Here is a 55,124-nt window from a genome sequence, read left to right on the forward strand (position 1 = left end):
GCCACGCGCTGCGCCCGCGGCCGCGGCCGCGGGGAGCGCGCCGCGCCCGGACCGGCCGCGGGAACGACGGAGGCCCGCCCCGACGACGCGGGACGGGCCTCCAGGACCGGCCGGACCGGACGGACCGGACGGACGGACTCAGACGCTGCGGAACGCGACCACGGCGTTGTGCCCACCGAACCCGAACGAGTTGCTCACGGCGAGCAGGTCGCCCTGCGGCAGCTCGCGCGGCGACGTGGCGACGTCCATCACGATCTCCGGGTCCTGCTCGGTGAGGTTGATCGTCGGCGGCGCGACCCGGTTGTGCAGCGCGAGGGCCGTGAACGCGGCCTCGATCGCACCGGCACCACCGAGCAGGTGGCCGGTCGACGCCTTCGTGGCGGACACCACGACCTGGTCGAGGTGGTCGCCGAAGACCCGACGCATCGCGTGGTACTCGGCCACGTCGCCCACGGGGGTCGAGGTGGCGTGCGCGTTGACGTGGACGACGTCCTCGCGGGAGGCGCCGGCGTGCTCGAGCGCCTGCAGGACGGCGCGGGCGGCGGCGCTGCCCTCGGGGTCGGGCGCGGTGATGTGGAACGCGTCCGAGGTGATGCCGGCTCCGGCGACCTCGGCGTAGATCTTGGCGCCGCGGGCCTCGGCGTGCTCCTTGGTCTCGAGGATGAGCGCCGCGGCGCCGTCCGCGAGCACGAAGCCGTCGCGCGTGACGTCGTACGGACGCGAGGCGGTCTCGGGGGAGTCGTTGCGGCGGGAGAGCGCCTGCATCGAGGCGAACGCCGCGAGGGGCAGCGGGTGCAGCGCGGCCTCGGCGCCACCGGTGATGACGATGTCGGCCTCGCCGGTCGCGACGTGGCGGTAGGCCTCGGCGAGGGACTCGGTCGAGGACGCGCACGCCGACAGGTAGGTGCGCGCACCGCCGCGGGCGCCGAACTCCATCTCGATGGCGGCGGCCGGGCCGTTCGCCATGAGCATCGGCACCGTCATCGGCAGGACGCGACGCGGGCCCTTCTCACGCAGGGTGTCCCAGGCGTCGAGCAGGGTGTTCACGCCACCGATGCCGGTCGCCCAGTCGACGATGAGGCGTTCGGGGACGACGGTCTCGGCGTCGATGCCGGCGTCGGCCCAGGCCTCGCGCGCGGCGACGAGCGACAGCTGTGACGAGGGGTCGAGGCGCTTCGACTCGGGGCGGGTGAGCTGGTCGGTGAGGAACCGGCGCGACTGGCCGGCGAACTCGACGGGGAGCTCGAGCTCGGCGTAGCGCGGGTCCTCGATGCGGGTGATGCCGGACGTGCCGGCGAGCAGCGCGTCCCACGTCTCCGGTGCGGTCGCGGCGAGGGGTGTGATCGCACCGATCCCGGTGACGACGACGGTCTTGTTGGTCATGGAACGACGTGTTCTTTCGTGAGGACGTCCGGCCGCTCGTGGCGGAGCCGGACGGAGCCGGGGCGGACCGACGAACGCCGGGCCGGGGTGGTCCGACGGACGCCGGACGCGTGTGGGCCGACCAGGGTCGGTCCGGTGGACGAGGTGAGCGCCGCGGCCCGCGGCTGGTCCGCCGGGGCCGCGGCGCTCAGGAAGCTCGCGTCAGGCCTGTGCCTTGACGATGTAGTCGACGGCGTCGCCCACGGTCTTGAGGTTCTTGACCTCTTCGTCGGGGATCTTCACGTCGAACTTCTCTTCGGCGTTCACGACGATGGTCATCATCGAGATCGAGTCGATGTCGAGGTCGTCGGTGAACGACTTGTCGGCGGCGACGGTGTCGGTCGCGATGCCGGTCTCGTCGTTGATCAGCTCGGCCAGGCCGGCGAGGACTTCTTCGTTGGACAGGGCCATGGGGATTCTCCTTGAGGGGGGTGTCGTTTGACCGTGGACCAGCCTAGGGCACGCGGCGGTCGCGCGCCCGGAGGCTCGTCGGGGTGGTCACGCGGGTGCGCGACCGGGTGGGCTAGGGGAGGACGACCACCTGCGCGCCGAACACGAGTCCGGCGCCGAACCCGATCTGCAGGGCGAGGCCGCCCGACAGGTCCGGGTGCTCTTCGAGCAGGCGGTGCGTGGCGAGCGGGATGCTCGCGGCGGAGGTGTTGCCGGTCGTGGTGATGTCGCGCGCGATGGCGACCGTGTCCGGCAGGCCGAGCTGCTTGGCGAACTCGTCGATGATGCGGATGTTCGCCTGGTGCGGCACGAACGCGGCGAGGTCCGACGGAGTGATCCCCGCGGCCTCGATCGCCTCGCGGGCGACCTTCACCATCTCCCAGACCGCCCAGCGGAAGACCGTCTGCCCGGCCTGGCGCATGGTCGGACGCGGCGCTCCGGCGGCCCACTCGTTGTAGGTCGCGGTCATGCCGATCGCGTCCCACTTCGAGCCGTCGGAGCCCCAGATCGTCGGCGCGATCCCGGGGAAGTCGCTCGGGCCGACCACGGCCGCACCGGCACCGTCTCCGAGGAGGAACGAGATGGAGCGGTCGGTCGGGTCGACGACGTCGCTGAGCTTCTCGGCGCCGATGACCAGCACGTGGTCGGCGAGACCGGACTTGATGAAGGAGTCGGCTTGGGCGATGCCGTACGCGTAGCCGGCGCACGCCGCGCTGACGTCGTACGCGGCGGCCGGCGTCGCGCCGATCCGCTCGGCGAGCAGGGAGGCCATCGACGGGGTCGCGACGGTGTGCGTCACGGTGCTGACGAGGACGACGCCGATCTGCGACGGCTCGATGCCGGCCTTCGCGATGGCCTCGCGCGCGGCGGCCTCGGCGAGGTCGACCGCCTCGGTGTCGGCCCCGGCGCGCTTGCGCGTGACGATGCCGGTGCGCTGGCGGATCCACTCGTCGGACGAGTCGATCGGGCCGATGAGGTCGTCGTTCGGCACGACGTTCTCGCCGCGGGCGGCGCCGTAGGCGAGGATGCGGGTGAACTCGTGGCCCCGGCGCTGCTGGAGCAGCGGACGGGAGGCGCGGTTCGGCTCCGCCTGGTCGCTCGCGACGGACGGGGTGGAGGACTCGGTCATGCGGTTGCGTCTGCTTCCTGGCCCGCGCTCTGCAGCAGGTCGATCGCTGCGGGCAGGTCGTCGGGGGTGTTGATCGCGACGGTCGGCGTGCCGCGCAGACCGCGCTTCGCCAGGCCGACGAGGGCACCGGCGGGGGCGAGTTCGATGATGCCGGTGACGCCGGCGGCCGCGAAGGACTCCATCACGGCGTCCCAGTGCACCGGGCTCTGGATCTGCTGCACCATCAGGTCGACGAAGCGTCGGCCGTCGTCGACCCGGGAGCCGTCGGCGTTGGTCCAGATCGGCAGCGTCGGGTCGTGCACCGTCGCGGCGGCCGCCACGGGGGCGACGCGCTCGACGGCCGGGGCCATGTACCGGGTGTGGAACGCGCCGGCGACCGCGAGCGGGATGACCCGGGCCTTGGTCGGCGGGTCGGCGACGAGCGCGGCGATCGCGTCTGCCGCACCGGCGACGACCGTCTGGCCGCCACCGTTGTGGTTCGCGGGTACGAGGCCGTGCGCCTCGAGCGCGGCGGCGACCGCGTCGGCGTCCCCGCCGAGCACGGCTGCCATCGAGGTGGGTTCGAGCGCTGCGGCGTCCGCCATGGCCCGACCGCGCTCGGCGACGAGGGCGATGGCGTCCGTCGGCTCGAGGATGCCGGCGACCCCGGCGGCGGTGAACTCGCCGACCGAGTGTCCGGCGACACCGCCCACGAGGGCACGGCGGCCGTCGGCGAGCAGGGCGTCGGCGGTGATGAGGCCGGCGGCGACGATGAGCGGCTGCGCGAGCGCGGTGTCCTTGATCGTCTCGGCGTCGGACTCGGTGCCGTGTGCGGCGAGGTCGATGCCGATGGCCTCGGACCACGCTCCCACGCGGTCACGGACGGTGGCGTCCTCGAGCCAGGGGGCGAGGAAGCCGGGGGTCTGGGAGCCCTGTCCGGGCGCGACGACGACGATCACCGGACAATCCTGCCGGTCGCCCCGCGCCGCACCCGTGTGGACTTCCCACAGCGATGTCCACGAGACATTGTGCACTTCCCACCGACGGGACCGGGTGCGCCGACCGGCACCGACGGTGCGCTCACCGACGGTGCGTTCACCGCCGGTGCGGGATGCGGCGCCGCCCGGCCGTCGACTCGGACATCGCGCCGAGGATGAGCGCGGACTGGACGATGAGGGCGTCCCGCGCGTGCGTGGCGTCCCACCCGATGATGTCCGCCACGCGGCGCAGCCGGTAGCGCACCGTGTTCGGGTGGACGAACAGCTCTCGCGCCGTGGCCTCGAGCGAGCGGCCGGTGTCGAGGTAGCACCAGAGCGTCTGCAGGAGTTCCGTCGACTGGTCCTTGAGCGGCACGTAGATCCGCTGGACGAGCGCCGACCGGGCGAGCGGGTCGCCGGCGAGGGCGCGTTCGGGCAGCAGGTCGTCCGCCAGTGCCGGACGCGGGGCACCACGCCAGGCACGGGCCACCGCGAAGCCGGCCAGGGCCCCCTTCGCGCTGGTGGACGCGTCGACGACGCCGGGGACCTCGTTGCCGAGCACCAGGTGTCCGTCGCCGAACGAGGGTTCGAGCGCCTGCGCGATGGCGGTGAACGACACCGGTTCCTCGCCCTCGGGCACGTCGTCACGCGGGGTGGCGCGACCGATCACCACGACGAGGCGTGACCCCTGCACGCCGATCAGCACGTCGGCGTCCATGTGCCGCGCGGTCCGCCGGATCTGGTCGACCTCGAGCTGCTTCGGCGCGTTGCCGACCAGTACCGCGACCTCGCCGTGACCGTGCCAGCCGAGTGCCGCGATGCGCGAGGGCAGCTCGTCGTCGTACTCACCCGACAGGATCGAGTCGACCACGAGCGCCTCGAGCCGGGCGTCCCACAGCCCGCGGGCCTCGGCCGCACGGGCGTAGACGTCGGCCGCCGCGAACGCGATGTCCCGCGAGTACTTGAGGATCGCCTCCTGCAGCATCTCGTCGTCCTTGGCGCGTTCCTCGACCACGGTGACGACCACGCGGATGAGCTGGAGCGTCTGCTGCAGGCTCACCGATCGCAGGAGCTCGCGGGGCGCCGAGCCGAAGACGTCCGCCGCGGCGATCCACGGGGTCGACGCGGTGCCCTCGAGCCAGCTGATGAACGAGGTGATGCCCGCCTGGGCCACGAGTCCCACGGCGGAGCGCCGCCCCGGTGGCATCTCGCTGTACCAGGGGAGGGTGTCCTCGAGCCGCTTGATCGTGGCGGTGGAGAGTTCCCCGGACACCTGACGGAGCCAGGAGAGCGCCCGCTCGCGCGCGCTCTCCTGGCTCTCGGAGTCCGGTCGGACCGTCGTCACCTGCTGATCAGCTCTCGCCGCCCGCGCTGCCCGTGGTGCCGGCGGTCACGTCGTGCAGACGGTACTTGTCGATCGCCTGCTGCACGAGTGCACCGTCGACCTTGCCCTGCTTCGCGAGCTGCTGCAGCGTCCGCACGACGACCGACGGGCCGTCGATGTGGAAGAAGCGGCGGGCGGCCGGACGGGTGTCCGAGAAACCGAAGCCGTCGGCACCCAGGGTGGCGTAGTCGGTCGGGACGAACGGACGGATCTGCTCCTGCACGGCGTGCATGAAGTCGCTCACCGCGACGACCGGGCCCTCGGTGCCGAGCAGACGCTCGGTCACGTACGGGGTGCGGGGCGCCTCGTTCGGGTTGAGGAACGCGTGCTGCTCCGCGGCGAGACCGTCGCGGTACAGCTCACCCCAGCTCGTGACGCTCCACACGTCGGCCGACACGCCCCAGTCCTCGGCGAGCAGCTGCTGCGCCTCGAGGATCCACGGCACGGCCACGCCCGAGGCGAGCAGCTGGGCCTTGGGGCCGTCGTGCTCGCTGCGGTTGAGCAGGTACATGCCCTTGACGATCCCGTCGACGTCGACGCCCTCGGGCTCCGCCGGCTGGACGATCGGCTCGTTGTAGACCGTCAGGTAGTACATGACGTTCGGGTCGGCGTGCTTCGGCGAGCCGTCCTCGTTCGTGCCGTACATCCGGTCGAGGCCGGCCTGCACGATGTGCCCGATCTCGTAGCCGTACGCGGGGTCGTAGGACACCACGGCCGGGTTCGTCGTCGCGAGGAGCAGCGAGTGGCCGTCGGCGTGCTGCAGGCCCTCGCCCGTGAGCGTCGTGCGACCTGCGGTGGCGCCGATCATGAAGCCGCGGGTCATCTGGTCGCCGGCGGCCCAGATGGCGTCGCCGGTGCGCTGGAACCCGAACATCGAGTAGAAGACGTAGACCGGGATGAGCGGTTCGCCCTGCGTCGAGTACGAGGTGCCGACCGCGGTGAACGCCGCCATCGCGCCGGCCTCGTTGATCCCGACGTGGATGATCTGGCCCTGCGGGCTCTCCTTGTAGGCCAGGAGGAGTTCGCGGTCGACGGACGTGTAGTGCTGCCCGTTCGGGTTGTAGATCTTCGCCGTCGGGAAGTACGCGTCCATGCCGAACGTGCGCGCCTCGTCGGGGATGATCGGCACCACGCGGTTGCCGAAGTCGGGGGACCGGAGCAGGTCCTTCAGCAGTCGGGCGAACGCCATGGTGGTGGCGATCTCCTGCTTGCCGGAGCCCTTCTTGACGACCTGGTACTTCGCGTCCTCGGGGAGGGTGATCGACGTGTACTTCGTGCGACGTTCCGGCACGTAGCCGCCCAGCTCGCGCCGGCGCTCGTGCATGTACTGGATCGCCTCGTCGTCGTTGCCCGGGTGGTAGTACGGCGGCGTGTAGGGGTTCTCCTCGAGCTGCGCGTCCGTGATCGGGATGCGCATCTCGTCGCGGAACTGCTTGAGGTTGTCGAGCGTCAGCTTCTTCATCTGGTGCGTCGCGTTGCGCCCCTCGAAGCTCGGGCCGAGGCCGTAGCCCTTGACCGTCTTCGCGAGGATGACGGTCGGCTGGCCCTTGTGCTCGGTCGCGGCCTTGAACGCGGCGTAGACCTTGCGGTAGTCGTGCCCACCGCGCTTGAGGTTCCAGATCTGGTCGTCGGTGTAGTCCTTGACCAGCTCGAGCGCCTTCGGGTCGCGCCCGAAGAAGTTCTCGCGCACGTACGCGCCGTTCTCGGCCTTGTACGTCTGGTAGTCGCCGTCCGGCGTCTGGTTCATCAGGTTGAGGAGCGCGCCCTCGGTGTCGCGGGCGAGCAGGTCGTCCCACTCGCGGCCCCAGACGACCTTGATGACGTTCCAGCCGGCACCGCGGAAGAACGCCTCGAGCTCCTGGATGATCTTGCCGTTGCCGCGCACCGGACCGTCGAGACGCTGCAGGTTGCAGTTGATCACGAAGTTCAGGTTGTCGAGGCCGTCGTTCGCCGCGACCTGGAGCTGCCCGCGCGACTCGACCTCGTCCATCTCGCCGTCGCCGAGGAACGCCCAGACCTGCTGGTCGGACGCGTCCTTGATGCCGCGGTTGGACAGGTACTTGGCCTGCTGCGCCTGGTAGATCGCGTTGATCGGGCCGATGCCCATCGACACGGTCGGGAACTGCCAGAAGTGCGGCATGAGACGCGGGTGCGGGTAGGACGAGAGTCCGCCGCCGGCGTGCGACTGCTCCTGGCGGAAGCCGTCGAGCTGGTCCTCGCCGAGGCGCCCTTCCATGTAGGCGCGGGCGTACATGCCGGGGGACGCGTGCCCCTGGAAGAACACCTGGTCGCCACCGGACGGGTGGTCCTGCGCGCGGAAGAAGTGGTTGTAGCCGACCTCGTACATGGCGGCGCTCGACGCGTACGTCGAGATGTGGCCGCCGACCGCGATGCCCGGACGCTGCGCGCGGTGCACGGTGATCGCGGCGTTCCACCGGATCCACCGGCGGTAGCGGCGCTCGAGCTCCTCGTCGCCCGGGAACTCGGGCTCGTTCTCCGGCGCGATGGTGTTCACGTAGTCCGTGGTCGGGACCATCGGCACACCGAGGTGCAGTTCCTTGGACCGCTTGAGCAGGCTCAGCATGATCTCGCGGCCACGCTGGTGGCCGTGGGTCCGGACCAGCCCGTCGAGGGACTCACGCCATTCGGCGGTCTCCTCCGGGTCCTGGTCGCTGCTGCCGTGGCTGTACGGGTCCTGGTCGTTCACCGTCACCCTTGACCTCGTTCGTTCTCGTGGTGGTGGACATGGCGGGCCACCGGTTGGTCGGGTCACGACCGGATGGGGCCCCGACCACTCTAGGCCCCCGCACCGACCGAGAGGCTGATGGTGACGTGTGGGTGGACAGGTGCTTGCATTCGGGTGCCGTCGGCGTACGATTGCCGATCGTGCACACGCGACCCGTGCGTGCACGACGATGACCGGGCACACCCCACGCCCGAGGAAGAAGCACCACTGATGGCACTGGAGATCGGCTCGCTCGCGCCGGACTTCGAACTCCCGAACCAGTTCGGGGAGCACGTCCGCCTCAGCGACTTCCGCGGCATCCGCCCGGTCGCGCTGGTCTTCTTCCCGCTCGCGTTCTCGTCGACCTGCACGAACGAGCTCTGCACGCTGCAGGACAACATCGCGATGTTCCAGGACCAGCGTGTCGAGCTCATCGGCATCTCGGTCGACTCGAAGGCGACGCTCCGCTCGTTCGCCGAGTCGAACGGCTACGACTTCGAGCTCCTCGCGGACTTCTGGCCGCACGGCGCCGTGTCGAAGGAGTACGGGGTCTTCCTCGACAAGAAGGGCTTCGCCACCCGTGCGACCTTCGTGATCGACGTGCAGGGCCGCATCAAGGCCTCGATCATCTCGGAGCCGGGCGTCGCCCGCGACGTCACCGAGTACCGCGCAGCGCTGGACCGTCTGGCCGCCTGCACCGCACCAGTCGCCGTCGCCTAGCGTTCCGAACACCTGCTGAGACGACGCGCGACGCGTCGCGGACAGGAGGCACGGTGCACGCCGTCGACGACCGCTCGGCCCGCCGGGTGGTCACCACGGACGCCTACGCGCCGTTCCCGGTCACGGCGGACGCGGCCCGGTGGGGCCTCCGCCGTACGGTCGTGCCGACCGAGGCCGGTCCCGTCGTGGTGCACCACCGGCCGGGACGCGCCGCGATGCTCCTCGTGCACGGCGTCGCCGGCTCGTGGACGACGTGGACGCCGCTCCTCGAGACCGCGGGCGGCGTCGGCGACCGCGGGCTCGTGCTCGTCGACCTCCCCGGGTGGGGATCGTCTCCCGCGCCGGACGTGCCGATCGACGTCGACCGTGCGGTCGCCGTCCTCACCGCGGTGCTCGACGCCCTGTCGGTCGCGGACGTCGACGTCGTCGGGCACTCCCTCGGCGCCTTCGTCGCGATGCACCTCGCCGTCCTCGCCCCGGCACGCGTGCGCTCCGTGGCGCTGGTCTCCGGCACGACCGTGGCGACCGCCTGGGCGGCGCGACACCCGGTGCGCGCGCTCCGGACGCTCCCCGCGTTCACGCTGCTGCGTGCCGGACTCGCGATCACCGGCGAGACGGCCAGACCGCTCCTGGGCGCACTGGCGGCGATCGGGGTGCTGCCGCTCCTCGCCGCGCCGGTCTTCGCGCACGTGCGCCGGCTCGACCCGAGCGTGCTCGACGCCTTCGTCGACGAGCTCCGGCCGGCCGGCTTCACCGGAGCGGCCCGCGCCGCGGCCGCCTACGACCTCGACCGCTGGCGTGCCGTGACCTGCCCGGTCACGGCGATCGCCGGGCGGGACGACGTCTTCGCCCGGGTCTCCGACCTCGACGCACTGGGCGCGCTGCTGCCCGGCGCGCGGACCGTGCTGCTCGAGGACTGCGGGCACTTCGCCCACGTCGAGCACCCCGACGCCGTCGCGCACACGCTCGGCCTCGCCTGACCGACCCGGGTCAGGCGTGCACGGGGAACGTCGACGCCACGCGTGACCGGACCTCGCTGAGCACGGCCTGGCGCATCAACGGGGAGAACAGCGAGTGGTCGCCCTCCGGCACCCGCACGAGGTCCACCCGGCCGGTACGGCCTCGGCTGCTCCACCGACGCAGGGCACGCTGGCCACCGAGTCGGTCGAAGACCTCGACGTCCACGGGCGACGCGATCAGGACGACGTCGGTCCCGTGCTCGACGAGGGGTCGGACGTGCCCGACGACCCCGCCCACGCGGTCGCGGCGGGCCACGCGGTCCCGCACCCACTTCGGCACGGCGGCGTTGTACCAGCGCCGGAGCACGAGGCGCAGCCGCGACGGCTCGTCGATCGCACGCAGGGCGTCGGCGTAGGCGCCGACGGCGGCGGTGTTCCGTCGGTAGTCGTTGGGGCTGATCTCGACGACCATGCGGGGCGCGGTGTCGGCCGACCGTCCGGCGAGCCAGGCGCCGGCGCACATCCCGACGAGGACCAGCCGTTCGGAGGCCACCGCCAGTGCGTCGACGACGGCCTGCTGGTCGTCGATCCACTCCTGCGCGAACATCGGGGACCGCTCGTCCTCGTACACGTCGGAGCTCTCGCCGGTGCCCCGGCGGTCGACGCGGACCACGCGAGCACCGTCCCGCGCCAGCGTCCGGGCGAGGGCGACCTGGTAGTCGGTGGCGCCGACGTGGTGCTCGGCGGCACCGTTGTGCAGGACGACGACGGGGGCGTCCTCGTGCTGTCCGGACGCGACGGTCTCGACGGCGAAGAGCCGCTCGGGACCGATCCGGACGATGCGCTCGGAGGTGCGGGCGTCCACGTCGAGGACCTCGTCGAGCGTCGGCGGCACGGTCGGCACGGCGACGATCGGTGCCCAGGCGTCGATCCACGCCACGACGGTGTCGACGGCGGAACCGGGGATCCGGGCGACCATGCTCGTGCCGTCGAGGAGCTCGGCGCTCCCGGTGACCTCGGTCGTCGGCACCGGACCGAGGGCGCGGGGGGCGCTGCTGCCCGGGCGGACGAGCGCCACGGTCGGGCCGGTGCGCGGCTGGAAGGTCAGTGCGCCGAGTGCGGTCGCCTCGGCGGGGTCGACGTCGATGCCGACGAGGCTCTCGAGTCCGTCGAGGACGCGGGTGGCACCGATCGTGATGGTCGCCAGGGCGCGCTGCTTCCGGAGCCACGCGCGTCCCGAGGCCGGCGGGTCCCAGAGGACCAGGCCGTCGGTCGCGGCCGCGGCGCCCGCGGCGATCGGCGCGGCGGACGCGAGTCCGACGAAGGCGACCTGGTCGACGCCGGTGGAGCGCAGCAGCGCGGCGGCACGCTGCGCGGACCGCACCTGCGCGTCGGGGTCGTCGTCGGGGGCGGAGTCGCCACGTCCGGACGGGTCGTAGCGCACCGAGGCCACGCCACGCGCCTCCAGTCGGTCGGCCAGCAGGCGCAGCGTGCGGTACGCGATCACGCCCTCCTGGCCGAGCGGCGGGCAGAGCACGACCCCGGCTCGCGCGGCGGCCGGCAGTTGCACGGCGACGCGGAGCGCGGGTCGGCCCGACCAGCCGTGGTGGGTGCTCACAGGGCCAGGGCCGCGCGGACCGGAGCCGGCCACGCGTCGGGGTCCGTGCCGTGGGCGGCGAACAGGGCGATCGTGATGCGCTCGAGCCCGAACGCGACGCACGCGCTGTGGGCGACCTCGCCGTCGGCGGTCCGGATGCCGAAGGACGTGCCGAAGTGGTCCTCGTGCAGGTTCGCCGAGCTGATCGCGGTGGCCGGGTGCTCCGGTCCGTAGACGGGCGTGACGAACTCGAACTTGAGCGCCTGCTCGACCTGGTTGCGGGCGAGCATCTGCCCGACCCGCCCGAAGAACGGGTCGTTGGCCGGGACGACGTCGATCTCGAGCCCGAAGGACTCGAGCAGCGCGCGCATGCTCGGGATGCGGCCGTCGCGGTGCTCCTGCGCGGACGCGGGCGTCCCGATGTGCACGAACTCGTGCATGTGGAACGCCTGCAGCCGCATCGGGTCGAGGGACGGCTCGCGGCGGAACGAGTCGCCGACGATGTCGAAGAAGCGGCCCTCCTGGGGGACCGTGTCGCCCACGAGGCCGTACACCGGGTGGCACACCGCGGGGGTGAGCATCAGGTCGGCCGGCTCGAGGAAGTCCTCCCACCGCTCACCGCGCTCGCGTGCGGCGAGCAGCGCGCGGTGGGTCCGGTCGTCGCCGGTGAACCCGGAGATCGACGCGGCGAGGTCCGGGAACGACGCGATGTAGTCGGTGCGCTCGAACGCGGCGAGCGGCTCGACCGGCGGGAAGCGCAGGACGTCGGCACCGAGGTCCCGCTGGCTCGCCACGGCAGCGGCGTCGACCGCGGTGTACACGCGCTCGAAGACGCCCGCGCGGCCGTAGAGGCCGGGCGAGCCGAGGTCGATCAGGACACCGTCGTCGAGGAGTCGCGCACGCAGCGTCGCGCGGGCGGTGTCGAGGTCGGTGCCGGGCTCGGCCCGGGTGCTGGTGGGTTCGGTGATGGTCACAGGATTGCTCCGGTCATGAGTGCCAGTGCGGCGTCGTTCTGCAGGAGACGGTCGTTGCTCACCATGACGGCGGCACCGTGCGAGTCTCGGAGGTGGCGGGCGATGCTGAGCTCCCCGCTGGCGGCGAACCCGGCGATGCCGACGATCCGCAGCGCCTTCGTGACGAGGTCGGTGACCTGTTCCGAGGCGTTGATCTTCAGGGCGTTCGCCGCGAGGGCGTACGCCGTCGACTCGAGCACCTCGGGGTCGTCCGCGACCTGGTCGAAGCGGTTCGCGGCGTGCCGCACGGCGTCGGCGAGCGACTGCAGGTCGACGAGGAGCTCGGCGAGCCGGAGCGCACCCGGCGGGGTCTGGCCCACGGCGGCGCGTGCCTGCTTGCGGACGGCGCGGCGGGCGCGGTCGGCGGCGTCCGCCGCGATCCCGAGCCACACCGACGCCCAGAGGACGTGCGACACGGGCAGGACCGTGCGGGCGGAGATCGTGGCGTAGTCGTCGCGGAGGATGCGGTCCTCGTGGGTCTCGGTGTCGAGCACCCAGCCGTTGCTGCAGGTGCCGCGGAGGCCGAGCGTGTCCCAGGTCGAGGTCTGCGTGAGGGTCGTCTCGTCGGGCAGGGCGATGACGAGCCGCTGGTCGGACGCCGGTGCGTCGAGGTCGCGCCGGGCGGTGACGAGGATCGCGTCGGCCTCGGTCGCGTAGGAGATGACCGGGGCGTCCTTGCGGAGCCGGATGCGTCCGGCCTGGTCGGGCTCGATGGCGCAGGTGCTCCGTCGGGCGTCGCCACCGATGCCGCGTTCCGTGGTGGACGAGGCGACGAGCGCGCCGTCGCGCACGGCCTCGATCATCGCGGTGACGCCGAGGGCGACCCCGCCGTGCCGCCAGAGCGCCATGGCCTGCCCGTGGTGCATCGCGAACACCATGGCGGTGGCGGCGCACGCGCGACCGAGTTCGGTCGCGATGACGGAGAGCTCGGCGAGGGTGGCGCCCTCACCACCGAGCTCCACCGGGACGGCGGCGGCGAGGAGGCCGTGCTCCTTCATCGCGGCGATCGCCTCGCGCGGGGGACGGGCGTCGCGGTCGACCTCGTCGGCGAACCGGGCGGCGATGTCGACGACGAGCGCGGTGCGGTCGGCGAACCGGTCCACCGGCGCGGCGGCGGCCCTGGCGGGTGCGGCGCTGGTCGGGCGCTCCTCGGTGATCACGCTGCCGACTCCGCTGCCGTGGCGATCGACTCGATGGTCGCGAACGTCGACCGGTGCAGCGCTGCGTCCGGGAACTCCACGTCGAGTTCGTTCTCGACCGCGAGCATGACGTTCACGGTGGCGTGGGAGGTCAGTCCGAGGGCGTAGAGGTCGGCGATCGACGCCACGTCCATGGCGTCGACGACGAGCCGCCCGTGGTCGGCGAGGGCGCGCCGGACGGCCAGCTCGGTCGTCGGGGTGGCGAGTGCGACGGGGGTCGCTGCAGTGGTCGGGTCCTGGTGCATGCTCGCAACCATAGGGAGGACCGCGCCCCGGAAAGCCGCCGTGCGGGTGCGCGAAACCGCACGCGGCGCGAGCAGCCTGAGTGCTTTGACAGGGAAGTGTCCAGCGGCCGCGATCAGCGCTCGGACAGCGCGACGGCGGTGGCGAGCGCCAGTCCCCGTTCGTGGGACAGCGACACCGCGATGGCCCCGCAACCGATGTCCGCGGCGAGCTCCGCCGCCCGTCCGGACAGCTCCACGACCGGCGCGCCGACGGGGTCGAGCACCACGGCGACGTCGGTCAGCGGCACCGCGTCCGTGCGGGCCGGCCGCAGCAGCTTCAGCACGGCCTCCTTGCCGGCGAACCGGGCGGCGAGGCGCTCCGGGTCGTCGCCCGCGTCGGCGCGCTCGCGCGGGGTGAACACCCGGGCGAGGTACCGCTCGCCGTGCGCGGTGATGCCGACGATCACGTCCTCGACGGCGGCGAGGTCGGTGCCGGTCCGGATCGTGGTCATGGCGAGAGCGTACGCGTGCGCGCGCCCCCGGGCATTCCCCGAGCGGCATGCGCGTCACCGGGCGTTCGTATGATCGACGCCAGAGACCACCGAGGGGGAACCGATGGCATCACCGTGGACGGGCATCATCGAGGACGCGCGGCACTACCCGTCGCCGCACAACTCGCAACCGATCGTCGTGCGCGTCGAGGACGACCGCACCGCGACCGTGTTCTACGACCTGCGGCGGGGCCTGCCGGCCGAGTCGTTCGGCATCCCGTTCGGCCACGTCTGCGCCGGGGTGTTCCTGGCCGGGCTCGACGTGGTCGCACGGGCGCACGGGTTCGCCGTGCAGGAACGGCTGGACCACGCCGAGATGGACTTCGGGCGGCTCGACGCCGACCCTGGGTCCGACGACCGGCTGCACCGGCTGGGCACCGTCGCGTTGCGCCCGCGCGCCGCGACGGCGGACGACCGGGAGGCGCTGGCCCGCTTCCTCGCGCGGCGCACGTCGCGCAGGCCCTACGACGCGACCCTGGTGGACGAGTCCGCGATCGAGGCCGTGTCCGCCATCGCGTCGGCCGCGGGCCAGCGCTTCCGCACCACCGCGGACCGGGCCGTCGTCGACGAGATCGTCCGGGTCAACCAGGAGACCCTGTTCGACGACCTGCGGCACGACGCCGTGCACGAGGAGATCCTGCACTGGCTGCGGTTCTCGAAACGGCAGGCGGCGGAGACCGGCGACGGGCTGTCGGCCGAGACGATGCTCATGCCCGGCCCGGTGCTCCGGTTCGCGATGGAGCACCGCGGGCTCTGGGAGGCGCCCGGCGTCGGCGGGCTCTTCCGGCGCGTGTACCTGTCGACGATGCGCGGGGTCCGGCAGCTCGGCTGGCTCGAGGGACCGTTCTCGTCGCCGGCCGAGTACGTCGAGGCCGGCCGGACGTTCATGCGGATCTGGCTCGAGCTGACGGCGCGCGGCATCGCCCTGCACCCGTTCGGCACCGTGATCACGAACCCCCGATCGCACGCCGCGTTCGTCCAGCGTGCCGGCGTCGACGAGTCCGACGGTCGGATGGCGTGGATGCTCTTCCGGCTCGGCCACAGCGCCCCGCCGCCGCTGGCGCACCGCAGACCCGCAGCGTCTATGACGATCGGGGGTGCCCGGTGAAGCGCGCGGCGGTGTTCTCGGTGGTCTGGGTCGTCGAGACGATCGTGGCGCTCTTCATGCCGCGCGTCGGCACGCACAAGCTCCTGCTCACGCCGGGCATCGAGCCGCTCCGCTGGACCCTCGGACGCTGGCGTGCCTGGCGGACGGCCGAGCGCGCTGCACGGCGGGTGCCCGCCTACGGGGCATTCCTGGCGGAGGCGGGTCGCGCCTCCCGGCTGGACACGAGTGGCGGGATCGCCGCAGCGATCTCGGGGCTGCCCGAGATGGACAAGGACTCCTACGTCAAGCGCTGGAGCATCCCCGAGCGCTGCGTCGACGGTCGGCTGCCCCGCCGCGGCGTGGTCGTCGACGAGTCGAGCGGGTCGAGCGGCACGCCCACCAGCTGGGTCCGCGGCCCCGACGAACGGCAGGCGACCCGGCAGCTGCTGCAGCTCGGGTTCTCGCGGACCGCGAAGGGCCTGCCGAAGCAGCCGTTCGTGCTCAACGCGTTCTCGCTCGGGGCGTGGGCCACGGGCATGAACGTGACGGCGTCGCTCACCGAGTCCTCGATGATCAAGTCGATCGGGCCGGACCGCGACAAGATCGTGCAGACGATGCGGGAGTTCGGCACCGACTTCACGTACGTCATCTGCAGCTACCCGCCGTTCCTCAAGGCGCTGTTCGAGGACGATCGGCTCGACTGGAGCGCGTACACGATCGTCGCGGCGTTCGGCGGCGAGGGCATCAGCGAGAACATGCGCGCGCACATCGAGCAGTACGCGCAGGCGGTGCTCGGGTCCTACGGTGCGAGCGACCTCGAGATCAACCTCGGCATCGAGACCCCGTTCTCCGTCGAACTGCGGCGGGCGATCGCGGCGTCACCGGAGCTGTCGGCGGCGCTGACGAAGCAGGGGGAGTACGGCGTCCTGCCGATGGTGTTCCAGTTCAACCCGTTCGGGTACCTCATCGAGACGAACGAGCGCGGCGAACTCGTCGTGACGATCGCCCGCTCCGAGAACATCAGCCCCCGGATCCGGTACAACATCCACGACCGTGGGCACGTCGTGCGGATGCCCGCGGTCCGCCGGACCCTGCGCGAGCACGGGTTCGACGCGCTGGCCGACTCCGCCCAGCTCGACCTGCCGCTGCTGTTCCACTACGGCCGGTCCGACCTGTCCGTCGACTACAACGGCGCGGTCGTCGCACCCGACGTCGTCCGCGACGTGGTCTACGGCGATCCGGCGCTGCTCGAGGCGGTCGAGAACCACCGGCTCATCAGCTACGAGGACGACCGCGGCGACCGGCAGCTGCACATCGCGTTCCAGCTCGCGTCCGGCGCGTCCGGGTTCGACGCCGACGGTGCCCGCCCTGCCGTCGTGGCCGAACTGCGGCGGCTGAACAAGGACTTCTCGAACGCGATCCGGACCGCGCCGCCCGGGACCCTGCCGACGGTGGCGTTCTACCCGTACCGCACCGGGCCCTTCCGCGAGGACGGTCGGAAGCTCAAGAACGAGTACGTGTGGCAGCTGCCGGCGGGGGCGGTGGACGAGTGGGACCTCGACCGGTCCTGGACCGCCCCGAAGGAGGCCTGACCGGGGTCAGCGGTACTGCGCAGGCCAGTCGAAGGGCTGCGGCAGGTGCGGCACCTCGCCGATCGTCGTGACGTCGAGCACGACCTCGCGGCGGTTCGTCAGGGCGATGGAGCGCGGATTGCCGAAGTACCGTCGGCCGTCGACCCACACGGTGAGCTCGCCGCGGAGCCCGCCGACGTGCGCGGGACCGAGCGAGACGCCCCACTCGTCGAAGAACTGCCCGAGCGTGAAGGTCTGCCGGGTGGGCGACTCGACGTGCAGGATGCCCGAGGTGTCGTGCGTGTGCAGCTGCGCGGCGAACCGCCGGGTGTCCGAGTGCCCGACGTTCGCGGGCACCGTCACGGGCTCGTCGCCGTCGAGGATCGTCAGGTGGGTGTGCACGTGCTCGGCGAGTCGCTCGCCCCAGACGTTCCGCAGTCCGGCGTCGTCCGCGTGCTCGGCGAGGGTCGTCGGCGCGGGCCACGGGGGAGCGGACCGCGAGGTACCGTCCGCCGGGGTCGTCCCGCCCGCGATGAGCGCAACGACCGTGAGGGCCGCGATCGCCGCGCCGACGGCCGCCGGCCTCACCATCGGTCGTGCACGGCGGCGCGGAACCACTCGTCGTACAGTTCGCGGACGGTCTCGTCGAGGCCGGGCACCTCGGGGAGCGAGCCGGCGCCGGCGTTCGACCGGGCCTGCTCGGGGTTGCGGGCACCCGGGATCGCCGCGGTGACGCCGTCCTGGGCGATGACCCAGGCGAGCGCGGCCTGCGGAACCGGGACGGCGTCCGGCAGCGACGCGGCGAAGACCTGCGCGGCACGCACGCCGTCCTCGAAGTCGACCCCGCTGAAGGTCTCGCCCTGGTCGAACGCCTCGCCGTGGCGGTTGTAGTTGCGGTGGTCGCCCTCGGCGAAGGACGTGTCCGCCGTGTACTTGCCGGACAGCAACCCCGATGCCAGCGGGACCCGCGCGAGGATGCCGACCCCTGCCTCCCGTGCGGCCGGGAGCACGCGGTCGAGCGGCTTCAGCCGGAACGCGTTGAGGATGATCTGGACGGTTGCGACGCCGGGACGGGCGATCGCGGTGAGGGCCTGGTCGGTGGTCTCGACGCTGACGCCGTAGGCGGCGATCGAGCCGTCGGCGACGAGCGCGTCGAGCGCGTCGTACACGGCGTCGTCGGCGTAGACCTCGGTCGGCGGGCAGTGCAGCTGGACGAGGTCGAGGGTGTCCTGCTGCAGGTTGCGGCGCGAGCGGTCGACCCACTCGCGGAAGTTGGCGGCGACGTAGTTGGACGGCACCTGTTCGGCGCGTCGGCCCATCTTCGTCGTGATGGTCAGCGGGACGTCGGGGTTCGCCGAGCGCCACGCGCCGATGAGCTGCTCGCTCCGGCCGTCGCCGTAGACGTCGGCCGTGTCGAACAGGGTGACGCCGGACTCGACGGAGGCGTCCATGACGGCGTTCGCGTCGGCGTCCGACACGGGACCCCAGTCACCGCCGAACTGCCAGGTGCCGAGGCCGACGACGGACACGGTGCGGCCGGTACGGCCGAGGGTGCGACTCTGCATGACGGCGAGCGTACCCAGGCCGGGCCCGCGGGGGATCAGGTCAGCGTGGCGACCCCGCGCCGTAGCAGTCGCTTGGCGGCCCGCGCGCGGGGGATCACCCAGAGCGCGCTCCACGTGCCGAGGCCGATCCAGAGCAGGATCAGCATGGTCGTGATGACGGGTCCGTGCTGGTCGCGCATCGACCACGTCATCAGGATCCAGATGGTCGACAGGACGATCTTCCCCCAGCCGGCGACCTCGCGCTCGGCCTGCGCCTGCACGAGTGGGATCCACTCGGCGGCCGGCACGGTCGACGGCACCTCGCCGTCGAGCACCCAGTTCCGGACGACGACGCTCCGCTCGTACCCGCCCTCGGCGCGCCACGAGCGGCGCTGCAGCACCACCGCGATGGTGGTGCCCACGGCGGCCGACGGGATGCCGAGGCCGACGAGCAGCGCAGGGGTCGGTTCCGTCCACGACGACGCCACGAGGACGACGAGCACGACGGCGAACGCGGCACCGGTCGCACCGGCACCGAGCAGCCGCAGGCGGCCGGCCTCGTCGAGGACTCCGACTCCGTTCACGGGGTCGACGGTACCCGGCGACGACGGTGCGCTCACCGTGCGTCACCTGGGCGCTGCGTGTCAGCCCTGTGCGAGCAGCCAGCACATGCCGGCCGCGGCGAACGCCATCGCCCAGCTCACCAGGCTGCCGATGAGGAAGTACTCCGCCTGGTACCCGGTCGTCTCGCGGCGGATCTCCGGGAAGCGGACGATGCCCTTGGCGGCGATCAGGGCCGCGACGACGGGGAAGGCCCCGACCAGCGAGAAGCCGGCCAGCAGCAGGCGCTCGATCGGACCGATCATCCGGCCGCCCTTGAGCAGCACGGTGCCGTCGTCGTCGTCGCCGGCGCGCTCGCGCTCGGCTGCGGGGGCATCTCGTCTGGGACGTCGTCCGAACAGCCGTCGCCCGCCGTCGTCCGCGACCGCCCGGCCGACGGTGTCGGGGGAGAGCCCGGGCGGCAGGGCCTGGGCGACGACCACGTTCGCCGAGTCGACCAGGAACAGCGCCGCACCGACGCCACCGACCATCGCGGCGAGCGGGACGGCGGCGACGAACCCCGGGGCGGACCCGCGCTGCCACTCGACGACGAACCCCGACGGATCGGCGGACGGGGTCGACAGCAGCAGCACCGCGAGGGCGACCGCGAGCAGGACCGACGGCCACGAACCCGAACGACGCCACCAGACCGGTCGTGGCGTGGCGGACGCCCGGGTGTCGGCGGGTCGCACGGGTGTCGTCGTGGCGATCCAGAGGGCGGCGAGCACGATCGCGATGGCCACCGACCCGAGCGTGAGCCCGAGGCCGAGCACGGCGACGACCGCCACACCGATCCACAGCAGCACGACCACGACCGTCGCCAGGACGCGGCGTGGTGCGGCGTCGGTGCCGGTCCGGGCGCGCACCACGTCGGCCGTCCCGATGAGGGCGAGCAGGATCCCGGCGAGCATCAGCGGCCCCCGTCCCCGAGGACCCGGAGGCCCTCGACCAGTGCGGCGACACCCGACTTCTGCACGGACTGCGACACGGCCGACGGGGTGATGCCCTCGTCGGCGGCGATCTGCGCCTGGGTCCGGCCCTGGACCAGTCCGAGGGCGATCCGCCGCGCACGCGGGGTCAGGCGCGAGACGACGTGGTCGCGGCTCAGGAAGTAGGCGTTCACGAGTCGCTCCGTCGCTCCGTACCGGTCCTCGGCGTCGTGGTACCAGGCCCGGAGGAACGCAGTCCGGCCGTCCTCGCGGCGGTGGGTCTCGTTGATGGCGTCGCGCGCGGACCACCACCCGGGGCCGTCCTGCAGGGGGCCGACCGCTCCCGTGCCGATCGACCGCACCGTGCCGCGGCCGATCCCGAACCGGATCTGCACGGTCGGCGGGAGCGCGAGGATCGCCGCGGTGGTCGCGACGAGCGCGTCGGCCAGCGTTGCGTAGATCACCTGGAACTCGTCCCCGACGGTTGCGCGCAGCGGATCGACCGCTTCGACCGCTGGGGTACCGTCGAAGGCGCGCTCGACGTCGCGCTGGGCCGCAGAGCGGTCGTCGAGGGTGCGGGAGTCGACGAGGTCGACGATCACCGCGATGACAGGGTCGGCGTGCACGTGTTAAGGATACGACTTCATATCGCCGAAAGTAAGGCTGTGGCTGAACATCGGTCGGGGTGGTCGACACCGTAGACTCGACGCGAGGGCCTTTAGCTCAGCTGGTAGAGCGCCACGTTTACACCGTGGATGTCGTCGGTTCGATCCCGGCAGGGCCCACCGGATCGTGGACGCGACCGTCTGCAGGACGGGAGGCGCGGTGCGGGCCCGCACCGCGCCTCCTGCCCGCCACCTGGTGACGGTCCCGGGTCAGGAGACCTGACCGGCGCGCGCACCGGCCCACAGGTCGACGTCGGTGATGCCGACGGAGTGCTCGTCGATGGTGCGGAGCTCCTCGTCGGTGAAGGACGTGTTCGCCAGCGCCGCGACGTTGTCCTCGATCTGGGACACGCGCGAGGCGCCGATCACGAGCGACGTGACCCGCTCGTCGCGGAGCGCCCAGGCGAGCGCGAGCTGCGCGAGGGACTGGCCGCGGGCGGCGGCGACGTCGTTCAGGGCGCGGAGGTGGCCGACGACCTCCGGGGTGATGCTCGACGCGTCGAGGGACTTGCCGGCGGCGGCGCGCGAGTCCTCGGGCACGCCGTCGAGGTACTTGCCCGTCAGGAGCCCCTGCGCGAGTGCGGTGAACCCGATGACGCCGAAGCCGAGCTCGCTCGCGGCGTCGAGCAGCCCCTCGGTCTCGATCCAGCGGTTCAGCATCGAGTACGAGGGCTGGTGGATGAGCAGCGGCGTGCCGAGGTCGCGCAGGATCGCGGCGGCCTGGCGGCTGCGCTCGGCGTCGTACGAGGAGATGCCGACGTAGAGCGCCTTGCCCTGCTGGACGGCGGTGTGCAGCGCGCCCATGGTCTCCTCGAGCGGGGTGGAGGCGTCGAGGCGGTGCGAGTAGAAGACGTCCACGTAGTCGAGGCCGGTGCGCTGCAGCGACTGGTCGAGCGAGGCGAGCACGTACTTGCGGGAGCCGCCGCCCTGGCCGTACGGGCCGGGCCACATGTCCCAGCCGGCCTTGGTCGACACGATCATCTCGTCGCGGTACGGACGGAAGTCCTCGCGCATGAGCCGGCCGAAGTTGAGCTCGGCGGCACCGTACGGCGGGCCGTAGTTGTTCGCGAGGTCGTGGTGCGTGATGCCGAGGTCGAAGGCGCGGCGGCTGATCGCGCGCTGCGTCTCGAAGGGGACGTCGTCGCCGAAGTTGTGCCAGTAGCCGAGCGAGAGCAGCGGCAGGTCGAGGCCGGAGTTCCCGGTGCGGCGGTAGGTCATGGTGTCGTAGCGGTCGCCGCTGGCGGTGTAGGTCATGCCGTCCATCGTGGCAGGACGTGCGGCCCCGTGGCTCAGGACACCGTCCGTACCGTCCGGCGCGTCGCGACCGCGGCCCCCACGACCGCGGTCGCGGACGACCGGACTCCCCACACACCGCTCAGCATGCTCCGGTCCGGCCGCCGGTGCATCCTCCTGAGGGATGAAAAGCTGATGGCCACTCAGTGGCCGGTGCGGGGTGCGAGACCCGCACCGGGTCGGACGGGAGGCGCGGTCCAGCCCCGCACCGCGCCTCCCGTCCGTGAGCAGACCCGGTTCAGAGCCCCAGCTGCGCCCGCAGGTACGGGGCGGTCCGGCTCGCGGCGGACGCCGCGACGGTCGCCGGCGTCCCCGCGGCGACCACCAGGCCGCCCGCGTCCCCACCGTCGGGACCCATGTCGATGACGTGGTCGGCCGCCGCGACGACGTCCATGCTGTGCTCGACGACGACCACGGTGTTGCCGGCGTCGGTGAGCCGGGACAGCTGCTCGGACAGCAGTTCGACGTCGGCCGGGTGCAGCCCGGTCGTGGGTTCGTCGAGCAGGTAGAGCGTGTGGCCGGACCGGGCACGCTGCAGCTCGGTGGCGAGCTTGATGCGCTGCGCCTCGCCGCCGGAGAGCTCCGGCGCGGGCTGCCCGATGCGGAGGTAGCCGAGACCGACCTGCCGGAGGGTCTCGAGTCCGCGCGACGCCGCGGGGATCGCCGCGAGGAAGTCGGCCGCGTCGTCGACCGTCATGCCGAGGACGTCGGCGATGCTCGCGCCGTCCCAGCGGACCTCGAGCGTCTCGGCGTTGTACCGGGCGCCGTGGCACTCCGGGCACGGCGCCCAGCTGCCGGGCAGGAAGAGCAGCTCGACCGAGACGGAGCCCTCGCCCTGGCACACCTCGCAGCGACCGCCGGCGACGTTGAACGAGAACCGTCCGGCGCCCCAGCCGCGCTCGCGCGCGGCATCGGTGGCGGCGAAGGCCTGGCGGACGGCGTCGAACAGGCCCGTGTAGGTGGCGAGGTTCGAGCGGGGCGTGCGGCCGATCGGCTTCTGGTCGACCTGGACGACCCGGGTCACGAGCGGGTGGTCCGCGCCGTGCGTGGCGAGCACACCGCCGACCAGCGAGGACTTCCCGGAACCGCTCACCCCCGTGACCGCGGTGAGGACCCCGAGCGGGACGTCGACGTCGAGACCGTGCAGGTTGTGCAGCGTCACGTCCCGGAGGGCCAGCGTGGCAATCGGTTCCCGCGGTGTGCGGACCGCAGGTGGGCCGGCCGGGTGGAGGAACCGCCTGGTCACCGACTCGTCGACGTGCTGGAGACCGTCCACGGGGCCGCTGTACAGGACGGTGCCGCCGCCGGAGCCCGCGCCCGGCCCGACGTCGACGATCCAGTCGGCGCGACGGACGATGCTCATGTCGTGCTCGACCACGAAGACGCTGTTGCCCCCGGCCCGCAGGTCGTCGAGCACCTGCACGAGGGACTCGGCGTCGGCGGGGTGCAGCCCGGCGCTCGGTTCGTCGAGCACGTACACGACACCGAACAGCCCGGAACGGAGCTGCGTTGCGATCCGGAGCCGCTGCGTCTCGCCCGGGGACAGCGTCGGCGTCGACCGGGCGAGCGCGAGGTACCCGAGGCCGAGACCGACGAGGACGTCGAGACGCCTGACGAGGTCCCCGGCGATGGCGACGGCCACCTCGGAGTGCTCGCCCGACGTCGCCCGCGACGTCGCCGCCGACGGGTCCGTGATCGCCGCGATCGGACGCAGCACGTCGGCGAGCGCGGTGATCGGCAGCGCGCCCAGCTCGGCGATGCTGTGCCCGCCGATCGTGACGGCGAGGGCGGCCCGGGTGAGGCCGGTGCCGCCGCACAGGCCGCAGGGCCCGGACTCGACGTACTGCAGGGCCTTCGTGCGCTGGGTCTCGCTCTGCGAGTCGGCGAGGGTGTGCAGCACGAACTGCCGCGCGCTCCAGAACCGGCCGCGGTAGGGCTTGGCGACCCGGTCCCGCTTCGGGTGCACCTCGACCACCGGCTGCTCCTCGGTGAAGAGCAGCCAGTCGCGGTCGGCGCGGGGGAGTTCCCGCCACGGCCGGTCGATGTCGTAGCCGAGCACGGCCGTCACGTCGCGGAGGTTCTTGCCCTGCCAGGCGCCCGGCCACGCGGTGATCGCGCCGTCGCGGATGCTGAGCGAGTCGTCGTGGACCGCGGACGCCTCGGTGACCTCGTGCGCGGTGCCGAGGCCGTGGCAGCGGGGACAGGCGCCGGCGGCGGTGTTCGGTGAGAACGAGTCCGACTCGAGCCGGTCGGCACCCGGAGGGTACGTGCCGGCGCGGGAGAACAGCATGCGCACCGAGTTCGACAGCGTGGTGAGCGTGCCGACGGTTGAGCGGGCGCTGGGGGCACCGCGGCGCTGCTGCAGGGCCACGGCCGGGGGCAGCCCCGTGATCGACTCGACGTGCGGGGTGGAGCCCTGCGCGATGAGGCGTCGGGCGTACGGGGCGACGGACTCGAGGAAGCGGCGCTGTGCCTCGGCGAACACGGTGCCGAACGCGAGGCTCGACTTGCCGGAGCCGGAGACGCCGGTGAAGGCGACGATGCGGTCGCGGGGGATGTCGACGTCCACGTCCCGCAGGTTGTGCTCGCGGGCGCCGCGGACGCGGATGAACTCGTCGGGGCGGGGGTCGGGCATCCTCACGATGCTAGGCGGGTGCGGCTGGGTGCTCGTGCGGCCGGGTGCTGCTGCGGGCCGGCCGGGGTGCTTCCGCAGGCCGCCCGTGGGGTTCCGTGCGGACGGCCGGTCTGGGACGATCGACGCGACACGGACGACGGCGCCCGTGCACCACCTGCGAGGAGTCCACCATGTCCGTCCGGCTCAACCCGTACATCGGCCTCCGCGACCAGGCCCGCGACGCGCTCGACTTCTACCACGGGGTCTTCGGCGGCGAACTCACCGTCTCGACGTTCGGCGAGGCCGGCATGGCGCAGGACCCCGCCGACGCCGACAAGGTCATGCACGGGCAGCTCGAGGGCGAGAACGGCCTGCTGCTCATGGCCTCCGACACTCCGACCGGCATGGAGGGCCCGGACGTCAGCAACATCTCGGTGTCCCTCAGCGGCGACGACGAGGAAGCCCTGACCCGCTACTGGAACGGTCTCGCCGACGGTGCGCGGACCGTCATCGAGCCCCTCACGAAGGCCCCGTGGGGCGACACGTTCGGCATGGTGACCGACCGCTTCGGGGTCACCTGGCTCGTGAACATCAGCGGCGCGGCGGGCTGATCGCGTCCGCGGGGGCGCTCGCCGGGACCGGTCGGCGCGGCACCCAGCACCGAACGCGCGCGGCGTAGCGACGGAAGTCGTCACCGAACCGGTGCTCGAGGTCGGCCTCCTCGAGCGGCCGGACGACCCAGTTCCAGACGACGGCGCCGGCGAGCGCGTACGCGACGACCATCCACGAGGTGAGCAGGAGGCCGACGGCGACGCCCTGGGCGATGCCGGCGAGCGCCATGGGGTTCCGCACGGAACGGTAGGGGCCGGCGATCACGAGCCGGTTCGGCATCGCGGACGGCAGCGGGGTCCCGGCGCCCTGCGTGGACATGGCCGCGGCGGACGCGATGCCGAGCGCGCTCGCGGCGACGAGGACGACCGCTCCGGTGACGACCGCGGCGATCACGACCCCGCCGGGGAGCGCCGGGTGGAGTAGCCACCGGTGCTCCGCTGCGGCGATGACGAGTGGCAGCACCCCGAGGAACAGGCCCCAGAACACGGTGATCTGCAGGACGGTGCCGAGGACGTGTCGACGCCGCCCGGCCCGGGGGTCGGCGGTGCGGAACCGGAGCGGACCGGTCGTCGACCACTCGGTGGGGATCCGGCCGAGCGTGACGAGCGCCAGCGCGAGCGCCGATCCCACCGTCGCGCCGAGCATGACGAGCACGCCGACGCCGGCCTCGGTCGTCCAGGTCGCCCAGGCGGCGAGCGCGACCGCGACGAGCGCCGTCCAGACGGTGGCGACGAGGGCTGCCGCACGGACACCGAGGGCCGCGAGGGCGGACGCGACGACGAAGAGCGGCACGTCGACGACGGCGACGAGGGCCGGGTCGAGCGAGCCGAGCGTCGCGGTGCGCACCCCGCCGACGGTCCACACCGCGATCCACCAGGCGGCTCCCGCGATCGACTGGACCGCGAAGTAGCGTCGGCCCCAGGACATGCGAGCACGGTAGCAGTGCGGGAACCGGCGGTCGGACACCGCAAGAATCGCGCAACGCCGCGGCTGCCGCGTTGTCCGTCGTGGCGGGCGCGACCTAGCGTTCCGGCTGTGTGCGAGGACGCACACGTCCACCCGCGAGACCTGGAGGCGGCATGGCCGCACACAGCGAAGCTCCGTCCACGTTCGGCTCACGACTGCGGGACGACGTCATCCACGCACGCGAGTACACGCTCTTCACGCTGCTGCTCGGGTCGCCGTTCCTGCCCCGGGCCCTGCGGCGGGTCATCGGGATCCTCGGCGGCGCGCACCTCGGGTCGAGCCCGGGGCCGCTGTGCTCGATCACGGGCGATCCGCAGAACCTCACGGTCGGCCGCGGCGTCTACTTCAACCGGAACGTCACGATCGAGGCGGTCGCCCCGGTCCGGATCGGCGCGCACTCCGCGATCGGGATGCAGGTGCTCGTGATGACGAGCCACCACGAGATCGGCGAGGACGGTACGTGGAGCGACGAGGCCACGGGACGGCCGGTCGACATCGGCGAGCGGGTCTGGATCGGCGGGCGGGCCGTCGTCCTGCCGGGCACCGTCATCGAGGACGACGTGGTCGTCGCGGCCGGCGCGGTGGTGCGGGGTCGCCTCACCGCGCGCGGGGTGTACGCGGGGGTGCCGGCTCGGCGGATCCGTGAGCTCGGACCGTCCACGGCGCGACCGTCCCGCGACGCCACGGCGGCCGTCGCCCTCGCGGCCGCGGTGGCGGCGTCCGCGACGGAAGCGTCCGCGTCGGCCGGGGGGCCGTCCGACGGGGTGTCCGACGCGACCGCGGCCGGGGGCGGGCTGTCCGACGGGGCGCCCTGGACGAGCGCGGCCGAGCAGGCCCCGTCGTCGGGATCCGCTCGGCCGCCGGTGGCCCCGGGGGTGTGACGCTCAGTCCTGGTGGTTGATCTGGCCCAGCCAGCGCCCGAAGGACGGCGTGCGCTCGTCGTGCAGCGCGGACAGCGTCGTGGCCGGCAGGCAGGTCCGCTGGACGTCGACGGCCGTGCTCTCGTGGAGGTCGTGGCTCATGGGGTGCTCCTTCGCGTTCGGTGCTGGGTGGTACGCCGGGGACACCCGTTCCATTCCCGGTCGTGTCGGTCCCGGCGGGTTCCGGATGGTCTCGTCACGGGGTGACCATGCCGCCGTTGACGTTGAGGGTCTCGCCGGCGACGTAGCTCGACTCGTGCGAGGCGAGGAAGACGTAGGCGGGTGCGAGCTCCGCCGGCTGTGCGGCGCGGCCCATCGGCGACTCGCTCGAGCCGAAGTCGGGCAGCGACTCCGGGTCCACGCCACCGCTCGGCTGCAGGACCGTCCACGTCGGCCCGGGTGCCACGATGTTGACGCGGATGCCGCGCTCGACGAGTGCCTGGGACAGCCCCTTCGACAGGTTGTTGATCGCCCCCTTCGATGCGGCGTAGTCGAGCCGGTCGGGAGCGGGCTTGTAGGCCTCCATCGACGCGGTCGTGGTGATCGTCGATCCGGGGTGCAGGTGGGGGAGCGCCGCGCGGACGACGCGGAACAGCCCGAAGACGTTGACGTCGAACGTCGCCTCGAACTGCTCGTCGGTCAGGTCCTCCACGACCGGCTGCCACCGCTGCTTGCCGGCGACGCTGACGAGGGCGTCGAGCCCACCGAGTCCGGCGACGGCCTGCTCGACGAGCGTCGAGGCGTAGTCCCGGTCGCGCAGGTCGCCCGGCACCGGCACGGCGGTCCGGCCGGCGGCACGGATCTGCTCGATGACGTGGTCCGCGTCCGACTGCTCCTCGGGCAGGTAGGCGAGTGCGACGTCCGCGCCCTCGCGGGCGAAGGCGATGGCGACCGCGCCGCCGATCCCCGAGTCCGCGCCGGTGATGAGCGCCTTCCGGCCGGCGAGCCGGCCGCTCCCGCGGTAGGTCGACTCGCCGAGGTCCGGCACCGGGTCCATGCGGCTCTGGAGGCCCGGCTCGGCTTGCGTCTGCGGCTCCGGTCGGACGTCGGGGTAGCGGGTGCGCGGGTCGGCGGGCTCGTACTGGTCGGTGGGCATGGTGCGGTTCCTCTCATCGGTTCCCACCCAGCGAACCGGACGGCCTCTGGAACCGTTTCCAGGAGTGCGGTGTTCGGTGGTCGGATGAGTGATGACGACCAGCAGACCCGTGCGGACTTCGCCGATGCCGTGAACATGACGGCGTCCGAGCTCCGGAAGTGGCTCGACACGGACGAGTCGAAGCACGTCGGGCAGAAGCCGCCGGGTGGCGGCGAGTCGACCGGGCATGCCAGCGGTCGGCACATCATCCGGATCCTCGAGAAGCACCAGGCGGACTACACGAAGGACGACTACGCGCACATGCGGAAGGTCGTCGGGTACGTCGCCCGGCACGCCGAGCAGCGGCCCGAGGGCGACGTGCACGACACTCCGTGGCGGTACTCGCTCATGAACTGGGGCAACGACCCCGAGAAGCACTGAGACGCCCGGGCGTACGGTGTGCGCCATGCCGAACCAACTCAAGAAGCCGGACATGTACGAGGAGCTCCGCAAGGAGGGCGCCTCGAAGGAGAAGGCGGCGCGGATCAGCAACGCCGCAGCGGCGCGGGGCGAGCACGCGGTCGCGAAGAAGGGCGGGGAGTCCGGCTCCTACGACGACTGGACCGTGGCGGACCTGAAGCGCCGGGCCAAGGAGCTCGGACTCACCGGGTACTCGTCGAAGCGGAAGGCCGAGCTCATCGAGGCGCTCCGGCAGCACTGACCGCATCTGGCACCATGGAGTCGTGAACGAGACGGGCATGCCGCGCTTCCGACGGATCTGGTCGACGGTGCAGGTCGGCGTGCTCGCGGTGGCCGTCGTGTTCTGCATCGTGATGCTCGTGATCGGCCAGGGCAAGCTCGACCGTGTCTACGCCGTCGCCGCGGTGTTCTTCGGCCTCGCGCTGATCGGGCACAGCACGTACCTGTGGCTCATCGCGCGGAACGGGCGCGGTCGACCCTGACGCGCGACGCGCCCAGCGGTGGCCCGGTCCCATCGGCCTCGGACGGCGCTCAGGCGTTGCTGGAGACCCGCACCCAGTCGACGGTCATCTGCTGCGGGAAGCGGGTCGACGCATCGGGCGAGCCGGGCCACGACCCACCGACGGCGACGTTCAGCACGACGAAGAACGGCTTGTCGAACACCCACGGGTTCGTCCCGACGTCCTGTCGGGTCACCGTCCGGTAGGCGGTGCCGTCGACCGTCCAGGTGACGGCGTCGGGGCGCCAGTCGACGCCGAACACGTGGAAGCCGTCGGCGAATGCGGCTCCCGTCGGGTTCCGGTAGGCGGCCGACACGCCCTGCGCGCCGGAGTACCCCGGTCCGTGCACCGTCCCGTGCACCACCGCCGGTTCGTACCCGACGTTCTCCATCACGTCGATCTCACCGCAGGCCGGCCAACCGACCGAACCGATGTCGGCGCCGAGCATCCAGAACGCCGGCCAGATCCCCTGTCCGCGGGGCATCCGGATGCGTGCCTCGATCCGGCCGTACTGCGCCGTCGTGGTGCCCTCGGTCTTGAGCCGTGCCGAGGTGTACGAGCCGTCCGCCTCGCGCCGGGCCGTGATCACGAGGTTGCCCGTTCCGTCGAGGGCCGCGTTGCGCCGCGAGTCCGTGTACGTCTGGAGCTCGCCGTTGCCCCAGCCGCCGGCGCCGAGGTCGAACCGCCAGACGGCGCTGTTCGGCGCACTGCCGGCCGGGCCGTCGAACTCGTCTGCGGCGAGCAGCGTCCCGGCGGCCGCTGCGGCGGGGGCCGACCGTCCGAGGGTGCTCGCGCCGAGCGCCGCGGCGGCCGTGACGGCGATGCCGGAGGTCATGAACCGGCGACGGTCGACCGTGTCGTCCATGTCGTGCTCCCTGGGCGCGGTGGGTGTGCGGTCGTCGGATCATGCCCCATCCGCGCGGGCGCCGCCACCCCTCGCGGTCGATCCGTCCGGTCCGCGCCGAGTCGGAGGTGTCAGGGGCGGTAGGCGACGCAGAGCACCGTGACGTCGTCCGGGTGCTCACCGCGGTGCGCGAGCTCGGCGATCCCGTCGACCAGCTGCTGCGGGTGCGACCGCTCCGCGACCCAGGCCTCGAAGCGGTCGAGCGCGTCGAGGTCGCCACCGAACAGGTCGAGCACGCCGTCGCTCACGCTCACGATGAGGTCACCGGGGGCGAGGTCGGTCGTCTCGCTCGACCACGACGTCCCGACCCCGATCGGCAGGTGGCCGGAGCGGAGTGACCGGACGGACCCGTCGGCACGGCGGAGCAGGGTCAGCCCGTGCCCGGCGTCCACCCAGCGTGCGTGTCCGTCGCGGTCGATCCGCACGTGGAAGCAGGTCGTGAACTGCGCGCTCTCGACGTCCGACGTGCCGGTGGCGAGTCCGGCGGCGGCACGGCGGATCGCGGTGGCCGCGTCCGTCTCGTCGACGGTGCTGCGGACGAGGGAGCGGACGGCGGCGGCGATCATGCCGGCGCCGACGCCCTTGCCCATGACGTCACCGACCGTGAACGCGGCGCCGTCGGGGGTCGGGAACCAGTCGTAGAAGTCGCCGCCGACGGTCTTCGCCGGGATGCACACCCCGATCGCGCGGAGCTCCGGCGGCAGCCCGTCGGTGGACGCGGGCAGGAGCGACTGCTGCACGAGCGCGGCCCGGTCGATCTCGCCCTCCGCCACGCGTCGCCGACGCTGTGCGGTGCTGAGCCGGCGGTCCGCCTGCCGGGAGAGCTCGTTGGTGACGGCCGCGGTCGCCCCGTAGACGATGACCGCGAAGGCCAGTCGGACGAGTTCGCTCGCGCGCGGCTCGGTCATCTCCAGCAGGAACGGCAGCAGCAGTGTGGCGCAGGTCCCGAGGAGCGGGTAGAGCACGTGTCGACGTCCCGGGCGCGCCGCCATCCAGATCACCGGCAGGACCACGACGGCGAGGAAGACCGACCGCGAGTCGCCCGTGCCGTACCGGAGCAGACCGATCGCCACGAAGTCGATCGCGGGCACGACGAGTTCCGCCCGTGCCACGCCGGGCCAGCGCGCCATGACGCCCGCGAGCAGCAGGCCGGCCACGGCGAGCGCGACGCCGGTCCACATCCGTGGCGCGTCGGTGACCGTCAGCCACGGGGTGGTCACGCTCAGGACCGCGGCGACGACGACGAGCGCGGCGACGACGGTCTGCTTCGCGAGGGGTGCCCACGACGAGCGGAGTCCGACGAGCACGATCGGACCGGTGTCCTCTCTCGCGGAGACGGTCCAGGTCCTGGGGGTCGCGGTGGGGCCCGCCGTGCTGGTCATCGTGTCGAGTCAACCGGGTGCAGCTGAGCGGAGCAAGTCTCGACACTCCGGCGCGCCGCGGTCACCCGATCCGGACGGCGAGCGGCACGAGCAGTCCGGCGACCCAGACGAGCACCATCACGAGCGCCCCGATCGCGATGACCTTCCGCCGCCGCCGGAGTCGGGGACTCGGTTCGTCGCCCCACATCTGCGCCCGGACGAGGACGCGGTTCGCCTGCTCGACGACCTTCCGCACCTCGGGGTCGTCCAGCTCCAGCACGCCGTCGCGGGCGTGCTGGGCGATGACGGTCGCCTCGTCGACGGTGAGGTCGTCCTTGCGCATGCGCCCATCGTGACAGCTGCCCCGGGTCAGCGCACGTGGTCGCGCCGCACGGCCACCCGGCCCTGGACGGGGACGGAGCCGCCACCGCGTAGCACTGACCCCATGTCACAACGGTTCCGCGGGAAGATCGTCGTCATCACCGGTGCATCGAGCGGGATCGGGAGGTCGGCGGCACACGCCTTCGCCCGGCAGGGTGCCACGCTCGTCCTCGCCGCCCGGAGCCACGACTCGCTCGAGGCCGCCGCCGCGGAGTGCCGCGCGCTCGGCGCCGAGGCGGTCGCGATCCCGACCGACGTCGCCGACGAGCACCAGGTCGCCGACCTCGTCGCCACGGTCACGTCGCGGTTCGGCCGCATCGACGTGTTCGTCGGCAACGCCGCGCTGTTCGTCTACGGCCTCTTCGAGCAGACCCCGACGGCGGCGTTCAAGCGCGTCGTCGACACGAACCTCTACGGCCACCTCAACGCGATCACGCACCTGCTCCCGCACTGGCGGCAGCGCGGCTCCGGCACGTACGTGCTCGTCGGTTCGATCCAGTCGTTGCTCTCCGCGCCGTACCAGTCGGCGTACGTCACGAGCAAGCACGCCGCGCTCGGCCTGATCGACGTCCTCGGCGACGAGTTCGCGCACACCGGCATCCGGTTCACGACGCTGCTCCCGTCCACGATCGACACCCCGATCTACCAGAACGGCGCCAACTACACCGGGAAGAACTCGCACCCGCTGCCGCCGACCGTCTCGGTGGACCGCGCCGGTCGCGCGGTCGTCCGGGCGGCGGCGCACCCGAAGCGCTACCGGTACGTCGGGCGGGTCCAGGCCTCGCTCGTGCCGCTGCAGTACGGCTTCCCCGGGCTGTTCCACAAGATCACGAAGCCGATGGTCGAGCTGTTCGCGCTCCGCGGGACCGGCGCGCCGACCGACGGCAACCTCTGGACCCCGGCGGACGCCGGCAACGCGACGGACGGCGGCTGGGTCGCGAAGCGGCGTCGCGTCACCCGCCCCCTCCTCGTGCTCGGGGCGGTGGCGGCGGTCGCGACCGCCGCCCTGGGTCGCGCGCGACGGTAGACCGGGGGAGCCGGTCCCCGGGCGCGACGACGTCACGGACGGGAGGCGCGGGGCGGGTCCGACCCGCGCCTCCCGTCCGTCAGGTGGTCACCTTGGCGACGGACGGGGCGCTCGTGATCGACGCGCCGGCGTCCGCGACCGCGGCGAACGCGAGCTCACAGAACATCGCGTCCGCCCACGAGAACCACGGCCGCGAGAACGCCGACGGGTCGTCCACGTCGAAGGACTCGTGCATGCGTCCCGTGCCGGCGTCCGTCCCCAGCAGCACGTCGAGCAGCTCCAGGCGGCGTGACGGCGTGCCGGTGAGGCCCTCGACCGCGAGCGCGATCGGCCACACCCGGTGCGGTTCCGTGTGCGGGCTCCCGATGCCCGCGGCGACCGCACCGCTGAACCAGTAGGGGTTGTCCGGCCCGAGTGCGAACGCCCGGGTCGCGGCGGCGACCGACGGGTCGAGGACGTCCGGCGCGTCGAGCGGCAGGGACAGCAGCGACGGGGTGTTCGCGTCGTCCATCAGGACCACGCCGCCGAGGCCGTCGACCTCGTAGGCGTAGATGCGGGCGTCGGGGTCACGCGGGTGCGGCACGACGCCGTGCTCCGACACCCCGCGGAGGATGCCCTCGCGGAGCGCGGTCGCGTCCGCAGCCAGTGCGTCGTCCGACCAGACGTCAGCGGCGAGGGTTGCCAGGTCGCCCAGCGCCGACGCGGCGTGGAGGTTCTCCGGCACGTTGTACCCATACGTGCAGGCATCGTCCGAGGGGCGGAAGCCGCACCATGTCATGCCGGTCACCGCGACGGGGGTGCCGCGGCCATCGCGGACGAGCGTCTCGGTCGGCTCGGGCACGTCCCGGACGAACCGGTACGGCGAGCGCTCGTGGTCGGTCTCGAGTCGGAGCTGATCGACGATCGTCCGGGCGACCGCGTGGGCCTCGGGGCCGAGGTGGTCGGTGCGGCCGGAGGCGCGGTGGACGGCCGCGGCGAACTGCACCGGGTAGGCGAGGCTGTCGACCTCGTACTTCTGCTCCCACACGGTGGGGTCGTCGCAGAGGTCGCGGTCGTCGTAGTGCGCTCCGGTCGGACCACGGTTGAACGCGTTGGCGTACGGGTCGTGCGCGATGCTGGCGAACTGCCGACGGGCCACCGCGACGAGGACGTCGGCGAGCTCTCGGGCACCGGTGGCGAGCGGCGCGGTCGCCGACGGGCCTGCCGCCTGGACGAGTCGCAGGTACGGGAGCATCTGCGTCGTCGAGTCACGCATCCACATCGCCGGGATGTCGCCGGTGATGACGAACGCGGTGCCGTCGTCCTCGATCGTGATGGTGTGCTCGAGCGTCCGGTGGAGGGCGTCCTCGACCACGTCCCCGGCGCGTTCTCCCACGCTCGACCGGACGGCGTCGGCCGCGGCCCGGACGAGCACGGAGACGCCGTCGCTGACGATCACACCGACACCGGGCGGTCGGCCGTCCGCACCGGCGCGATCGTGCCGGAGCGATCGCCCTCGTAGGCGGCGAGGATCATGCCGAGCACGGCGAGCCCCTCACGCTCGGTGTGGATCGGACGTGTGCCGTCGCGGAGGCACGCGCCGAACGCGGCGATCTCGGCCGAGAACGTGTCGACCTCGTCGAACGTCACGGTCTCGCTGGTGCCGTCGCGGAGGTCCCACCGGAGCGTCGTCCCGTCGCTGGTCAACGACCCGGCCTCGCCGACGACGCTGAACCGCTCCGTCCCGGCGGCCGGCTCGTACGCCCAGCTCGTGACGAGCTGTCCGACCGCGCCGTTGTCGAAGCGGAAGAGGCACTGCGCGGAGTCCTCGCCCTCCATGAACGCCAGACGGTGGGTGGAGAGCACCGCGGTCGCCGACACCGGGACGCCGCCCGCGAGGTGCATGAGCAGGTAGCTCGGGTGGTAGCCGGTGTCGATGAGCTCGCCGCCGCCGCTCGTCGAAGCATGTGCGCGCCAACCCATGTTCGACGGGTCGAACTCGTTCCGGAACGAGTCGGTCGTGCGGACCTCGTACACGGTGCCGAGTGCGCCGCCGTCGATGAGCTCCTTCGCCTTCGCGACCGCGGGCATGAAGAGCTGGTTGTGGGCGCACATGAGTGTGACACCGGCCTCGCGGACGGCGGCTTCGACGTCGGCGGCCTCCTCGGGCGTGAGGCAGAGCGGCTTCTCGCAGAGGACGTGCTTGCCGGCCCGGGCAGCGGCGACGATCGCGTCGCGGTGCAGGTGGTGCGGCAGGCAGATGTCCACGGCGTCGATGTCCGCCAGGTCGAGCATCTCGCGGTAGTCGGTGAACGACGGCACGCCGAGTTCGGTGCCGCGGGCCTCGGCGGTCGCGGGGACGGCGTCGGCGACGGCGCCGATCGTGATGGTCTCGGCGTGCTCGCGGTAGCCGTTGATGTGGAACGTGGCGATGCCGCCGCCGCCGATGAGGCCGACGCGGATCGGGGTGGTCAGGGTCGTGGTCATGCGTGTTCTCCGGTTGGTGGTGTCGTGCGGGTCAGGCGGGCACGGGTGTCGCGGCCGCGGCGTTGGCTGCGGCGACGAGCCGGGTGAGTTCGATCGCGCGCGCCAGGTTGTCGTCAGCCCGGGTGCCGTCCTGGGCGTGCGCCACCCATCGTGCGAAGGCGTCGGGGGCGTCGTCCGGTACCGGCAGTTCGACGGTCTCGCCGCCGTACGCGGGTCCACCGGCGGTGAGGCGGTTGCCGTCGTCGGTGTACGACACCCGTCCGGTGGTGCCGAACAGGTCGATCGTGAACGGCGTCGCGGCGACGAACCCGGCCTCGATGACGCCGATCGCCTGCGAGGCGTAGCCGACCGTGACGACCGCGTGGTCCTCGACCGCGCGGCCGGTGACCGAGCGGTACACGGCTTCCACCGTCTCCGGTGCGGCGCCGAGGAACAGCTGCGTCAGGTACACCGGGTGGCAGCCGAGGTCGGTCAGGGCTCCGCCGATCGCCGTCGCCGGGTCGAAGAACCGCTCGGGCAGCCACGGGACGATCGCGCCGTCGTGCGACAGCCGCACTCGGGCCGAGGTGAGCTCGCCGAGGCGGCCGCTCGCGATCTCGTCCGTGATCGCCCGCGTGTACCCGTGGTACAGCCGGGGGAGCGACACGACGAGAGCGACGCCGGCGTCGTCGCAGGCGCGCACGATCGCCTCGCTCTCCTCGACGGTCGGTGCGAGCAGCTTCTCGGTGAAGACGTGCTTACCGGCACGGGCCGCGCGGGTGATGACGTCGTGGTGCACGTCGGTCGAGGTGGTGATCGTCACGGCGTCGACGTCGTCCCGGGCGAGGAGCGCGTCGAGGTCGTCGGTGTACGGCACGCCGAAACGCTCAGCTCCCTCGCGGCCGCGGGGCTCGTCGTCGTCCCAGACGGCGACGAGTTCAGTGTCGGGGTGGTCGACGGCCTGCTGGGCGTAGTCGCCGGCGTGGACGTGCCAGAAGCCGAGGACGGCGACACGGATCGGGGCGGTGGGCATGGGGAGGGTCCTTGTCGGTTCGCGGTGGTCGGTGGGTCCGTCCTGGAGGCACAGGGTGTGCCGGCTGGTCGGGTCGTGGTCCGCTAGACGCGGACCTTGTCGTAGTCCTTCGGCAGCGCGAACGGTGCGTAGGTCTGCATCATCGGGTCGACGCGGTTCTGTGCCCGCTCGACGGCCTGCTCCGGAGTGGCGGTGCCGAGGAGCACGCTGGAGCGCGCGTCGGCGAGGGAGTCCCACCACGCGCCGCCGACGGGCAGCGGCGGGCGGCAGGTGCTCGCGGTGATCGACTCGACGAAGTACCGGATCGACTTCGCGGAGCCGTTCGGGTCCTCGAGCGCGGCGATGTTCGTCGGGACGCTCGTCGCGGGGACCATGTAGGTCTCCTGGCCGCGCTTGCCCGTGAAGTACTTCATGAGCTCCCACACCGCCTTGGTCTTCTTCGACCCCTTCGGCAGGCAGAGCGCGAAGCCGCCCGACCAGGTGTACTTCGGGTCGCCCTCCTGCTGCACGGGCAGGTACGCGGTCGTCCAGTCGAGGTCCTTCGGACCGTAGTTGTCGAACGTCTGGATGGTCGACGGCACGCTGACCATGAAGGCCATGCGGTTCGCGAGGAACGCGGTCTGCCCCGGCGGGTGGCCGGTCGGTTCGTAGGTCGCGATGAAGGTGTCGGCGTCACGGTACCCGTAGCGCTTCGCCCACTCGGCGTAGAAGTCGTAGATGCCGCGGACGCTCGCGGAGTCCATCGTCATCCGGGATTCCTGTTGGTCGTAGTACGACGCCCCGAGTCCGAGGCCCCAGGTGAACGGCCAACCCTCGCCGTACCACGGCAAGAGGCCCATGTGCGTGTAGTCGCCCGCCGACTTCTTCGTGACCTGCTGGCTGACCTCCCACATCCGGTCCATCGTCACGGGGCCGTTCTGCTCCCAGTCGAACTCGTCGAGGTCCACCCCGGCGTCCTTGAGCATCGTGCGGTTGACGAACATGCCGCGGGCATCGGTGTCGTGCGGGAGGCCGTACGTCTTGCCCTCGTAGGAGACCTCGCCGACCGCGAAGCCGAGCCACTGCGACAGGAACTCCTCCTTCGACTGGTCCTCGTACTCGGCGATGAGGTCGTCGATGGGTTCGATGAGTCCGATCGCCGCGTACTGCGCGGCACTGAACCGGTCGAGCAGCCAGAGGTCCGGAGCCGTCCCGCCGCGGACCGCCGTGATGATGCTCGTCGCGTCCCCGGTGCCCTGTGACGGGACGACGTCCACCCGGACATCCACCTCGGGGTGCAGCTGCTTGAACTGGTCGATCACCTTCGTCTGGAACGGGACGAACGTGCCCGTGACGCCCCAGAGCGACACCTGGTTCGGGTTCGACGACCGGGATCCGGTCGCGCACCCCGCGGCGAGCAGTGCGAGCGCACCGGCACCGGCCGTGGCGGTCGCCCCCCGCAGGAAGGATCGGCGGCTGAACGCGGAGGTCATTTGAAGCTCCCGATCTGGACGCCCTTGAGGAACGTCCGCTGGAACACGAAGAACAGGATCACGAGCGGCAGGATGATGAGCACCGAGGCCGCCATCAGCTGGTTGAACTGGAAGTCCTGCGAGTTGTTGAGCCGGAACACCTGCAGACCGATCGACAGCGTCTGCACACTTTGGTCCTGCAGGTAGATGAGCGGTCCGAGGAAGTCGTTCCACGCGCCGACCGCGGCGAAGATGCCGACTGTCACGAGGGCCGCACGCGCCTGCGGGAACACGATCGTCCAGAGGATGCGCCACTCGGACGCCCCGTCCATGCGGGCGGCGTCGAGGAGGTCCTTCGGGATCTGCAGCAGGAACTGTCGGAGCAGGAAGGTGTAGAACGCGGACCCGAACAGCGCCGGCACCACGAGCGGCAGGAAGGTGTTGATCCAGCCGAGCCGCGCGTACAGGTCGAACATCGGGATGAGGGTCACCGGGAAGGGGATGAACAGCGTCGCGAGCACGACGTAGAACAGCCGGTCGCGGCCGCGCCACTCGATGCACGCGAACCCGTACGCGATGACGAGGTTCGACACGACCGAGAACATCGTCACGAGGACCGTGATGACGAGCGTGTTCCGGAAGAACGTGAAGAACGGCATCGCCTGCACCGCTTGGGCGAAGTTGCCCCAGTCGAGCCAGTGCGGGAACCACGTCGCGGGGAAGGCGCCGAGCTCGGTGTTGCCCTTGAGCGCCGAGATGACCATCCAGTAGATCGGGATGAGGAACAGCACGCTCATGGCGATGAGCACGATGCGCGCCGTGACCGACGACCAGACGGAGCGGACGGACCCGTCGGCGTTGCGGGACGCCCCGCGGTCACCCTTCGCAGCGGCGGTGGTGATGGACTTCGTCACTTCGGTGGTCATGGCGTCACTCCCCGGTCACGTCGTAGTTCACGAACCGCTTGGACAGCCAGTAGACGAGCCCTGACAGGAGCATCCCGGCGAGGAACAGCAGGACGGCCATCGCGCTCGCGAACCCGAGCTGCGCGTAGCTGAACGCGTTCTTGTAGAGGTAGAGCATGTAGAACAACGTCCCGTTGTCCGGCGACCCGAGGCCTCCCGTCCCGGACGAGATCACGTACGCCTCGGTGAAGACCTGCAGGCCGTTGCTGATCCCGGTGATGAGGTTGAACAAGATCACGGGGGAGAGCAGCGGCAGCGTCAGCGCGAAGAACTGCCGCACCGGACCCGCGCCGTCCACGCGCGCGGCCTCGTAGAGCGTCTTCGGGATGCCCCGCATGCCGGCGAGGAAGATCAGCGCCGCGTTGCCGGCACCCATCTGGGCGAGGGCGATGATGACGAGCTTCGCCGTCGTCGGGTCGCCGAGCAGGTTCGTCGCCGGCACGCCCACGAGCTTGAGCGCCTGGTTCACGAGCCCGGTCTGCGGGTTCACCAGCACGACGAAGATGAACGCGAGCGCGAACGTCGGGATGAGCGACGGAATGTACAGCGCCGTCCGGTACCAGCTGATCTCGCGGACGTCCTGGTTCATGGCGATCGCGATGATGATCGCCACCACGATGCCGACCGGCACCGCGATCACCGCGTAGAACACCGTGTTGCCCACCGCGGTGTGGACCAGCGGGTCGATGAACGCTGCGACGTAGTTGCCCAACCCGACCCAGGTCGCGCCCTGCATGCCCGAGTACCGGGTGAGGCTGATCGCGAAGGAGTACACGAGCGGGTACCCGATGAACACGAGCACGCCGACGATCCACGGGGACACGAACCCGAGCCCGATCCGCAGACGGCGCTTCTCGGCAGCGGTCCACGGGCGCTTCTCGCGGTGGCGTCGGCCGGAACCCGCGGTGGTGATGCTGCGGGTCGTCGGCCTCGGAGGTGCTGCGGTCCCAGTTCGTGTCGTCGTCGTCACGAGCGTCCTCTCGCATCCCGGACCACCTCGTCGTGGCCTCGGTCGAACTCGAGGTCCGCCCGACGGGATCGGTTCAATCCAATCGATTGACAAAACCTCTCGGGCAAGGATGCTAGGGAGCATGGAGCAGCCCCGTCAACCATCTCGGCACACCGTGCTGCATGGTGGAACGCCCCACGGCGGGACGAACATCGCCGACGTCGGGACGCGCAACCGCGCCCTCGTGCTCGACCTCGTCCGCCGCTCCGGCCCGCTCCACCGCGTCGCCCTCGCCCGCAGCACCGGACTCAGCGCCCAGACCGTCTCGAACATCGCCGCGCGGCTCGTCGCCGAGGGACTCGTGCGCGAGGACGGGGAGCGGGCGCTCGCCGTGGTGCCGTCGGCGCGGACGGGGATCGGCGTGCACCTCGATCCCGCCGCGTTCGAGGTCGTGCTCGTCGACCTCACGGGGACCGTGCTCGCGGCCGAGCACCACGACATCGCGGCGCACACGGCTCCTGGAGCGGTGGTCGACGCGATGGCCGCCGCGATCGGACGCCTCCGGGCCGAGGCTCCGGGGCGGACCGTGGACGGGGTCACGGTGGCCGTTCCCGGTCCGATCGACACCGTCTCCGAACGGCTCGGGACGCCCGCCCAGCTGCGCCCGTGGTCCGAGTACCCGCTCGCCCTCGAGCTCGCCGCACGCACGGGCGCCGCGGTCCACCTCGAGAAGGACGCCACCGCCGGGGCGTTCGGTGAGGCCTGGACGACGCCGGAGCCCGAGGACCTGGTGGCGGTGCACCTCGGCAGCGGGGTCAGTGCTGCCGCGGTGGCCTCGGGCGAGGTCGTCCGGGGCTCGACCGGGAACGCGGGGGAGTTCGGCGGCATGCCGGTGTTCGCCCACGGTCGGTGGACCGCGGTGTGGGAGGCGTGCCAACCGCTGCAGCAGGTCCGGCGCGCCGTGTCCGCGGGGGTCCTCGAAGCCGAGGTCGCGTCCGACGACGCCGCGGCCGTCCGCGCCGCCTACGCCCGGATGTGTCGGGAGCCAGCCGCTGCCGGCCTCGTCGCCGAGGGCGGGTCGGCGCTCGGCTCGGCGCTCGCACACGTGGTCGAGCTCCTCGACGTGCCGCGGGTCACGATCGGCGGCAGCGCAGCGGTCCTCGGTGGTGAGCGGTTCCTCGACGCGGTCCGCTCACGACTCCGCGACCGATTGCCACGTGGGCCGTTCGCCGAGGTCGCGTTCTCCACCGCCGGCGTCGTGGCCGTCGCACGCGGCGCGGCGTGCTCCGCGATCGCGCGGAGCCTCACGACAGCGGCTCCGGTCCCGACGGCGCGGCAGCGGACGGGAGGCTCGGTGCAGGCCCGCAGCATCAGCCATCCCTGGTGAGCGACGTGCGTCGGGCAGGCGGGGCGTGCCTCCAGGACGGCACTGTCGTCACGGGCCGCGTCGCGGCGGCGACCAGGACGCCGTAGGTTCGCTGCATGACGACCGCGACGACCGCTCCCGACTTCGCCACCGCCTGGACGACCTGGCACGACGCCCACGAGGCGGCCCGGGCCAGCGAGCACGGGTTCCTCGCGATCACGAGCATCCGGTGGCTGCAGGCCGAGCCCGAACGGTTCGAGGACGCACCCGGCGCCTGGTCGACCTCCGAGGACGGGCCGGTGGTGGCGCTCGACCCGGGGCAGTCGATCGAGGTCGACGGACAGGTCGTGACCGGCACCCACTGGTTCGGGTCGCTCGCCGAGCGGTCCGGCGTCGACGTGGTGTGGCACGACGGTGACGAGTCCGTCGTCATCGAGGTCGCGCGGCGCGGCGGCAGCGACATCGTCCGGCCGCGGCGTCCCTCGGCGCCGCTCCGCGTGTCCTACCGGGGCACACCGGCGTACGCGCCAGACCCCGCGTTCGCCGTCGAGGCACGGTTCGAGCCGTTCGACGAGCCGCGCGAGGTCACGGTGGGATCGGTCGTCGACGGACTCCAGCACGTCTACACCGCGCCGGGCGTGCTGCGGTTCGAGCTCGACGGGCCGCGCGCGCTCACGGCGTTCAACGGGTACGGCGACGGGCTGCTCGTGCTGTTCACTGACCGGACCTCGGGCGTGACGACGTACGCCGCGACGCGGAGCCTCGACGTGCCGGCCCCGGACGCCACCGGCCGCACGACGATCGACTTCAACCGGGCGACGAACCTGCCGTGCGCCTACACCCCGCACGCGACGTGCCCGCTGCCTCCCGCGGAGAACCGGCTCGACGTGGCCGTCGAGGCCGGGGAGCGCCTGCCCGCCTGACGCGGGGCGCGGGGGCGCGGACTCGGTACGACATCGTCGGTGTCGTACGACGTCGGCGTAGTCGTTGATTGCGTGCGCGGGGTGTTGCGCACGCCAGGTTGCGACGAGCCCGCTGTCGTACGACGTCGACGTTGTCGTTCGGCGTCAGCACGCGCGTCGGCGGCAGCGGACCCCCGGCCCCCGGCCCCCGGACCCCCGGACCCCCGGACCCGTCAGAGCGCCACGACCCGGACCCACCCGCTCGTGGCACGCCACGCGACCGGGTCGAACGAGAACACGCTGCCCATGCCCGGCTGGTCGAGCGCACGGGAGACCGGGACGCCCCGCAGATCCGCGAGCAGCAGCGCTCCGACCGCACCGTGCGACACGATCGTCACGTCGCCGTCGTCTGCCAGCGCCCGGACGGCACGGACGATGCGCGCCCGGGCGTCGACGGCGCGCTCCCACCCGCGGACCGACACCTCCGGCGCGGCGAAGAACGCGTCGACGACGCCCTCGAACTCGTCGAACGGCAGGTGACCGGTGGCGCTCCGGTCGATCTCGCCGAGGGCGGCGTCCGTCGAGGGGACGACCCCCACCGCCGCCGCGAGGATCCCGGCCGTGTCGATCGCCTTCTGCTCGGTGCTCGACACGATGCGACCGACCCCCGGGGCCCAGGCCACCGCGGCGGCACCGGCGGCGCGCTCCCGACCCGCGGCGGACAGCCCCCACGACTCGATCGGACGCGCCGGGTCGACGACCACCTCGGCGTGGGTCAGGAAGAACGAGGGCACGTCCCGACCCTACGCACCCGCGGCGTGCGGACGGGAGGCGCGGGGCGGGCCCGATCCGCGCCTCCCGTCCGTCAGCGGGTCGCCGTAGGGTGAGCGCGTGGAGTTCCCGGGGGAGGCGGCCGACGCGCGTGACGCGTCGACCTCTCCGGGGTCACCCCGGGGCACGCAGGACCAGCAGGACGACACGCCCCGAGCGGGACGGCGCGCTCCGCGCGCGACGCCGCACGGAGGCACCGACGGGTCCTCCGGGAACCCCACGCCCCTCACCGTCGTCGCCGGCGCCCTCGCCGACGCGTTCCTCGCCGCCGAACACTGGCGACCGGACGACCTGACCGCCGCCGGCTGTGCCGTGGTCGGCGTCGAGCGCGCCTACGTCGGACTCGCCGTCGCCGCGGCCCTCGCCGCCTACCCGCGGCCACCGGTCGACGCACCCCGGCAGCTCGCGGCGGTGCTCGAGGCGTCGCCGCGCCTCGCCGAGCTGCACCGCGCCCGCGAGGCCCGTCGTCCGGTGCGGGTCCTCGTGCGTCGGGCGACCGCGGTCCGGGCCAGGCCGGAGACCACGAGCCGACTGCTCGTCGACACCCTCCCGGAGCTGGCACGGGAACTCGACCTGACCGTCGGCCGGCTGCTCTGGCTCGCGGACACCCGCGGCTGGAACCGCCGGGCGGGTGCGTCGAGCCCGCTGCTCCACCACCGGCACGAGTGGGTTCGTCGCCCGGGTCGGACGCCCCGCCTGCTCGAGAAGCCGATGGACATGCTTCGGCGCACCCAGCGGACGATCCTCGACGAGCTCCTCACCGCCCTGCCCGTGCACGACGCGGCGCACGGCTTCGTCGGCGGTCGCAGCGTCGTCACCGGGGCCGCGCTGCACACCGGACAGCAGGTCGTCGTCACCGCCGACCTGACGTCGTTCTTCGCGAGCGTCACCGCTCCCACCGTGTACGGCGTCTTCCGCACCGCGGGCTTCGCGGAGCCGCTCGCGCACGTGCTCACCGGGGTCTGCACGAACCGGGTGCCCGTGCACGTGCTCAGCGCGATGCCGGACGGCGGGACGCCCGAGGAGCGCCAGGTGCTCCGCAGCATGCTCCGCGAGGCGCACCTGCCCCAGGGCGCACCGACCTCACCCGCCCTGGCGAACACCGCGCTGCGACACCTCGACGCCCGCCTCGCCGGGTGGGCGGCCTCGGTCGGCGCGGTCTACACGCGGTATGCCGACGACCTGACGTTCAGCGGGGACGACCGGCTCGCCGCACGACCGGACGCCTTCCTGCGCGGCGTCGACCGGATCGTCACCGAGCAGGGACTCCGGCTGAACCCGTCGAAGACCCGGGTGCGGCGACGGGGCTCGCGACAGTCGGTCACCGGGGTCGTCGTCAACGAGCGGACGTCTCCCGGTCGGCGCGAGGTGGACCGGCTGCACGCGATCCTGCACAACGCCGCCGAGCACGGTCCGGCGTCGCAGAACCGTGCCGGGCACCCCGACTTCCGGGCACACCTGCTCGGACGGATCGGCTGGGTCGAGCAGGTGCACCCGGGGCGCGCCCGGCGTCTGCGCGAGGAGTTCGCCCGCATCGTGTGGTGACCCCGGGCTGCTCGCACGCGGGTGTGACGCCGGGCGCAGGCGGGGTGGGTGGGGTGCGCGGTGCGCGGTGCGCGGACGTGCCTCGCACGGTGCGGGTTCGTTCACTCGGCGCGACGTTGGCCGCTCGGTGCGGGCCTCCAGCGGCGCACGGGGCGGGCAAGCTCGCACGGAGTGGCGGACGTCGCACCGTGCTGCACGGCGGCGTGGCGGTTCGCACGGTGCGGGTTCGTTCACTGGGTGCGGCGTTGCCCGCTCGGTGCGGGCTTTTAGCGGCGCACGGGGCGGGCAAGTTCGCACGGGGTGGCGGCCGTCGCACGGTGCGGCGCGGCGGCGTGGCGGTTCGCACGGTGCGGGTTTGTTCACTGGGTGCGGCGTTGCCCGCTCGGTGCGGGCTTGTAGCGGCGCACGGGGCGGGCAAGCTCGCACGGAGTGGCGGACGTCGCACCGTGCTGCACGGCGGCGTGGCGGCTCGCATGGTGCGGGCTCGTTTACTGGGTGCGAGGTTGCCCGCTCGGTGCGGGCTTGTAGCGTTGCACGGGGCGGTCAAGTTCGCACGGGGTGGCGGACGTCGCACCGTGCGGCCTCCACCACCGGAGCGGACGCCCCACGAGCCGGGCGCGCCCAGGGCTATCGTGACGCCATGACCGCACACCGCGTGACCGCTCCGGAGCCCGCCGCCGACGGCAGCACGCCGAAGGGGCCGGCGTCGTACTTCCCGAGCATCGAGAAGACGTACGGTCGCCCGGTGCAGGAGTGGCTCGACCTCGTCGCCGACCGGCTGGACGACCACCGGCACATGGAGGTCGTCGGCTGGCTGAAGGCCGAGCACGGCATGGGGCACGGGCACGCGAACGCCCTCGTCGGGTACGTGCGGAACTCCCTCGCTGACTGACGGCCGTGCCCGTCGCCGTCGCCGTGGTGGACGGAGCGGGTGGGTCGGGCGGTTGTCGGTGGTGCTGCCTAGCGTGAGGGCGTGGCCGAACCCGTCGACGCGTGGTGGCGCCGCCGACAGTGGTCGCGCGGCGTCCCGGTGCCGTACGCCGTGGGCGAGTTCCGCGCCGAGTGGTCCTCGTACCCGGTGCTCGTCCGGCAGTACCACCCGGAGTGGAACCACGGCGTCGTCCTCAGTCAGGTGCCGCCCGCTGCCGAGGTCCTGCTGACGTGGGAGTGCGACGTCGGGCACGTGTTCGTCGCGACGCCGGCCGAGCAGCGCTCCCGTCCCGGTCGTGAACGGCGCCGGTCGGTCTGGTGCCCCGAGTGCGCCGTGCAGGCGCAGCCGCAGCGCTGGCCGGTGCTGCCCGCGGACTGGCCGAGTGCCGTGCCGACCCCGCAGCGGGTGGTGCGGGTGACCGGTCGGCAGACCCTGCCGGCGGCCCCGGCCAGGGGCGTCCCCGCGGGTGCGGTCGCGTCCTCGCGGTCGGGTCCTCGACGCCCGGACCCGGGAGCACCCCGCAGGCCCCGTGCCGCGGGGGTCCCGCGGTCGATCTGCCCGAAGACACCGCGGCTGCCATCGGGGGAGTCGTTCACGAGCGTCTGCGCCCCGGCGACGGCGTCCGCGGTCGAGGCCGAGCTGCGAGCGGCCCTGGCGGAGCGGTTCGCCTTCACGTTCGACCACTCCGCGATCCGGCTCGACCGGCCCTTCTTCGACCACGTCGAGGTGTGGCCGGACGTCATCCTGCCGGAGCTCCGTGTCGCGATCGAGTACGACTCCACCGGTCGGCACGGCCTCGAGCACGTCGGGCCCCGGCAGGAGACCGACCGCCGGAAGGACCGGGCGGTGCGCGGCGTCGGCTGGGAGGTCGTGCGCGTCCGCACCGGGCGGCTGCAGGCCATCGGGCCGTACGACCTCGAGGTCTCCGGGATCTCCGGCCGGACGATCGCCCGCCTGGTCGACACGCTGCGCGAGGTCCGCGGCGCCCTGTTCGTCGACGCGTACGCGCGCTGACGCGCGGGCGGCCGGGCGTCAGCCGCGCAGTGCCAGCGCCTCGCTCGTCCACCGGGCGTGCAGCTCCCACGGGTCGCTCACCCCGGCGGACACGACGGCGACGTGCTCGAGCAACTCCGGCGTCACCCGGAACCACTCGGTGCCCGGGTACCGCGTCGCCCGGAACTGCCCGTGCCGCCGTCGCTCGAGCGTCCGGTCGCCGCGCTCGAAGCCGAGCAGGTCCTGGTGCGGGATCGCCGCCAGCCGCTGCCGCGGGTTCGTGGTCGTCCCGATCTTGATCCGGTCGCCGAAGTCGTCCCGCATCCGCAGGTAGTAGACGACGTCGACGCGGGGCGGGGCGAGGTCCCCGTCCGGCACCTCACCCCAGCGCCACTCGCACCGCGCGCACACCGCGCCGGACGGGAAGCGCACGCCGACCCCTGCTCCGCAGACCGGGCACGGGCCGGGGAGCACGTCTTCGACGCCGGGGTGCTCGGCGGCGGCGTCGGCCACGAGCAGGACGTGGGTGCCGCACAGCGGCACCGCCGGCACCGTCCACCCGGGGTCGGCACCGGCGTCGCAGCCGGGCACGCAGCACGAGAGGGCGACCATGCCGGGAACGCTATCCCGACCCACCGACGCGAGCCGCGCCTCCCGACCGGCCACCGCGGCACGCGGTCACTCCGTGAAGATGACCCCGATCGGTTCGCGCTTCTCCTCCTGGAACCGGTCCTCGGCACGGCCGAGCGCCCAGTACGCGGACAGCGACATCTCGGACTTCTCGAGCCCCCAGTCGTCCTGCAGCAGCCGTCGGATCGCCTTCATCGCGGTCCGCTCACCGTGCGCGAACACCTGCACCGGCCGGGAGGCGCGCTCCAGCGAGCGGGCCGCCTCCAGCAGGAGCGTGCCCGGCCGGGCGCCGGTGGCGTCGCGGTGCAGCCAGCGCAGGTCGACCCCGGCCGGGTGCGCGACGGCCTGCTCGTCGGCGGGACCGGCGACCTCGACGAGGGCGACGCCGGTGGCGGTGTCGGCCATCGCCTCGAGCGCGGCGGAGATCGCGGGCAGGGCGCTGTCGTCGCCGAGCAGCACGTGCGTGACGTCCGGGTCGTCCGAGGGCGTGTAGCCGCCGCCGGGGCCGGAGAGCGCGAGCAGGTCGCCGGGCTCGGCGGAGGCGGCCCACGGTCCGGCGAGGCCCTCGTCGCCGTGCACGACGAAGTCGACGGCGATGGTCCGCGCGTCGTGGTCGACCGCGCGGACGGTGTACGTCCGCCGTGCCGGGCGGTCGTGCTTCGGCAGGCTCTCGCGGAGGGACTCGAGGTCGTACGGCGGCGTGAGCCCGAGCGACGGCTTCGCGAGCAGGAGCTTCACGTACTTGTCCGTCGTGCGGAGCCGCTCCGGGTCCGCGGCGCCGACGAACGCGTCGAAGGCGGGACCACCGAGGTGGACGCGGACCATGTGCGGCGAGAGGCGTTCGGTGCGCTGGACGACGAAGACGTGCTGGGGACGTGCGGGTTTCGAGCTCATCGGTGCGAGCTTCCTCTCTCGACTTCTGGGTGCGCTGTGCTTGACGCGCAGGTGACTGAGGTTAGCCTTACCTCATGGACGACACCGTCACCCCGTTCTCCGAGCTGCTGCGCCGCCGCACCCGTCGCACGCAGGGCTCGACGGACGGGGTCGGGTTCATGCCGGACCTGCTCGCCGGACGCTGCGACGTCGCCGAGTACGCGGCGCTGCTCGGACAGTACGCGTTCGTCTACGACGCCCTCGAGCGTGCTGCGGAACGGATGGCGGACCACCCCGTGGCGGCCCCGTTCGTCACCTCGCAGCTCACCCGCATGCCGGCCATCCGCGCCGACCTCGAGTACCTGATCGGTCCGGACTGGTCCGAGCTCGTGTGCCCGCTGCCGGAGACCACCGCCTACGTCCGACGCCTGAACGAGGTCGCGGCCACCTGGCCCGGCGGCTTCGTCGCGCACCACTACACGCGGTGCCTCGGCGACCTGTCCGGCGGACGGCTGATCGGCGGGCTGCTCGCCGAGCAGTTCGGCTTCGAGACGAACGGCGTCCTCTTCTACATCTTCGACCAGGTGGCGGACCCGCGGGCCTTCGAACGGACGTACCGGGAGCAGCTCGACGCCGCCCCGTGGTCGGCCGGTGAACGCGAGCGGGTGATCGCCGAGGTCGAGCTCGCCCACCGGCTCGACAGCGGTCTGCTCGCCGGGCTCGACGCGACGCGCGGCCCCGCCGTCCGGCGCCCGGCGGCCGGGCACGCGGGCGGCGACGTCGCCGCGACCGCGTGAGCGCTCCGACCTGATCCCGGCCCGGTCCCGGGCGTGCAGGCGGTCCGTCCGGACGGTTGTCGTCACCGTCCCCGGTGGGCCGATACGCTGCTGGGATACCGGGACGATGCGCCCGGCCGACCCGGAAAGGACCACATGACGGCGATCGACGGTCAGACGCGGCACGGACGCGCGCGGGACGACGTCAGCGGCGCGGTCGACAGCGACCTGCGTTCCGACGTGCGGTACCTCGGCAAGCTGCTCGGACGGGTGCTCCGCGAGACCGGCGGCGAGGACCTGCTGCACGACGTGGAGAGCCTCCGCGCGGCGGTCATCGACGCGTACGAGGGTGGCGAGGCCACCGGTGCCGCCCGGGCCGAGGCCATCGTCGCGGAGCTGTCCGCCGAGCGTGCCGAAGCCGTGGCCCAGGCCTTCACCACGTACTTCCACCTGACGAACCTCGCCGAGGAGCACCACCGTGTGCGCGTGCTCCGGCACCGCGGGGACGACGGCGGGCTCGCCGGTGACTCGTTCCCGGCGACCTACGCCTCGCTCGTCGAGCAGGTCGGGGACGAGGCCGCTGCCGCCCGGCTCCGCGAGCTGCGGTTCCACCCGGTCCTCACCGCGCACCCGACCGAGGCCCGCCGACGCGCGGTGACCACGGCGGTGCGGCGCATCACCGACCTCATCGACGAGCGCGACCGGACGACGAACGCCACGGCCCTCGCCGAGAACGAGCGACGCCTGCTCGAGGAGATCACCACGCTCCTGCGCACCTCGCCGCTCCGCACGACCCGGCCGACCCCGCTCGACGAGGTCCGCACGGCGATGAGCGTGTTCGACCAGACGCTGTTCGAGATCGTCCCGCAGGTGTACCGCCTGCTCGACGACCGACTGCTCGGCGACGACGCCGGCCGGGTGCCCGTCACCGCACCGGCGTTCGTGCGCTTCGGCACCTGGATCGGCGGCGACCGCGACGGCAACCCGCACGTGACCGCGGACGTCACCCGCCAGGCGGCGGAGATCGCGGCCGAGCACATCCTGCTCGGGCTGTCCCGTGCCGCGACCCGCATCGGCAGCACCCTCACGCTCGACGCGAGCGAGACCCCGGCCGACGCCGGCCTGACCGCGCTCGTCGCCGCGCAGGAGTCCCTCGACCCGGGGATCGCCGAGCGCATCGGCGTCCGCGCACCGAACGAGACGCACCGACGGGCGCTCCTGTTCGTCGCCGCCCGCATCGACGCCACCCGCCGGGGCGAGGCGGACCTGGCCTACCCCGGTCCGGAGGCACTCCTCGCCGACCTCCGCACCATCCAGACCTCGCTCGTCGCAGCCGGTGCCACGCGCCCGGCGAACGGTGAGCTGCAGAACCTCGTCTGGCAGGTCGAGACCTTCGGGTTCCACCTCGCCGAGCTCGAGGTCCGCCAGCACTCGCAGGTGCACCGGAACGCCCTCGCCGAGATCCGCGCCGGTGGCGAGCTGAGCGAGACCACGGAAGAGGTCCTCGCCGTCTTCCGCACGATCGCCGAGCTGCAGGCCCGCTACGGCGTCCGTGCCGCCAACCGCTACATCGTGTCGTTCACGCAGTCGGCGGCGGACCTCGCGAACGTCCACGAGCTCGCCGTCGCCGCGCTCGGGTCCCCAGAGGCCGCACCGGTGCTCGACGTGATCCCGCTGTTCGAGACCTTCGCGGACCTGCACGCCAGCGTCGACATCCTCGACGAGGCCGTCCGCACCGAGCCGTTCCAGCGTCGTCTCGCCGCGACCGGTCGGCGACTCGAGGTCATGCTCGGCTACTCCGACTCCTCGAAGGACGTCGGCCCGGTCTCGGCGAACCTCGCGCTCTACGACGCCCAGGCCCGGATCGCCGACTGGGCGAAGCAGCACGACGTCGAGCTGACGCTGTTCCACGGCCGCGGCGGCTCGCTCGGCCGTGGCGGCGGCCCGGCGAACGAGGCCGTGCTCGCGCAGCCCCGTGGCTCCATCGACGGGCGCCTCAAGCTGACCGAGCAGGGTGAGGTCATCTTCGCCCAGTACGGCGACAAGGACATCGCGGCCCGGCACCTCGAGCAGATGGCCTCGGCCACGCTGTTCGCGTCGTCGCCGTCGAACGAGGACCGCACCGCCGTCGCCGCCACGCGCTTCGCGGACCTGGCGCAGCAGCTCGACGACGTCTCGCGCGAGGCCTTCTACGGCCTGGTGAAGGCCGACGGGTTCGCCCCGTGGTTCGCACGCGTGACCCCGATGGAGGAGATCGGTCTCCTGCCGCTCGGCTCCCGCCCGGCCCGCCGCGGGCTGAGCGTCGAGTCGCTCGAGGACCTCCGCGCGATCCCGTGGGTGTTCTCGTGGACGCAGGCCCGCATCAACCTCGCGGGGTGGTACGGCCTCGGTTCCGCGCTCGAGGCCGTGGGCGACGTGGAGCTCCTCCGCACCGCGTACACCGAGTGGCCCCTGTTCGGCGCCATGATCAAGAACGTCGAGATGTCCCTCGCGAAGACCGATGAGCACATCGCCCGTCGGTACCTCGAGCTCGCCGACCGTGACGACCTCGCCGCCAAGGTGCTCGACGAGATGCTCCGCACGCGCGAGTGGGTCCTGCGGGTCTCGGGCGGGAGCGACGTCCTCGAGGACCGTCCCGTCCTCGCCCGCGCCGTCCGGCTCCGCAGCCCGTACGTCGACGCGCTCTCGCACCTGCAGCTCCGGGCGCTCCGCGCGATCCGCACCTCGGGCAGCACGGACCCGACGGACGGTGACCACCGGCTGCTCCTCCTCACCGTGAACGGGATCGCGGCCGGCCTGCAGAACACCGGCTGATCCGCGCGGACCGGCCGACGGTCGTCGACGCGGCCGCGTCGGTTCAGGAGGCGCGGTGCCAGCCGGCACCGTGCCTCCCGTCCGTGCCGATGCGGGTCCGCACCCCTTGTCGAATCGATTCGGGGGCGCGTAGCGTTGCCGACGTGACGACGGAGCGCACCGGATCGACCAGGCCGACCACGAGCCTGCCGCCGATCCTGCCGCTCGCCCTGATCGTCGGCGTCTCGCCGTTCGCGACCGACATGTACATCCCGGCCCTGCCGGCGATCGCGCGGGACCTCGGGACGACCCCGGGTGCCGTCCAGCTGTCCCTGACGGCGTTCCTCGTCGCGTTCGCGGTCGGCCAGCTGCTCGCCGGTCCCGTGAGCGACGGCATCGGCCGGCGTCCGCTGATGCTCGTCGGCACGGCGGTCTTCGCGGTGGCCTCCGCCGGCTGCGCGCTGGCGCCCGACGTCGGCACGCTCGTCGTGGCACGGGTGTTCCAGGGGTTGGCGGGGGCGGCCGCCGCGGTCGCCGGACGGGCGATGGTCTCCGACGTGGTCGGCGGTCCGCGCATGGCGAAGGTGTTCGGGACGCTCGCGGCCATCAACGCGATCGGGCCCGTGGTCGCGCCGCTGGCCGGGGGAGCGGTGCTGACGATCGGTACCTGGCGGCTCATGTTCGTCGTGCTCGCGGTGCTCGGCACCGTCTTCTTCGTCGCGGTCGTCGTCCGCTTCCACGAGACGCTGCCGCGGGCGTTCCGCGGTGGGGTGGGGCTCGGTGCGAACTGGGCGCGCATCCGTGAGCTGATGGCGATCCCGCGGTTCCGTGCGTACGTCCTGACCGGGGTGCTGTCGACGATCGGGTTCTTCGCGTACATCGCCACCAGCTCGTTCGTCTTCCAGACGGGGTTCGGGTTCTCCGAGGGGATGTACACGATCGTGTTCGCCACGAACGCCTCGATGATGATCGTCACGACGCTCGTCTTCCGGCGCGTGGTCGGCCGGTTCTCCGAGGACGCGCTGCTGTCGTCCGGGCTGGCGCTCGGCACCCTCGGCGCGACCGGCGTGCTCGTCTCCGCCCTCGTCGGGGCCGGGCCGGTGGCGGTCTGGGTCTGCCTCGCGGTCGTGACCGCCGCGTGGGGGTTCGTGCTCCCGGCGGCGATGACCAGGACGCAGCACGTCGGTGCCGCGCACCCCGGGACCGCCGCGGCGCTGCAGGGCGGGTTGACGTTCGGCCTCGGTGGGCTCGGCACGCCGCTCGCGGGGGCGCTCGGCGGGACGGCGGTCGCGATGGGCGCGGTGATGGCGGTGCTCATGGCCGCCGCGGTCGTCGTCCAGCTCGCGGCGACGCGGCGGGACGGACGAGCCTCGACGAGTTCGTGACCCGGACCCGGTAGGTTGCTTGGTGCACCCATGCACCGACACCAGGAGGCACCGACATGGACATCGTCGTACACGAAGCGGACGCGGGTTCCGCCGTGCTCGAGTGCAGCGGCCGGCTCAACATGGTGTCGGCGCCGACCTTCCGCGAGACCGTCGCCAAGGTCGTCGGCGAGGGTCGGAACCGCGTGGTCGTCGAACTGTCCGGCGTGGAGTTCATGGACTCCTCCGGGCTCGGCGCGCTCGTCGGTTCGCTGAAGGCCGCGCGGCAGGCCGGCGGCGACCTCCGCATCGCGGCGCCGTCGGACCAGGTCGAGATGGTCCTCAAGCTCTCCAACATGGACAAGATCCTCCGCACGTACCCGGACGGGGACGCCGCGGTGACCGACTGGGCATGAACGCCGCCGTGGGCGGGCACCGCCTCGACCTGGCGTGTCCGCCGGACGACGTCACGGCGGTGCACACGTTCCTCGCGGGCGTGTGGGACACCGAGCCGACCCTCTCGGCCGAGGACCGGATGGCCCTCGAGCTCGCCCTCGTCGAGCTCACCTCGAACGTCATCGAGCACGCCGCGGCCGGTCGTGGCGTGTCGTGCTCGCTCCGGCTCGACGTCGGGTCCGACGCGGTCGAGGTGCACCTGACCGACGACGGCGTCCCCGTCCCGATCGACCCGTCGGCCGCCCGGCTCCCCGACGCCCTGGCCGAGAGCGGGCGCGGGCTCGCCCTCGTGCAGATGGTCGTCGACGACCTGCGGTACGAGCGGGTCGCGGACCGGAACCGATGGACGGTGCGGCGCGGGCGGCACTGAGCGCCGTCGCGGTCGCGACCGCTGCAGCGGCGGCGCTGGCGGCCGTGCCGACGCCCGCGGTTGCGGCCGGATCGAAAGGGGTGCTCGTCTCGATCCGGCCACGTCGTCCGGATCGCGCACCTGGTGAGCCGGTATCCGCAATGCGTGCGTATCGATCCGATGACTGGCGCGGCGTCGTGTCACGATCCAGTCGATGAACGTCGAGCCCGACCCCAGGATCAGTTTCGAGACGTCCGGGGCAGACCTCGAGGCGGCGATCCACATGTACGAGGACGCCTACGCGAGCGTGGGGTTCCGGGCGCAGCGGACCGAGCGGCCGTTCGCCTACCGCTTCCGGGTCACCGGTGACGAGACGATGTCATTCCGGTCCACGCGGTTCGACGCCCGGATGCAGGGGGAGCTCGAGGCCGGCGACGAGTACGTCGTCATGTGGCTCGCCGACGGCGGCGGGACCGTGGACGTCGGCCGCGACGAGGTCGCCTTCACGCCCGGCACGCCGATGATGTTCCCGACCGGCCGGCCGTTCGCGTTCGACCTGCAGGACGTCCGGCAGAGCCTCGTCCAGTTCGACCGCACGTTCCTCGAGCGGGTCGCGGCCGAGGAGCACGGCACGCAGCCGGCGCCGCTCGTCTTCGACCACACCACGCCGCCGCGACGCGAGGCCCTGCAGGGGTGGAACGCGCAGGTGCGTCGGGCTGCCGAGACCGTGCTCGGGGAGGCATCCGTGTCCCCGCTCGTCCTCGCCGAGACCGCCCGCGAGACCGCCCTCGCCCTGCTCCGCACGTTCCCGCACACCGTCCTCGCTCGCGACGTCGCCCTGCCCCAGGGTGCCACCGGGCGGGTGCGTGAGGCGGTCGAGTACATGCACGCGTTCGCGCACACGCCGATCACCACGACGGACGTCGCCGAGCATGTCGGGCTGAGCGTGCGCGGGCTGCAGCAGGCCTTCCAGCGCCAGGTCGGTTCGGCCCCCAACGCGATGCTGCGCGGGATCCGGCTCGACCGCGTCCACGAGGAGCTCCGCCGTGCCGCCCCGGGCGAGGTCACGGTCGCTGCGATCGCCGTCCGGTGGGGGTTCGCCCACCTCGGACGCTTCTCCGGGGCCTACGCCGCACGCTTCGGCGAGTACCCGCGCGACACCCTGCACGCCTGACCCGCTCCCCGCTACGCTTCGAGGGTGCAGCGACCTCGACCGTGGGTGATCGTCCCCGGGATCTGGAACTCCGACCCGGACCACTGGCAGTCGCGGTGGCAGGACGAACGGTCCGCCGCCGGTCCGGACGCCGGGGGCGTCGTGCGGATCGCACCGACGTCGTGGAGCGGACCCGACCCGGACGACTGGTCCGCCGCGATCAGCCGGGCGGTGGCGAGTGTCGACGAGCCGCCGCTGCTCGTCGCGCACAGCCTGGGCGTGCTCGCTGTCGCCGCGTGGCTCGGGCAGCCCGGACACGCGCCGGTTGCCGGTGCCTTCCTCGTCGCGCCGCCGGACCCGCTCGCCCCGGGGTTCCCGGCGGCTGCCGCGGGCTTCACCGGACCCGCTGCGCGGTCCGCGGTCCCGACGCGGCTCGTGGTCAGCGACGACGACCCGTACTG

General features: G+C 72.7%; 55 protein-coding genes and 1 tRNA gene (1 of these 56 running past the window's edge). 23 read left to right on the forward strand and 33 right to left on the reverse strand.

All coding sequences use genetic code 11. The features are described from left to right. Positions 1–138: 138 nt before the first annotated feature. From ACNQOV_RS11445 to aceE, 6 genes are all read right to left on the reverse strand, one after another. The gene (locus tag ACNQOV_RS11445; RefSeq protein WP_022906377.1) at positions 139–1,383 is read right to left on the reverse strand and encodes a beta-ketoacyl-[acyl-carrier-protein] synthase family protein; all 1,245 of its coding nucleotides are present in this window, start codon (positions 1,381–1,383) and stop codon (positions 139–141) included. Positions 1,384–1,584: 201 nt separating this feature from the next. Further along, a complete protein-coding gene (locus ACNQOV_RS11450) occupies positions 1,585–1,833 on the reverse strand; it encodes an acyl carrier protein (RefSeq protein ID WP_022903951.1) in 249 nt (82 codons plus the stop codon). A gap of 112 nt (positions 1,834–1,945) precedes the next feature. Continuing rightward, the gene (locus ACNQOV_RS11455) at positions 1,946–3,001 is read right to left on the reverse strand and encodes a beta-ketoacyl-ACP synthase III (RefSeq protein ID WP_416394573.1); all 1,056 of its coding nucleotides are present in this window, start codon (positions 2,999–3,001) and stop codon (positions 1,946–1,948) included. Further along, entirely contained in the window at positions 2,998–3,939 is a 942-nt protein-coding gene (locus ACNQOV_RS11460) for an ACP S-malonyltransferase (protein WP_416394574.1), read from the reverse strand. The genes ACNQOV_RS11455 and ACNQOV_RS11460 overlap by 4 nt, the downstream gene beginning before the upstream one ends. 136 nt (positions 3,940–4,075) lie before the next feature. Continuing rightward, the gene (locus ACNQOV_RS11465; protein WP_022906374.1) at positions 4,076–5,302 is read right to left on the reverse strand and encodes a PucR family transcriptional regulator; all 1,227 of its coding nucleotides are present in this window, start codon (positions 5,300–5,302) and stop codon (positions 4,076–4,078) included. A 7-nt stretch (positions 5,303–5,309) separates the two neighbouring features. Continuing rightward, entirely contained in the window at positions 5,310–8,054 is a 2,745-nt protein-coding gene (gene aceE, locus ACNQOV_RS11470) for a pyruvate dehydrogenase (acetyl-transferring), homodimeric type (protein ID WP_402262319.1), read from the reverse strand. Positions 8,055–8,297: 243 nt separating this feature from the next. On the opposite strand from aceE, the gene ACNQOV_RS11475 reads away from it, so the two are divergent. Beyond that, positions 8,298–8,786 (forward strand): peroxiredoxin, encoded by a 489-nt coding sequence (locus ACNQOV_RS11475; protein ID WP_402262322.1) that lies wholly within the window; start codon positions 8,298–8,300, stop codon positions 8,784–8,786. Positions 8,787–8,839: 53 nt separating this feature from the next. Further along, on the forward strand, positions 8,840–9,766 hold the full coding sequence (locus tag ACNQOV_RS11480) for an alpha/beta fold hydrolase (protein WP_416394575.1): 927 nt from the start codon (positions 8,840–8,842) through the stop codon (positions 9,764–9,766). A 10-nt stretch (positions 9,767–9,776) separates the two neighbouring features. Here ACNQOV_RS11480 and ACNQOV_RS11485 read toward each other — a convergent pair whose 3' ends face one another. The 5 genes from ACNQOV_RS11485 to ACNQOV_RS11505 form a co-directional block, all read right to left on the reverse strand. After that, positions 9,777–11,363: an alpha/beta hydrolase gene (locus ACNQOV_RS11485; protein WP_416394576.1), complete on the reverse strand. Its 1,587-nt coding sequence runs from the start codon at positions 11,361–11,363 to the stop codon at positions 9,777–9,779. Beyond that, the gene (locus ACNQOV_RS11490; RefSeq protein WP_416394577.1) at positions 11,360–12,316 is read right to left on the reverse strand and encodes an amino acid--[acyl-carrier-protein] ligase; all 957 of its coding nucleotides are present in this window, start codon (positions 12,314–12,316) and stop codon (positions 11,360–11,362) included. The genes ACNQOV_RS11485 and ACNQOV_RS11490 overlap by 4 nt, the downstream gene beginning before the upstream one ends. Continuing rightward, positions 12,313–13,515: an acyl-CoA dehydrogenase family protein gene (locus ACNQOV_RS11495; protein ID WP_022907987.1), complete on the reverse strand. Its 1,203-nt coding sequence runs from the start codon at positions 13,513–13,515 to the stop codon at positions 12,313–12,315. The genes ACNQOV_RS11490 and ACNQOV_RS11495 overlap by 4 nt, the downstream gene beginning before the upstream one ends. Further along, on the reverse strand, positions 13,512–13,799 hold the full coding sequence (locus ACNQOV_RS11500; protein ID WP_042723988.1) for an acyl carrier protein: 288 nt from the start codon (positions 13,797–13,799) through the stop codon (positions 13,512–13,514). Before ACNQOV_RS11500 ends, ACNQOV_RS11495 begins: the two co-directional genes overlap by 4 nt. A 113-nt stretch (positions 13,800–13,912) precedes the next feature. Then, positions 13,913–14,290 (reverse strand): holo-ACP synthase, encoded by a 378-nt coding sequence (locus tag ACNQOV_RS11505; protein ID WP_402262335.1) that lies wholly within the window; start codon positions 14,288–14,290, stop codon positions 13,913–13,915. A 103-nt stretch (positions 14,291–14,393) separates the two neighbouring features. Between ACNQOV_RS11505 and ACNQOV_RS11510 the strand changes: the two genes are divergently transcribed. Both ACNQOV_RS11510 and ACNQOV_RS11515 read left to right on the forward strand, forming a co-directional pair. Continuing rightward, entirely contained in the window at positions 14,394–15,437 is a 1,044-nt protein-coding gene (locus ACNQOV_RS11510; protein WP_416394578.1) for a hypothetical protein, read from the forward strand. Continuing rightward, positions 15,434–17,008, forward strand: a complete 1,575-nt coding sequence (locus tag ACNQOV_RS11515; protein WP_416394579.1) for a phenylacetate--CoA ligase family protein — start codon at positions 15,434–15,436, stop codon at positions 17,006–17,008. Before ACNQOV_RS11510 ends, ACNQOV_RS11515 begins: the two co-directional genes overlap by 4 nt. Before the next feature lie 6 nt (positions 17,009–17,014). Here the strand turns inward: ACNQOV_RS11515 and ACNQOV_RS11520 are convergent, their stop codons facing one another. The 5 genes from ACNQOV_RS11520 to ACNQOV_RS11540 are packed head-to-tail and all read right to left on the reverse strand — an operon-like array spanning position 17,015 to position 20,686. Beyond that, on the reverse strand, positions 17,015–17,578 hold the full coding sequence (locus tag ACNQOV_RS11520; RefSeq protein ID WP_416394580.1) for a hypothetical protein: 564 nt from the start codon (positions 17,576–17,578) through the stop codon (positions 17,015–17,017). Next, positions 17,572–18,552, reverse strand: a complete 981-nt coding sequence (locus tag ACNQOV_RS11525; protein ID WP_416394581.1) for an aldo/keto reductase — start codon at positions 18,550–18,552, stop codon at positions 17,572–17,574. Before ACNQOV_RS11525 ends, ACNQOV_RS11520 begins: the two co-directional genes overlap by 7 nt. 35 nt (positions 18,553–18,587) lie before the next feature. Further along, a complete protein-coding gene (locus tag ACNQOV_RS11530) occupies positions 18,588–19,115 on the reverse strand; it encodes a hypothetical protein (protein WP_416394582.1) in 528 nt (175 codons plus the stop codon). A gap of 60 nt (positions 19,116–19,175) precedes the next feature. Further along, a complete protein-coding gene (locus tag ACNQOV_RS11535; RefSeq protein WP_416394583.1) occupies positions 19,176–20,042 on the reverse strand; it encodes a hypothetical protein in 867 nt (288 codons plus the stop codon). Next, the gene (locus ACNQOV_RS11540) at positions 20,042–20,686 is read right to left on the reverse strand and encodes a SatD family protein (protein WP_416394584.1); all 645 of its coding nucleotides are present in this window, start codon (positions 20,684–20,686) and stop codon (positions 20,042–20,044) included. Before ACNQOV_RS11540 ends, ACNQOV_RS11535 begins: the two co-directional genes overlap by 1 nt. Before the next feature lie 86 nt (positions 20,687–20,772). Between ACNQOV_RS11540 and ACNQOV_RS11545 the strand changes: the two genes are divergently transcribed. Next, a tRNA-Val gene (locus ACNQOV_RS11545) sits at positions 20,773–20,845 on the forward strand. Between the two features lie 90 nt (positions 20,846–20,935). On the opposite strand, the gene mgrA is transcribed toward ACNQOV_RS11545, so the two are convergent. Both mgrA and ACNQOV_RS11555 read right to left on the reverse strand, forming a co-directional pair. Further along, the gene (gene mgrA / locus ACNQOV_RS11550; protein WP_402262359.1) at positions 20,936–21,979 is read right to left on the reverse strand and encodes an L-glyceraldehyde 3-phosphate reductase; all 1,044 of its coding nucleotides are present in this window, start codon (positions 21,977–21,979) and stop codon (positions 20,936–20,938) included. Between the two features lie 277 nt (positions 21,980–22,256). Next, positions 22,257–24,653, reverse strand: a complete 2,397-nt coding sequence (locus tag ACNQOV_RS11555) for an ATP-binding cassette domain-containing protein (RefSeq protein ID WP_416394585.1) — start codon at positions 24,651–24,653, stop codon at positions 22,257–22,259. 170 nt (positions 24,654–24,823) lie between these two features. Between ACNQOV_RS11555 and ACNQOV_RS11560 the strand changes: the two genes are divergently transcribed. Continuing rightward, the gene (locus ACNQOV_RS11560; protein ID WP_022906496.1) at positions 24,824–25,243 is read left to right on the forward strand and encodes a VOC family protein; all 420 of its coding nucleotides are present in this window, start codon (positions 24,824–24,826) and stop codon (positions 25,241–25,243) included. Here the strand turns inward: ACNQOV_RS11560 and ACNQOV_RS11565 are convergent. Next, complete coding sequence (locus tag ACNQOV_RS11565) at positions 25,224–26,171, reverse strand: methyltransferase family protein (protein WP_416394586.1); 948 nt, start codon at positions 26,169–26,171, stop codon at positions 25,224–25,226. The genes ACNQOV_RS11560 and ACNQOV_RS11565 overlap by 20 nt on opposite strands. Positions 26,172–26,323: 152 nt before the next feature. Here ACNQOV_RS11565 and ACNQOV_RS11570 point away from each other — a divergent pair, with 152 nt between their 5' ends. After that, positions 26,324–27,091, forward strand: coding sequence for an acyltransferase (locus ACNQOV_RS11570; protein ID WP_416394587.1), 768 nt, complete (start codon positions 26,324–26,326; stop codon positions 27,089–27,091). 3 nt (positions 27,092–27,094) lie between these two features. Here the strand turns inward: ACNQOV_RS11570 and ACNQOV_RS11575 are convergent, their stop codons facing one another. Together ACNQOV_RS11575 and ACNQOV_RS11580 are read right to left on the reverse strand one after the other, a co-directional pair. After that, positions 27,095–27,232 (reverse strand): hypothetical protein, encoded by a 138-nt coding sequence (locus ACNQOV_RS11575; RefSeq protein WP_187290475.1) that lies wholly within the window; start codon positions 27,230–27,232, stop codon positions 27,095–27,097. A 94-nt stretch (positions 27,233–27,326) separates the two neighbouring features. Next, positions 27,327–28,226, reverse strand: a complete 900-nt coding sequence (locus ACNQOV_RS11580) for an SDR family oxidoreductase (RefSeq protein ID WP_022906491.1) — start codon at positions 28,224–28,226, stop codon at positions 27,327–27,329. 84 nt (positions 28,227–28,310) lie between these two features. Between ACNQOV_RS11580 and ACNQOV_RS11585 the strand changes: the two genes are divergently transcribed. From ACNQOV_RS11585 to ACNQOV_RS11595, 3 genes are read left to right on the forward strand one after another with little or no spacing between them, the layout of a single operon-like run. Beyond that, the gene (locus ACNQOV_RS11585) at positions 28,311–28,646 is read left to right on the forward strand and encodes a DUF3140 domain-containing protein (RefSeq protein WP_031261847.1); all 336 of its coding nucleotides are present in this window, start codon (positions 28,311–28,313) and stop codon (positions 28,644–28,646) included. Between the two features lie 25 nt (positions 28,647–28,671). Further along, entirely contained in the window at positions 28,672–28,926 is a 255-nt protein-coding gene (locus ACNQOV_RS11590; RefSeq protein ID WP_031261845.1) for a DUF7218 family protein, read from the forward strand. Positions 28,927–28,948: 22 nt separating this feature from the next. Further along, a complete protein-coding gene (locus ACNQOV_RS11595; protein ID WP_022906489.1) occupies positions 28,949–29,167 on the forward strand; it encodes a hypothetical protein in 219 nt (72 codons plus the stop codon). Between the two features lie 49 nt (positions 29,168–29,216). Here ACNQOV_RS11595 and ACNQOV_RS11600 read toward each other — a convergent pair whose 3' ends face one another. The 3 genes from ACNQOV_RS11600 to ACNQOV_RS11610 form a co-directional block, all read right to left on the reverse strand. Next, the gene (locus ACNQOV_RS11600; RefSeq protein ID WP_416394588.1) at positions 29,217–30,050 is read right to left on the reverse strand and encodes a family 16 glycosylhydrolase; all 834 of its coding nucleotides are present in this window, start codon (positions 30,048–30,050) and stop codon (positions 29,217–29,219) included. Between the two features lie 110 nt (positions 30,051–30,160). Continuing rightward, positions 30,161–31,471, reverse strand: a complete 1,311-nt coding sequence (locus ACNQOV_RS11605) for a PP2C family protein-serine/threonine phosphatase (RefSeq protein WP_416394589.1) — start codon at positions 31,469–31,471, stop codon at positions 30,161–30,163. Between the two features lie 61 nt (positions 31,472–31,532). Beyond that, positions 31,533–31,793 (reverse strand): hypothetical protein, encoded by a 261-nt coding sequence (locus ACNQOV_RS11610; protein WP_402262381.1) that lies wholly within the window; start codon positions 31,791–31,793, stop codon positions 31,533–31,535. Between the two features lie 102 nt (positions 31,794–31,895). On the opposite strand from ACNQOV_RS11610, the gene ACNQOV_RS11615 reads away from it, so the two are divergent. Next, positions 31,896–32,858 carry an SDR family NAD(P)-dependent oxidoreductase gene (locus tag ACNQOV_RS11615; RefSeq protein WP_416394590.1) on the forward strand — a complete coding sequence of 321 codons (963 nt, stop codon included), beginning with the start codon at positions 31,896–31,898 and terminating at the stop codon, positions 32,856–32,858. 79 nt (positions 32,859–32,937) lie between these two features. Here the strand turns inward: ACNQOV_RS11615 and ACNQOV_RS11620 are convergent, their stop codons facing one another. The 6 genes from ACNQOV_RS11620 to ACNQOV_RS11645 form a co-directional block, all read right to left on the reverse strand. Then, entirely contained in the window at positions 32,938–34,296 is a 1,359-nt protein-coding gene (locus ACNQOV_RS11620; RefSeq protein WP_416394591.1) for a glycoside hydrolase family 125 protein, read from the reverse strand. Then, positions 34,293–35,324 (reverse strand): Gfo/Idh/MocA family protein, encoded by a 1,032-nt coding sequence (locus ACNQOV_RS11625; RefSeq protein ID WP_416394592.1) that lies wholly within the window; start codon positions 35,322–35,324, stop codon positions 34,293–34,295. Before ACNQOV_RS11625 ends, ACNQOV_RS11620 begins: the two co-directional genes overlap by 4 nt. Positions 35,325–35,355: 31 nt before the next feature. Further along, complete coding sequence (locus tag ACNQOV_RS11630) at positions 35,356–36,336, reverse strand: Gfo/Idh/MocA family protein (RefSeq protein WP_416394593.1); 981 nt, start codon at positions 36,334–36,336, stop codon at positions 35,356–35,358. 83 nt (positions 36,337–36,419) lie between these two features. Further along, positions 36,420–37,808, reverse strand: coding sequence for an extracellular solute-binding protein (locus ACNQOV_RS11635; RefSeq protein WP_416394594.1), 1,389 nt, complete (start codon positions 37,806–37,808; stop codon positions 36,420–36,422). Continuing rightward, positions 37,805–38,713, reverse strand: a complete 909-nt coding sequence (locus tag ACNQOV_RS11640) for a carbohydrate ABC transporter permease (RefSeq protein WP_416394595.1) — start codon at positions 38,711–38,713, stop codon at positions 37,805–37,807. Before ACNQOV_RS11640 ends, ACNQOV_RS11635 begins: the two co-directional genes overlap by 4 nt. A gap of 4 nt (positions 38,714–38,717) precedes the next feature. Continuing rightward, positions 38,718–39,722, reverse strand: a complete 1,005-nt coding sequence (locus ACNQOV_RS11645; protein WP_416394596.1) for a carbohydrate ABC transporter permease — start codon at positions 39,720–39,722, stop codon at positions 38,718–38,720. Positions 39,723–39,843: 121 nt separating this feature from the next. Between ACNQOV_RS11645 and ACNQOV_RS11650 the strand changes: the two genes are divergently transcribed. Beyond that, the gene (locus ACNQOV_RS11650) at positions 39,844–41,088 is read left to right on the forward strand and encodes an ROK family transcriptional regulator (protein WP_416394597.1); all 1,245 of its coding nucleotides are present in this window, start codon (positions 39,844–39,846) and stop codon (positions 41,086–41,088) included. 95 nt (positions 41,089–41,183) lie between these two features. Beyond that, positions 41,184–41,990, forward strand: a complete 807-nt coding sequence (locus ACNQOV_RS11655; RefSeq protein WP_416394598.1) for a DUF1684 domain-containing protein — start codon at positions 41,184–41,186, stop codon at positions 41,988–41,990. A gap of 212 nt (positions 41,991–42,202) precedes the next feature. On the opposite strand, the gene ACNQOV_RS11660 is transcribed toward ACNQOV_RS11655, so the two are convergent. Next, positions 42,203–42,763 (reverse strand): histidine phosphatase family protein, encoded by a 561-nt coding sequence (locus tag ACNQOV_RS11660; protein ID WP_416394599.1) that lies wholly within the window; start codon positions 42,761–42,763, stop codon positions 42,203–42,205. Positions 42,764–42,860: 97 nt separating this feature from the next. On the opposite strand from ACNQOV_RS11660, the gene ACNQOV_RS11665 reads away from it, so the two are divergent. The 3 genes from ACNQOV_RS11665 to ACNQOV_RS11675 all read left to right on the forward strand — a co-directional run bounded on the left by ACNQOV_RS11665 (position 42,861) and on the right by ACNQOV_RS11675 (position 46,290). Then, positions 42,861–44,345 carry a reverse transcriptase domain-containing protein gene (locus tag ACNQOV_RS11665; protein ID WP_416394600.1) on the forward strand — a complete coding sequence of 495 codons (1,485 nt, stop codon included), beginning with the start codon at positions 42,861–42,863 and terminating at the stop codon, positions 44,343–44,345. A 640-nt stretch (positions 44,346–44,985) separates the two neighbouring features. Continuing rightward, positions 44,986–45,237, forward strand: a complete 252-nt coding sequence (locus tag ACNQOV_RS11670; protein ID WP_416394601.1) for a DUF4287 domain-containing protein — start codon at positions 44,986–44,988, stop codon at positions 45,235–45,237. Positions 45,238–45,318: 81 nt separating this feature from the next. Beyond that, positions 45,319–46,290, forward strand: coding sequence for a hypothetical protein (locus ACNQOV_RS11675; protein WP_022907235.1), 972 nt, complete (start codon positions 45,319–45,321; stop codon positions 46,288–46,290). Positions 46,291–46,308: 18 nt separating this feature from the next. Here ACNQOV_RS11675 and ACNQOV_RS11680 read toward each other — a convergent pair whose 3' ends face one another. Together ACNQOV_RS11680 and ACNQOV_RS11685 are read right to left on the reverse strand one after the other, a co-directional pair. Further along, positions 46,309–46,881, reverse strand: a complete 573-nt coding sequence (locus tag ACNQOV_RS11680) for a GIY-YIG nuclease family protein (RefSeq protein ID WP_031262492.1) — start codon at positions 46,879–46,881, stop codon at positions 46,309–46,311. Positions 46,882–46,947: 66 nt separating this feature from the next. Further along, positions 46,948–47,793 carry a siderophore-interacting protein gene (locus ACNQOV_RS11685; protein ID WP_022907237.1) on the reverse strand — a complete coding sequence of 282 codons (846 nt, stop codon included), beginning with the start codon at positions 47,791–47,793 and terminating at the stop codon, positions 46,948–46,950. A gap of 74 nt (positions 47,794–47,867) precedes the next feature. On the opposite strand from ACNQOV_RS11685, the gene ACNQOV_RS11690 reads away from it, so the two are divergent. From ACNQOV_RS11690 to ACNQOV_RS11720, 7 genes are all read left to right on the forward strand, one after another. Further along, positions 47,868–48,569 carry a heme oxygenase (biliverdin-producing) gene (locus tag ACNQOV_RS11690; protein WP_022907238.1) on the forward strand — a complete coding sequence of 234 codons (702 nt, stop codon included), beginning with the start codon at positions 47,868–47,870 and terminating at the stop codon, positions 48,567–48,569. A 135-nt stretch (positions 48,570–48,704) separates the two neighbouring features. After that, positions 48,705–51,362 carry a phosphoenolpyruvate carboxylase gene (locus tag ACNQOV_RS11695; protein WP_416394602.1) on the forward strand — a complete coding sequence of 886 codons (2,658 nt, stop codon included), beginning with the start codon at positions 48,705–48,707 and terminating at the stop codon, positions 51,360–51,362. A gap of 143 nt (positions 51,363–51,505) precedes the next feature. Further along, complete coding sequence (locus tag ACNQOV_RS11700) at positions 51,506–52,726, forward strand: multidrug effflux MFS transporter (protein WP_416394603.1); 1,221 nt, start codon at positions 51,506–51,508, stop codon at positions 52,724–52,726. Positions 52,727–52,782: 56 nt separating this feature from the next. After that, positions 52,783–53,121: an STAS domain-containing protein gene (locus tag ACNQOV_RS11705; protein ID WP_022905596.1), complete on the forward strand. Its 339-nt coding sequence runs from the start codon at positions 52,783–52,785 to the stop codon at positions 53,119–53,121. After that, positions 53,118–53,531, forward strand: a complete 414-nt coding sequence (locus tag ACNQOV_RS11710; protein WP_402262441.1) for an ATP-binding protein — start codon at positions 53,118–53,120, stop codon at positions 53,529–53,531. The genes ACNQOV_RS11705 and ACNQOV_RS11710 overlap by 4 nt, the downstream gene beginning before the upstream one ends. 193 nt (positions 53,532–53,724) lie before the next feature. Next, complete coding sequence (locus ACNQOV_RS11715; protein ID WP_416394604.1) at positions 53,725–54,684, forward strand: AraC family transcriptional regulator; 960 nt, start codon at positions 53,725–53,727, stop codon at positions 54,682–54,684. A 24-nt stretch (positions 54,685–54,708) separates the two neighbouring features. After that, a protein-coding gene (locus tag ACNQOV_RS11720; protein ID WP_416394605.1) for an RBBP9/YdeN family alpha/beta hydrolase crosses the window boundary here: on the forward strand, positions 54,709–55,124 show its 5' portion. Its footprint extends 148 nt past the window's final position; only the first 416 of its 564 coding nucleotides appear in the window; it begins with the start codon at positions 54,709–54,711; the stop codon falls past the right edge of the window.

Origin of the sequence: Curtobacterium sp. LFS084 (assembly GCF_047977705.1) — a bacterium.
Lineage (GTDB): Bacteria > Actinomycetota > Actinomycetes > Actinomycetales > Microbacteriaceae > Curtobacterium.

Excerpts from the sequence above, each read along its gene's own strand:
- ACNQOV_RS11445 (WP_022906377.1), bottom strand. The coding sequence starts at position 1,383 with ATGACCAACAAGACCGTCGTCGTCACCGGGATCGGTGCGATCACACCC.
- ACNQOV_RS11450 (WP_022903951.1), bottom strand. The coding sequence starts at position 1,833 with ATGGCCCTGTCCAACGAAGAAGTCCTCGCCGGCCTGGCCGAGCTGATC.
- ACNQOV_RS11455 (WP_416394573.1), bottom strand. The coding sequence starts at position 3,001 with ATGACCGAGTCCTCCACCCCGTCCGTCGCGAGCGACCAGGCGGAGCCG.
- ACNQOV_RS11475 (WP_402262322.1), top strand. The coding sequence starts at position 8,298 with ATGGCACTGGAGATCGGCTCGCTCGCGCCGGACTTCGAACTCCCGAAC.
- ACNQOV_RS11500 (WP_042723988.1), bottom strand. The coding sequence starts at position 13,799 with ATGCACCAGGACCCGACCACTGCAGCGACCCCCGTCGCACTCGCCACC.
- ACNQOV_RS11505 (WP_402262335.1), bottom strand. The coding sequence starts at position 14,290 with ATGACCACGATCCGGACCGGCACCGACCTCGCCGCCGTCGAGGACGTG.
- ACNQOV_RS11510 (WP_416394578.1), top strand. The coding sequence starts at position 14,394 with ATGGCATCACCGTGGACGGGCATCATCGAGGACGCGCGGCACTACCCG.
- ACNQOV_RS11520 (WP_416394580.1), bottom strand. The coding sequence starts at position 17,578 with ATGGTGAGGCCGGCGGCCGTCGGCGCGGCGATCGCGGCCCTCACGGTC.
- ACNQOV_RS11525 (WP_416394581.1), bottom strand. The coding sequence starts at position 18,552 with ATGCAGAGTCGCACCCTCGGCCGTACCGGCCGCACCGTGTCCGTCGTC.
- ACNQOV_RS11535 (WP_416394583.1), bottom strand. The coding sequence starts at position 20,042 with ATGCTCGCCGGGATCCTGCTCGCCCTCATCGGGACGGCCGACGTGGTG.
- mgrA (WP_402262359.1), bottom strand. The coding sequence starts at position 21,979 with ATGACCTACACCGCCAGCGGCGACCGCTACGACACCATGACCTACCGC.
- ACNQOV_RS11555 (WP_416394585.1), bottom strand. The coding sequence starts at position 24,653 with ATGCCCGACCCCCGCCCCGACGAGTTCATCCGCGTCCGCGGCGCCCGC.
- ACNQOV_RS11560 (WP_022906496.1), top strand. The coding sequence starts at position 24,824 with ATGTCCGTCCGGCTCAACCCGTACATCGGCCTCCGCGACCAGGCCCGC.
- ACNQOV_RS11565 (WP_416394586.1), bottom strand. The coding sequence starts at position 26,171 with ATGTCCTGGGGCCGACGCTACTTCGCGGTCCAGTCGATCGCGGGAGCC.
- ACNQOV_RS11570 (WP_416394587.1), top strand. The coding sequence starts at position 26,324 with ATGGCCGCACACAGCGAAGCTCCGTCCACGTTCGGCTCACGACTGCGG.
- ACNQOV_RS11575 (WP_187290475.1), bottom strand. The coding sequence starts at position 27,232 with ATGAGCCACGACCTCCACGAGAGCACGGCCGTCGACGTCCAGCGGACC.
- ACNQOV_RS11580 (WP_022906491.1), bottom strand. The coding sequence starts at position 28,226 with ATGCCCACCGACCAGTACGAGCCCGCCGACCCGCGCACCCGCTACCCC.
- ACNQOV_RS11585 (WP_031261847.1), top strand. The coding sequence starts at position 28,311 with ATGAGTGATGACGACCAGCAGACCCGTGCGGACTTCGCCGATGCCGTG.
- ACNQOV_RS11590 (WP_031261845.1), top strand. The coding sequence starts at position 28,672 with ATGCCGAACCAACTCAAGAAGCCGGACATGTACGAGGAGCTCCGCAAG.
- ACNQOV_RS11600 (WP_416394588.1), bottom strand. The coding sequence starts at position 30,050 with ATGGACGACACGGTCGACCGTCGCCGGTTCATGACCTCCGGCATCGCC.
- ACNQOV_RS11605 (WP_416394589.1), bottom strand. The coding sequence starts at position 31,471 with ATGACCAGCACGGCGGGCCCCACCGCGACCCCCAGGACCTGGACCGTC.
- ACNQOV_RS11610 (WP_402262381.1), bottom strand. The coding sequence starts at position 31,793 with ATGCGCAAGGACGACCTCACCGTCGACGAGGCGACCGTCATCGCCCAG.
- ACNQOV_RS11615 (WP_416394590.1), top strand. The coding sequence starts at position 31,896 with ATGTCACAACGGTTCCGCGGGAAGATCGTCGTCATCACCGGTGCATCG.
- ACNQOV_RS11625 (WP_416394592.1), bottom strand. The coding sequence starts at position 35,324 with ATGACCACGACCCTGACCACCCCGATCCGCGTCGGCCTCATCGGCGGC.
- ACNQOV_RS11630 (WP_416394593.1), bottom strand. The coding sequence starts at position 36,336 with ATGCCCACCGCCCCGATCCGTGTCGCCGTCCTCGGCTTCTGGCACGTC.
- ACNQOV_RS11635 (WP_416394594.1), bottom strand. The coding sequence starts at position 37,808 with ATGACCTCCGCGTTCAGCCGCCGATCCTTCCTGCGGGGGGCGACCGCC.
- ACNQOV_RS11640 (WP_416394595.1), bottom strand. The coding sequence starts at position 38,713 with ATGACCACCGAAGTGACGAAGTCCATCACCACCGCCGCTGCGAAGGGT.
- ACNQOV_RS11650 (WP_416394597.1), top strand. The coding sequence starts at position 39,844 with ATGGAGCAGCCCCGTCAACCATCTCGGCACACCGTGCTGCATGGTGGA.
- ACNQOV_RS11655 (WP_416394598.1), top strand. The coding sequence starts at position 41,184 with ATGACGACCGCGACGACCGCTCCCGACTTCGCCACCGCCTGGACGACC.
- ACNQOV_RS11670 (WP_416394601.1), top strand. The coding sequence starts at position 44,986 with ATGACCGCACACCGCGTGACCGCTCCGGAGCCCGCCGCCGACGGCAGC.
- ACNQOV_RS11680 (WP_031262492.1), bottom strand. The coding sequence starts at position 46,881 with ATGGTCGCCCTCTCGTGCTGCGTGCCCGGCTGCGACGCCGGTGCCGAC.
- ACNQOV_RS11685 (WP_022907237.1), bottom strand. The coding sequence starts at position 47,793 with ATGAGCTCGAAACCCGCACGTCCCCAGCACGTCTTCGTCGTCCAGCGC.
- ACNQOV_RS11690 (WP_022907238.1), top strand. The coding sequence starts at position 47,868 with ATGGACGACACCGTCACCCCGTTCTCCGAGCTGCTGCGCCGCCGCACC.
- ACNQOV_RS11695 (WP_416394602.1), top strand. The coding sequence starts at position 48,705 with ATGACGGCGATCGACGGTCAGACGCGGCACGGACGCGCGCGGGACGAC.
- ACNQOV_RS11705 (WP_022905596.1), top strand. The coding sequence starts at position 52,783 with ATGGACATCGTCGTACACGAAGCGGACGCGGGTTCCGCCGTGCTCGAG.
- ACNQOV_RS11710 (WP_402262441.1), top strand. The coding sequence starts at position 53,118 with ATGAACGCCGCCGTGGGCGGGCACCGCCTCGACCTGGCGTGTCCGCCG.
- ACNQOV_RS11715 (WP_416394604.1), top strand. The coding sequence starts at position 53,725 with ATGAACGTCGAGCCCGACCCCAGGATCAGTTTCGAGACGTCCGGGGCA.